The 57,671-nt window shown below is 71.2% G+C and carries 49 protein-coding genes and 1 tRNA gene (2 of these 50 cut by a window edge); 37 read left to right on the forward strand and 13 right to left on the reverse strand.

The annotated features are described in order from the left end of the window. On the reverse strand, positions 1-355 hold the 5' end (the start) of the coding sequence (locus tag ACQPXD_RS04745) for a GNAT family N-acetyltransferase (protein ID WP_432835174.1). It extends 605 nt beyond the left edge of the window; the window shows 355 of its 960 coding nt (coding positions 1-355); the start codon lies at positions 353-355; the stop codon falls past the left edge of the window. A gap of 106 nt (positions 356-461) precedes the next feature. Here ACQPXD_RS04745 and fdxA point away from each other — a divergent pair, with 106 nt between their 5' ends. Together fdxA and dapC are read left to right on the forward strand one after the other, a co-directional pair. Next, complete coding sequence (gene fdxA / locus ACQPXD_RS04750; RefSeq protein ID WP_229835423.1) at positions 462-788, forward strand: ferredoxin; 327 nt, start codon at positions 462-464, stop codon at positions 786-788. 5 nt (positions 789-793) lie between these two features. Further along, a complete protein-coding gene (dapC, locus tag ACQPXD_RS04755) occupies positions 794-1,897 on the forward strand; it encodes a succinyldiaminopimelate transaminase (RefSeq protein WP_432843642.1) in 1,104 nt (367 codons plus the stop codon). Between the two features lie 54 nt (positions 1,898-1,951). On the opposite strand, the gene ACQPXD_RS04760 is transcribed toward dapC, so the two are convergent. Beyond that, positions 1,952-3,034, reverse strand: coding sequence for a DapH/DapD/GlmU-related protein (locus tag ACQPXD_RS04760; RefSeq protein WP_432835176.1), 1,083 nt, complete (start codon positions 3,032-3,034; stop codon positions 1,952-1,954). Positions 3,035-3,068: 34 nt separating this feature from the next. Here ACQPXD_RS04760 and dapE point away from each other — a divergent pair, with 34 nt between their 5' ends. Next, the gene (dapE, locus tag ACQPXD_RS04765) at positions 3,069-4,130 is read left to right on the forward strand and encodes a succinyl-diaminopimelate desuccinylase (protein ID WP_432835178.1); all 1,062 of its coding nucleotides are present in this window, start codon (positions 3,069-3,071) and stop codon (positions 4,128-4,130) included. Between the two features lie 8 nt (positions 4,131-4,138). Here dapE and ACQPXD_RS04770 read toward each other — a convergent pair whose 3' ends face one another. Then, a complete protein-coding gene (locus ACQPXD_RS04770) occupies positions 4,139-4,267 on the reverse strand; it encodes a hypothetical protein (RefSeq protein WP_432835180.1) in 129 nt (42 codons plus the stop codon). 101 nt (positions 4,268-4,368) lie between these two features. Further along, positions 4,369-4,980, reverse strand: coding sequence for a DUF3152 domain-containing protein (locus tag ACQPXD_RS04775; protein WP_432835182.1), 612 nt, complete (start codon positions 4,978-4,980; stop codon positions 4,369-4,371). Positions 4,981-5,221: 241 nt separating this feature from the next. Here ACQPXD_RS04775 and ACQPXD_RS04780 point away from each other — a divergent pair, with 241 nt between their 5' ends. The 10 genes from ACQPXD_RS04780 (at position 5,222) to nudC (ending at position 19,051) form a co-directional block, all read left to right on the forward strand. Then, entirely contained in the window at positions 5,222-5,998 is a 777-nt protein-coding gene (locus tag ACQPXD_RS04780; RefSeq protein ID WP_432835184.1) for a TIGR00730 family Rossman fold protein, read from the forward strand. Positions 5,999-6,000: 2 nt separating this feature from the next. Then, positions 6,001-6,561, forward strand: a complete 561-nt coding sequence (locus ACQPXD_RS04785; RefSeq protein ID WP_432835186.1) for a TIGR00730 family Rossman fold protein — start codon at positions 6,001-6,003, stop codon at positions 6,559-6,561. Positions 6,562-6,578: 17 nt separating this feature from the next. Further along, the gene (locus ACQPXD_RS04790) at positions 6,579-9,728 is read left to right on the forward strand and encodes an ATP-dependent helicase (protein WP_432835188.1); all 3,150 of its coding nucleotides are present in this window, start codon (positions 6,579-6,581) and stop codon (positions 9,726-9,728) included. Beyond that, a complete protein-coding gene (locus ACQPXD_RS04795; RefSeq protein WP_432835190.1) occupies positions 9,725-12,931 on the forward strand; it encodes an ATP-dependent helicase in 3,207 nt (1,068 codons plus the stop codon). Before ACQPXD_RS04790 ends, ACQPXD_RS04795 begins: the two co-directional genes overlap by 4 nt. Positions 12,932-13,005: 74 nt before the next feature. Further along, entirely contained in the window at positions 13,006-13,188 is a 183-nt protein-coding gene (locus ACQPXD_RS04800; RefSeq protein ID WP_432835192.1) for a hypothetical protein, read from the forward strand. 68 nt (positions 13,189-13,256) lie between these two features. Then, a complete protein-coding gene (locus tag ACQPXD_RS04805; RefSeq protein WP_432835194.1) occupies positions 13,257-14,237 on the forward strand; it encodes a hypothetical protein in 981 nt (326 codons plus the stop codon). A gap of 57 nt (positions 14,238-14,294) precedes the next feature. Next, positions 14,295-15,500, forward strand: a complete 1,206-nt coding sequence (locus tag ACQPXD_RS04810; protein ID WP_432835196.1) for a S8 family peptidase — start codon at positions 14,295-14,297, stop codon at positions 15,498-15,500. Between the two features lie 7 nt (positions 15,501-15,507). Next, a complete protein-coding gene (locus ACQPXD_RS04815) occupies positions 15,508-16,803 on the forward strand; it encodes a M16 family metallopeptidase (protein WP_432843644.1) in 1,296 nt (431 codons plus the stop codon). Continuing rightward, a complete protein-coding gene (locus ACQPXD_RS04820) occupies positions 16,800-18,134 on the forward strand; it encodes a M16 family metallopeptidase (protein WP_432835198.1) in 1,335 nt (444 codons plus the stop codon). The genes ACQPXD_RS04815 and ACQPXD_RS04820 overlap by 4 nt, the downstream gene beginning before the upstream one ends. Further along, on the forward strand, positions 18,131-19,051 hold the full coding sequence (gene nudC, locus ACQPXD_RS04825; RefSeq protein ID WP_432835200.1) for an NAD(+) diphosphatase: 921 nt from the start codon (positions 18,131-18,133) through the stop codon (positions 19,049-19,051). Before ACQPXD_RS04820 ends, nudC begins: the two co-directional genes overlap by 4 nt. A gap of 88 nt (positions 19,052-19,139) precedes the next feature. On the opposite strand, the gene ACQPXD_RS04830 is transcribed toward nudC, so the two are convergent. Together ACQPXD_RS04830 and ACQPXD_RS04835 are read right to left on the reverse strand one after the other, a co-directional pair. Next, a complete protein-coding gene (locus ACQPXD_RS04830) occupies positions 19,140-19,736 on the reverse strand; it encodes a hypothetical protein (protein ID WP_432835202.1) in 597 nt (198 codons plus the stop codon). A gap of 63 nt (positions 19,737-19,799) precedes the next feature. Next, a complete protein-coding gene (locus tag ACQPXD_RS04835) occupies positions 19,800-20,042 on the reverse strand; it encodes a mycoredoxin (RefSeq protein ID WP_432835204.1) in 243 nt (80 codons plus the stop codon). Between the two features lie 83 nt (positions 20,043-20,125). On the opposite strand from ACQPXD_RS04835, the gene ACQPXD_RS04840 reads away from it, so the two are divergent. The 3 genes from ACQPXD_RS04840 (at position 20,126) to ACQPXD_RS04850 (ending at position 23,331) form a co-directional block, all read left to right on the forward strand. Continuing rightward, positions 20,126-22,210 (forward strand): ATP-dependent DNA helicase UvrD2, encoded by a 2,085-nt coding sequence (locus ACQPXD_RS04840; protein WP_432835206.1) that lies wholly within the window; start codon positions 20,126-20,128, stop codon positions 22,208-22,210. A 157-nt stretch (positions 22,211-22,367) separates the two neighbouring features. Then, the gene (locus ACQPXD_RS04845) at positions 22,368-22,823 is read left to right on the forward strand and encodes a hypothetical protein (protein WP_432835208.1); all 456 of its coding nucleotides are present in this window, start codon (positions 22,368-22,370) and stop codon (positions 22,821-22,823) included. 118 nt (positions 22,824-22,941) lie between these two features. After that, positions 22,942-23,331: a WhiB family transcriptional regulator gene (locus tag ACQPXD_RS04850; protein ID WP_432835210.1), complete on the forward strand. Its 390-nt coding sequence runs from the start codon at positions 22,942-22,944 to the stop codon at positions 23,329-23,331. Positions 23,332-23,666: 335 nt separating this feature from the next. Here ACQPXD_RS04850 and ACQPXD_RS04855 read toward each other — a convergent pair whose 3' ends face one another. The 3 genes from ACQPXD_RS04855 to ACQPXD_RS04865 all read right to left on the reverse strand — a co-directional run bounded on the left by ACQPXD_RS04855 (position 23,667) and on the right by ACQPXD_RS04865 (position 27,112). Further along, positions 23,667-25,007 (reverse strand): ABC1 kinase family protein, encoded by a 1,341-nt coding sequence (locus tag ACQPXD_RS04855; RefSeq protein WP_432835212.1) that lies wholly within the window; start codon positions 25,005-25,007, stop codon positions 23,667-23,669. Positions 25,008-25,144: 137 nt separating this feature from the next. Beyond that, the gene (locus ACQPXD_RS04860) at positions 25,145-26,215 is read right to left on the reverse strand and encodes a hypothetical protein (protein ID WP_432835214.1); all 1,071 of its coding nucleotides are present in this window, start codon (positions 26,213-26,215) and stop codon (positions 25,145-25,147) included. A gap of 741 nt (positions 26,216-26,956) precedes the next feature. After that, positions 26,957-27,112, reverse strand: coding sequence for a DUF5679 domain-containing protein (locus ACQPXD_RS04865; protein ID WP_425516560.1), 156 nt, complete (start codon positions 27,110-27,112; stop codon positions 26,957-26,959). A 384-nt stretch (positions 27,113-27,496) separates the two neighbouring features. On the opposite strand from ACQPXD_RS04865, the gene ACQPXD_RS04870 reads away from it, so the two are divergent. Together ACQPXD_RS04870 and ACQPXD_RS04875 are read left to right on the forward strand one after the other, a co-directional pair. Beyond that, positions 27,497-28,021: a M48 metallopeptidase family protein gene (locus tag ACQPXD_RS04870; protein ID WP_432835216.1), complete on the forward strand. Its 525-nt coding sequence runs from the start codon at positions 27,497-27,499 to the stop codon at positions 28,019-28,021. Continuing rightward, positions 28,018-28,614 (forward strand): DUF2064 domain-containing protein, encoded by a 597-nt coding sequence (locus ACQPXD_RS04875; protein ID WP_432835218.1) that lies wholly within the window; start codon positions 28,018-28,020, stop codon positions 28,612-28,614. The genes ACQPXD_RS04870 and ACQPXD_RS04875 overlap by 4 nt, the downstream gene beginning before the upstream one ends. A gap of 1,052 nt (positions 28,615-29,666) precedes the next feature. Here ACQPXD_RS04875 and ACQPXD_RS04880 read toward each other — a convergent pair. Then, on the reverse strand, positions 29,667-31,010 hold the full coding sequence (locus ACQPXD_RS04880; RefSeq protein WP_432835220.1) for a zinc-dependent metalloprotease: 1,344 nt from the start codon (positions 31,008-31,010) through the stop codon (positions 29,667-29,669). Positions 31,011-31,066: 56 nt separating this feature from the next. Here ACQPXD_RS04880 and ACQPXD_RS04885 point away from each other — a divergent pair, with 56 nt between their 5' ends. From ACQPXD_RS04885 to ACQPXD_RS04970, 18 genes are all read left to right on the forward strand, one after another. After that, entirely contained in the window at positions 31,067-32,101 is a 1,035-nt protein-coding gene (locus ACQPXD_RS04885) for a YlbL family protein (RefSeq protein ID WP_432835222.1), read from the forward strand. 61 nt (positions 32,102-32,162) lie between these two features. Next, complete coding sequence (locus ACQPXD_RS04890; protein ID WP_432835224.1) at positions 32,163-35,147, forward strand: UPF0182 family membrane protein; 2,985 nt, start codon at positions 32,163-32,165, stop codon at positions 35,145-35,147. A 118-nt stretch (positions 35,148-35,265) separates the two neighbouring features. Further along, positions 35,266-35,339: transfer RNA gene (locus ACQPXD_RS04895), tRNA-Met, on the forward strand. Positions 35,340-35,587: 248 nt separating this feature from the next. After that, a complete protein-coding gene (locus tag ACQPXD_RS04900) occupies positions 35,588-35,863 on the forward strand; it encodes a hypothetical protein (protein WP_432835226.1) in 276 nt (91 codons plus the stop codon). A gap of 41 nt (positions 35,864-35,904) precedes the next feature. Next, on the forward strand, positions 35,905-36,144 hold the full coding sequence (locus ACQPXD_RS04905) for a CopG family ribbon-helix-helix protein (RefSeq protein ID WP_432835228.1): 240 nt from the start codon (positions 35,905-35,907) through the stop codon (positions 36,142-36,144). A gap of 520 nt (positions 36,145-36,664) precedes the next feature. Further along, positions 36,665-37,303, forward strand: a complete 639-nt coding sequence (locus tag ACQPXD_RS04910) for a type IV toxin-antitoxin system AbiEi family antitoxin domain-containing protein (RefSeq protein WP_432835230.1) — start codon at positions 36,665-36,667, stop codon at positions 37,301-37,303. Further along, positions 37,300-38,229, forward strand: coding sequence for a nucleotidyl transferase AbiEii/AbiGii toxin family protein (locus ACQPXD_RS04915; RefSeq protein ID WP_432835232.1), 930 nt, complete (start codon positions 37,300-37,302; stop codon positions 38,227-38,229). The genes ACQPXD_RS04910 and ACQPXD_RS04915 overlap by 4 nt, the downstream gene beginning before the upstream one ends. A 1,163-nt stretch (positions 38,230-39,392) precedes the next feature. Then, positions 39,393-39,950, forward strand: a complete 558-nt coding sequence (locus tag ACQPXD_RS04920; RefSeq protein ID WP_432835234.1) for a Uma2 family endonuclease — start codon at positions 39,393-39,395, stop codon at positions 39,948-39,950. Between the two features lie 241 nt (positions 39,951-40,191). Beyond that, positions 40,192-40,608 (forward strand): hypothetical protein, encoded by a 417-nt coding sequence (locus tag ACQPXD_RS04925; protein ID WP_432835236.1) that lies wholly within the window; start codon positions 40,192-40,194, stop codon positions 40,606-40,608. A gap of 269 nt (positions 40,609-40,877) precedes the next feature. Further along, positions 40,878-42,443: an ABC transporter substrate-binding protein gene (locus tag ACQPXD_RS04930; RefSeq protein ID WP_432835238.1), complete on the forward strand. Its 1,566-nt coding sequence runs from the start codon at positions 40,878-40,880 to the stop codon at positions 42,441-42,443. An 8-nt stretch (positions 42,444-42,451) separates the two neighbouring features. Then, positions 42,452-43,405, forward strand: coding sequence for an ABC transporter permease (locus ACQPXD_RS04935; protein WP_432835240.1), 954 nt, complete (start codon positions 42,452-42,454; stop codon positions 43,403-43,405). Between the two features lie 230 nt (positions 43,406-43,635). Continuing rightward, positions 43,636-45,198, forward strand: a complete 1,563-nt coding sequence (locus ACQPXD_RS04940) for a dipeptide/oligopeptide/nickel ABC transporter permease/ATP-binding protein (protein ID WP_432843647.1) — start codon at positions 43,636-43,638, stop codon at positions 45,196-45,198. After that, positions 45,198-46,106: an ABC transporter ATP-binding protein gene (locus ACQPXD_RS04945; protein WP_432835242.1), complete on the forward strand. Its 909-nt coding sequence runs from the start codon at positions 45,198-45,200 to the stop codon at positions 46,104-46,106. The genes ACQPXD_RS04940 and ACQPXD_RS04945 overlap by 1 nt, the downstream gene beginning before the upstream one ends. Next, on the forward strand, positions 46,103-47,251 hold the full coding sequence (locus ACQPXD_RS04950) for a pyridoxal phosphate-dependent aminotransferase (protein WP_432835244.1): 1,149 nt from the start codon (positions 46,103-46,105) through the stop codon (positions 47,249-47,251). The genes ACQPXD_RS04945 and ACQPXD_RS04950 overlap by 4 nt, the downstream gene beginning before the upstream one ends. A 15-nt stretch (positions 47,252-47,266) precedes the next feature. Next, positions 47,267-49,393 (forward strand): hydantoinase/oxoprolinase family protein, encoded by a 2,127-nt coding sequence (locus ACQPXD_RS04955; RefSeq protein WP_432835246.1) that lies wholly within the window; start codon positions 47,267-47,269, stop codon positions 49,391-49,393. Continuing rightward, positions 49,390-51,144, forward strand: coding sequence for a hydantoinase B/oxoprolinase family protein (locus ACQPXD_RS04960; protein WP_432835248.1), 1,755 nt, complete (start codon positions 49,390-49,392; stop codon positions 51,142-51,144). Before ACQPXD_RS04955 ends, ACQPXD_RS04960 begins: the two co-directional genes overlap by 4 nt. Next, positions 51,141-52,064, forward strand: a complete 924-nt coding sequence (locus ACQPXD_RS04965) for a carbon-nitrogen hydrolase family protein (protein ID WP_432835250.1) — start codon at positions 51,141-51,143, stop codon at positions 52,062-52,064. The genes ACQPXD_RS04960 and ACQPXD_RS04965 overlap by 4 nt, the downstream gene beginning before the upstream one ends. Next, positions 52,061-52,612, forward strand: a complete 552-nt coding sequence (locus ACQPXD_RS04970) for a cysteine hydrolase family protein (protein WP_432835252.1) — start codon at positions 52,061-52,063, stop codon at positions 52,610-52,612. The genes ACQPXD_RS04965 and ACQPXD_RS04970 overlap by 4 nt, the downstream gene beginning before the upstream one ends. Before the next feature lie 33 nt (positions 52,613-52,645). Here the strand turns inward: ACQPXD_RS04970 and ACQPXD_RS04975 are convergent, their stop codons facing one another. The 3 genes from ACQPXD_RS04975 to ACQPXD_RS04985 all read right to left on the reverse strand — a co-directional run bounded on the left by ACQPXD_RS04975 (position 52,646) and on the right by ACQPXD_RS04985 (position 56,396). Continuing rightward, complete coding sequence (locus ACQPXD_RS04975) at positions 52,646-53,413, reverse strand: GntR family transcriptional regulator (protein ID WP_432835254.1); 768 nt, start codon at positions 53,411-53,413, stop codon at positions 52,646-52,648. 507 nt (positions 53,414-53,920) lie between these two features. Further along, the gene (locus ACQPXD_RS04980; protein WP_432835256.1) at positions 53,921-55,051 is read right to left on the reverse strand and encodes a carboxylesterase family protein; all 1,131 of its coding nucleotides are present in this window, start codon (positions 55,049-55,051) and stop codon (positions 53,921-53,923) included. Between the two features lie 19 nt (positions 55,052-55,070). Further along, positions 55,071-56,396 carry a hypothetical protein gene (locus ACQPXD_RS04985; RefSeq protein ID WP_432835257.1) on the reverse strand — a complete coding sequence of 442 codons (1,326 nt, stop codon included), beginning with the start codon at positions 56,394-56,396 and terminating at the stop codon, positions 55,071-55,073. A 316-nt stretch (positions 56,397-56,712) separates the two neighbouring features. Between ACQPXD_RS04985 and ACQPXD_RS04990 the strand changes: the two genes are divergently transcribed. Beyond that, on the forward strand, positions 56,713-57,671 hold the 5' portion of the coding sequence (locus ACQPXD_RS04990; protein WP_432835259.1) for a helix-turn-helix domain-containing protein. The gene runs 907 nt beyond the window's last position; 959 of the gene's 1,866 nt are visible here — the first part of the coding sequence; its start codon is at positions 56,713-56,715; its stop codon lies off the right edge, out of view.

Genomic DNA, 57,671 nt, shown 5'->3' on the forward strand with positions numbered 1-57,671 from the left:
TCGGCAGGTCGGGTGAGCCGATCGCCAGAGCCGAGTTGGCGCGCTGGGTCCAGCCGTCGGTCGCGCGGAGCAGCCAGTCACCGAGCGTTGCCCGTTCGCGGGCGGGCCAGCCGGTCGCGGCGGCCGCTTCGAGTGACTCCGTCGGGGTGAAACGGCGGCGTGGGGGCACCGGCTTGGCGTGGGTGATCTCAGCGATTGGAATGCGGATCGAGCCTGAGCGCGCACGGACTGTGAGATGCGTCTCCGTGGCCTCCAGCAGCTGGCCCAGAATGTCGGAATACACCGGTCGTTCGCCGCTGGTGCCGACGATTCGGCGCACGACGACGCGCTGTCCCACGTGTTGTGGCCCGAGCACGATCGACCTCCCGTGAACCTGGATACTAGGCTCGTACCGCCGCGGAGGGATGCGGCGGGGATTGCCAGCTCAGGCTGGCAGCCTCAGGCGCGAAAGAGGGCGACCCGTGACATACATCATCGCCGAACCTTGCGTGGACCTGCTCGACAAGGCATGCATCGAGGAATGCCCGGTCGACTGCATCTACGAGGGTAACCGCATGCTCTACATCCACCCCGACGAATGCGTGGACTGCGGCGCCTGCGAGCCGGTCTGCCCCGTCGAGGCGATCTTCTACGAGGACGACGTCCCGGAGAAGTGGAAGGACTTCGTCGGCGCCAACTACACGTTCTTCGACGAGCTGGGCTCGCCCGGCGGCGCGTCGAAGGTCGGCAAGGTCGAGAAGGACGCGCCGTTCGTCGCCGCCCTGCCGCCGCAGGAGCACGACCACTGACCGGCATCGTTTCCGCGGCAGGGGCCCGGCGCGCGCTCGCGGCCGGGCTGCCGGACTTTCCGTGGGACCGGCTCGAGCCCGCGAAGGCGGCCGCCGCCCGTCACCCCGACGGGATCGTCGACCTGTCCATCGGCACGCCGGTCGACCCGGTGCCGGACGTGATCCGGGCGGCGCTGGCCGAGGCGTCCAACGCGCCCGGGTATCCGCTCACCGCCGGCACCGTGCGGCTGCGCGAGGCGATCCGCGACTGGGTGGATCGCTGGTGCGCGCCCGGCTCGGCGGCCTTCGGCGTGCTGCCCACGATCGGCTCGAAGGAGCTGGTCGCCTGGCTGCCCACGCTGCTGGGCATCGGGCCCGGCGACACGGTGGTGATCCCGTCGGTGTGCTACCCGACCTACGAGGTCGGCGTCCAGCTGGCCGGGGCCGAGGTGGTGCGCGCCGACTCGCTGACGGCGCTCGGGCCGGCCCGGGTGCGCATGATCTGGATCAACTCGCCGTCGAACCCGACCGGCCGCGTCCTGCCGCCGGCCCACCTGCGCAAGGTGGTCGAGTGGGCGCGCGAGCGCGGCGCGATCGTGGTCAGCGACGAGTGCTACCTGACGCTGCCCTGGGAGGCCTCGCCGGTCTCGATCCTGTCCGTGTGCGACGGGGTTTTCGACAACGTGCTGGCCGTACATTCCCTGTCGAAACGATCGAACCTGGCCGGTTACCGGGCCGGGTACATCTCCGGCGACCCCGCCCTGGTCGACGAGCTGCTCGCCGTCCGCAAGCATGCCGGCATGATCGTCCCCGGGCCAGTCCAGGCCGCCATGATCGCCGCCCTGGGCGACGAGACCCACGCCGACGAGCAGCGGGAGCGCTATGCCCGGCGGCGGGTGCTGCTGCGCGAGGCCTTCCTGCGCGCCGGGTTCTCGATCGAGCATTCCGAGGCCGGCCTGTACCTCTGGGTCACCCGCGGCGAGGACTCCTGGGCCACGGTCGACTGGCTGGCCGAGCGCGGCATCCTGACGGCGCCGGGCGCCTTCTACGGCCCGGCCGGCGAGCGCCACGTGCGCGTCGGCCTGACCGCGACGGACGAACGGGTAGCGGCCGCCGCCGCCCGCTTCTGACGGACCCGGGATCGGGCCGCGGCGAGCGAGCCCGATCCCCGGTGGTCCGGTGGGTCAGTTGGCGTGGAGGGCGGCGTTGAGCTCGATGCCGCGGCCCTGGCGCTCGCGGACCTCCAGGCGGCCCGTCACCGAGTCGCGGATGAAGAGCAGGTTGCTCAGGCCGGACAGCTCGCGGGCCTTGACCACGCGGCCGTCGGGCAGGGTGACCTTCGAGCCCGCCGTGACGTAGCAGCCGGCCTCGACCACGCAGTCGTCGCCGAGGGAGATGCCGATGCCCGCGTTGGCGCCGAGCAGGCAGCGCTCGCCCAGGCTGATGGTCTCCTTGCCGCCGCCCGAGAGGGTGCCCATGATCGAGGAGCCGCCGCCGACGTCGGTGCCGTCGCCGACCACCACGCCGGCCGAGATGCGGCCCTCGACCATCGAGTTGCCCAGCGTGCCGGCGTTGAAGTTGACGAAGCCTTCGTGCATGACGGTGGTACCGGGGGCGAGGTGCGCCCCGAGCCGCACCCGGTCGGCGTCGGCGATCCGCACGCCCGACGGCGTCACGTAGTCCACCATCCGGGGGAACTTGTCGATGCCGTACACCACGAGCCGCCGCCCGGCGCGCCGCTCCAGCACGCGCAGTGCGTCGACCTGGTCGGGCAGGCACGGGCCGGCCGACGTCCACGCGACGTTGGCGAGCAGGCCGAACTGGCCGTCGAGGTTGGCCTGGTGCGGCTGGACGATCCGGTGGGAGAGCAGGTGCAGGCGCAGGTACACCTCGGCCGTGCTCGCCGGCGCTTCGCCGAGCGACTGGATCTCCACCCGCACGACCTCGGTCCGCAGCCCGAGCGCCGCCACCGTCGAGTCCGACAAATCGGAAATATCCGAAAAATCGGTTGCGAGAGAAGCGGCGGCTGGGGAGGTGGCGCCGTTCGCGGAATCCTCGGCGGCAGCGGCGTCAGCCCCAGCGGCAGGGCCGGGGGCGCCGGCAGGGCCGGGGGCACCAGGAGCGCCGGCAGGGGCGGTGGCCGCGAACGGGGCCGCGCCGAGGCCCAGGTTGCCGGCCGGGAACCAGGCGTCCAGGACCTGGCCCGAGGACGTCACGGTGGCCAGGCCCAGCCCCCAGGCGGGGGAGTCGATGTAGGCGGTCGTCACGTGATCGAACGCTACCCCATCTAGTGTCAGACCCATGCTCACCCATGATGTGCTCGCCGACCCCATCGCCCTGACCCGGGCGCTCGTCGACATCGAGTCGGTGTCCGGCAACGAGGCCGAGATCGCCGACCGGGTCGAGCAGGCGCTCGCCGCCACCGAATTGAAGGTCGAGCGCTTCGGCCACACCGTCGTGGCGCGCACCGAGCTGGACCGGCCGCAGCGGGTCGTCCTCGCCGGGCACCTCGACACCGTGCCGCTCCACGACAACTTTCCGTCCCGCACCGAAGGTAACCTGCTGTGGGGCTGCGGCACGGCCGACATGAAGTCCGGCACCGCCGTCGCGCTCCACCTGGCCGTCACCGAGCCGGCGCCCCGCCACGACGTCACCTACGTGTTCTACGACTGCGAAGAGGTCGATTCGGCCCGCAACGGGCTGAAGATCCTCGCCGACCGCAGCCCTCACCTGCTGACCGATGCTTCCTTCGCGGTACTGCTGGAGCCGACCCACGGCCTCATCGAGGGTGGCTGCCAGGGAACGCAGCGCGTGCTCGTGCGGACCACCGGCAAGCGCGCCCATTCGGCCCGCTCCTGGCTCGGCGACAACGCCATCCACAAGGCGGCCCCGATTCTCGAGCGCCTGCGGCGGTACCGCGAAAGGATCGTCTCGATCGACGGCTGCGAGTTCCACGAAGGGCTGAACGCGGTGCGGATCGCCGGCGGCGTGGCCGGCAACGTCATCCCCGACGAGTGCGTCGTCGAGGTCAACTTCCGCTTCGCGCCGGACCGTGACGAGGAGGCGGCCGCCGCGCACGTGCGCGAGGTCTTCGACGGCTTCGACGTCGAGTTCGTCGACTCCGCGCCGGGCGCGCCGCCCGGGCTCGACGCGCCGGCCGCCCGGGAGCTGCTCGCCGCGGTCGGCGAACCCCCGCGCGCCAAGCTCGGCTGGACCGACGTGGCCCGCTTCGCCGTGCTGGGCATCCCCGGCCTCAACTTCGGCCCGGGCGATCCCAACCTGGCCCACAAGCAGGACGAGCACGTCGAGCTCGACAAGATCACCGCCGTCGCCGACGTCATGCGCCGGTGGCTGCACGGCTGAGCGTCGGCTCAGCGCGGCTCGGTCGCCGGCTCGTCCGGCACCGGATCGATCTGGTGCAGCATCCGGCGGACCGCGAGCAGCTCACGAATTCGCCGGTTCATCTGCCGCTTCTGCCGGTCCTGCTCCGCCCGCGTCATGCCGGCCCCCCCCATGCCCTGCAACCCGGTATACCGGGTTGGACGCGACGGTAAGCAAGAACGTTGCCATCCGCACCCGTTTTCTTCCCGGGACCGGCCGATCAGCGGGGCGCGGGTGGACCGGTGACGAAGGTCTTGCCGTCCGGATAGGGCCAGGCGTTGGCCACACAGCCCTCCAGGCCGAACGACTGGCGGGCCATCACCGGGGCGGGGGCGCCCGGGCGCGGGCAGACCGCGTGCCCGTTGCCGAGGAAGTGGCCCACCTCGTGGTTGACGACCATGTCGCGGTACTCCGCGACGCTCGGATACCACGCCACGCCCAGCAGCCAGCGCTTCAGGTTGATGATGACGTCCCGGCCGCCGCGGCAGGAGACCTCGCCCCTGGTGCGCACGCCCCGCCGGGTGCACATGGTGTCGGTGGTCGACGGCGTGGCCAGGTGGACGGTCAGCTCGCTGGCGGCGCCCCACGGTACCCGCTGGAAGGAGAACCGGCCGCCGGCGATCCAGCTGCGCGGGTCGCCCAGCGTGCGCTGCACCGCCTCGGCGAACAGCGCCGGGTCGATGCCGGTGCCCTGCTCGGTCGCGACCACGTAGTGCACCAGATGTCCGGCGGTGCCGACGCGCTCTCCGCCGGTGGTCGCGTAGTCGAACGCGCCGTTGCCCCGGACCGGCACGACCACCGTGGTCGGGGGCGGCGGGGATGAGGACGCCACCGACGGCGACGGCGAGACCGAAACCGAAGCCGAAACCGAGGGCGAGGGCGAAGGCGAAGGCGGCGACGAAACCAGGGCGTGCGAGGCCGGGCGAGTGGTGTACCACACCAGGAGGAAACCCGCGAGGAGCACTCCGGTCAGCGCCAACACCAGCCAGCCCCGACGCGCCATGGCCGTATTGGACCATGGCATCGGCGGGCCTGCCGGGATCGACCCGGGCGATCGACGTACCGTGACACACATGAGCGAGGCGAAGGGCAGCCAGCCGCGGGAGCGGCACCGGGGAATGGTCACGCTGCGGCGTGACGCGATTCCGCTGAGCACGGCCGATCAGCGACTGCTCGACTCGCACCTGCGCCACGAGTGGAAGACCAAGGACGCCTGGCGCGCGCTGCGGATCCTCAGCGAGTTCGTCGAGGGCTTCGACACGCTCGCCGACCTGCCGCCTGCGGTGAGCGTGTTCGGCTCGGCGCGCAGCAAGCCCGACAGCCCCGAGTGGCGCATGGGCGAGGAGCTCGGCGCGGCGCTGGCCCGCGGCGGCTACGCGGTCATCACCGGCGGCGGGCCGGGCGTGATGGAGGCCGCGAACAAGGGCGCGGCCGAGGCCGGCGGGCTCTCCATCGGGCTGGGCATCGAGCTGCCGTTCGAGCAGGGGCTCAACGAGTGGGTCGACATCGGCATCGACTTCCGGTATTTCTTTGCCCGCAAGACCATGTTCGTCAAGTACGCGCAGGCGTTCGTCGTGCTGCCCGGCGGGTTCGGCACGCTCGACGAGCTGTTCGAGGCCGTGACCCTGGTCCAGACCCGCAAGGTCACCCGCTTCCCGGTCGTGCTGATGGGCACGGCCTACTGGCAGGGCCTCATCGACTGGATCCGCTCGACCATGCAGCCCGCCGGCAAGATCGGGCCGGAGGACCTGGACCTGATATTGCTGACCGATGACGTCGAAGCGGTGGTCGCCCACATCAAGGACGCGGCCGAGCAGCTCGAGGTCGACAAGCTGAGCGGGGGGAGCTGACCGTGGCGGGCATCGGCGTGTTCTGCGCGTCGTCGCAGCGGCTCGAGCGGCGGTGGCTGGATCTGGCCCACGACCTGGGCGTGGAGATCGCCCGGCGCGGCCACGAGCTGGTCTCCGGCGGCGGCTGCGTCGGCATGATGGGCGCGGTGGCGGACGGGGCCAGGGCCGGCGGCGGGCGGACCTACGGCGTGATCCCGCAGTCGCTGGTCGACCTCGAGGTCGCCGACACCAAGGCGGACGAGCTCGTCGTCACCGACGGGATGGCCTCGCGCAAGACGCTGATGATCCAGCGGGCGGACGCGTTCATCACGCTGCCCGGCGGGCTGGGCACGCTCGACGAGCTGTTCGAGGTGTGGACGACCGCGATGCTCGACCACCACCGCAAGCCGCTGCTGCTGTTCGACGCCGACGGCTTCTACGCGGGCCTGCTGGACTGGCTGCGCGGCGCGACCCGGCACGAGTTCATCCGCCCGTCGGCGATGTCGATGCTGCTGGTCTCCCGCGACGTGAGCGAGGCGCTGGACCTGGTGGAGGCCGCCTTGCTGGGCATGGCGCGCCAGTAACCCGGCAAAATAACCCCGTGACCGCGACAGCTGCCCCGCGCCGGGCCTATCGGCTCGTGCGCCGGCCCCCGGCCGCGGCCGCCGCCGTGTTCGCGGATCCGTGGCAGCGGCTCGTCGTGGAGCACACGAGCGGGCCGCTGCTGGTCATCGGCGGTCCCGGCACCGGCAAGACCAGCACGCTCGTGGAGTCGGTCGCGGCCCGGGTCGCCGAGGCGCAGGACCCCGAGGGCATCCTGGTGCTGACGTTCGGGCGGCGCGGCGCGGTGCGGCTGCGGGACCGGATCGAGGCGCGGCTCGGCCGCTCCAGCGGGCTGCGCACCACGGCGGAGCCGATGGTCCGGACCTTCCACGGGTATGCGTTCGGCCTGCTGCGGCGGGCCGCGGTCGAGCGCGGGGAGGCCTCCCCGCGGCTGCTGACCGGCCCCGAGCAGGACCTGGTGATCCGGGAGTTGCTGGCCGAGTCGGCGGCGCCGTGGCCGGAGGCGCTGCGCGGGGCGCTGAACACCCGGGCGTTCGCCACCGAGCTGCGCGACCTGCTGCTGCGGGCGGTGGAGCGCGGGATCGCCCCGGCCGGGCTGGCGGAGCTGGCGCGGGTGCACCGGCGCTCGGACTGGGCCGCGGCCGCGCGGTTCTTCGAGGAGTACCTCCAGGTGCTCGCCCTGCGCGACGCGACCGGGCGCGGTTCGGTCGCCTACGACTACGCCGAGCTGGTGCGCGCCGCCGCCGGCCTGCTCGCCGACGACCCCGGGCTGCTGGAGCGGGAGCGGCGGCGGCTGCGCGGCGTCTACGTCGACGAGCTGCCCGACACCGACCCGGCCCAGATCGAGCTGCTGGAGCTGATCGCCGGCAACGGCGCGCACCTGGTGGCGTTCGCCGACCCGGACTCCTCCACGTTCGCGTTCCGCGGTGCCGACCCGGCGATCGTCGGTGACTTCCCGGCCCGGTTCCCGGGAACGGTCCAGGTGACGCTGCCGCACTCGCGCCGGCTGCCGGAGGGGCTGCTGGCGCCCGTCGGGCGGGTCGCGGCCCGGCTGCGCGGCCCGGCCCGGCATCGCGCCCTGGTTTCCCAGCGATCGGGGGGTACCGCCGAAACCCGGACGTTCGCCTCGGAAACCTCCGAGGCCGCGTTCATCGCGCACCGCCTGCGCGAGGCGCACCTGCTGCGCGGCGTCCCATGGTCCGCGATGGCGGTGATCGTGCGCTCGACCGCCCGCCAGCTGGCCCCGCTGCAGCGGGCGCTGCACTCGGCCGGCGTGCCGACCGTGACCGAGGCCGAGGACCTGCCGCTGCACCTGCAGCCGGCGGTCGCGCCGCTGCTGCTGCTGTTGCGCTGCGCGCTCACCGACGCGCGGCTGGACGAGGACGCCGCCGTCGCGCTGCTGCACTCGCCGCTGGGCGGCGCGGACCCGCTGGCCGAGCGGCGGCTCCGGCAGGGCCTGCGCGCGCTGGCGCTCGCGGCCGGGGACCGGCGGCCCTCCGGGCTGCTGCTGCTCGCCGCGCTGCGCGACCCGGCCGAGCTGGCCATGGTCGAGCGGCGCTGGGCGCGGCCGGCCCGGGCGGTGGCCGAACTGCTGGCGCAGGCACACGCGGCGGCGACCCGGCCTGGGGCGACCGCCGAGGAGGTGCTGTGGGCGGTGTGGCACGCCAGCGGCCTGGCCGAACGCTGGTCGGCGCTGAGCGCCCGGGGCGGGCACCGCGGCGCGGCGGCCGACCGGGACCTCGACGCGGTCGTGTCGCTGTTCGACGCCGCGGCCCGGTTCACCGACCGGCTGCCGGGCGCGGGCACCGACGTGTTCCTCGACCACGTCGAGGGCCAGGACCTGCCGGCCGACAACCTGGCGCCGTCGGCGGACCGCGGCGACGCGGTGCGCATCCTCACCGCGCATGCGGCCAAGGGCCTGGAGTGGGACGTCGTCGCCGTCGCCGGCGTGCAGGAGGGCGTCTGGCCCGACCTGCGGCTGCGCGGCAGCGTGCTCGGCTCGGAGCTGCTGGTCGAGGTGCTCGCCGGGCGCGCCATGGAGACCACCGGGCGGCTGTCGGCGCTGCTGGACGAGGAGCGCCGGCTGTTCTATGTGGCCGTGACCCGGGCCCGGGAGCAGGTGCTGGTGACCGCGGTCGCGTCCGGCGACGGCGAGGAGCAGCCGAGCCGGTTCCTGGCCGAGCTCGCCTCCGACGCGGAGCTTGCCGGCCAGGCCCCGCTCGAGGAGCCGCGCGCGCTGACCCTGCCGGCGCTCGTCGCCCAGCTGCGGGTGGCGCTGGTCGACCCCGACGCGCCAGACGAGCGCCGGGCGGCCGCCGCCGGGCTGCTGGCCCGGCTCGCCGCCGAGGGGGTGCCGGGCGCCGACCCGGACGGCTGGTGGGGGCTGCCGGCGCTGTCCGACGACCGGCCGCTGGTCGACCCCGGCGAGCCGGTGCAGGTGACGCCGTCGACGGTGGAGAGCGTCGAGCGGTGCAGCCTGCGCTGGCTGCTGGAGCGGCACGGCGGGGCGCTCACCCCGTCGCCGGAGCAGTCGATCGGCAACCTCGTGCACGCCGCGGCGATGCTGGCCGCGGACGCGAGCGCGGACCGGGCGCAGCTGGTGGCCTACGTCGCCGACCGCTTCGACGCCATCGAGCTCTCCGCCCGCTGGCTCGCCGGCCGGGAGCGCGACCGGGCCGAGACGATGCTGGACAAGCTCATCGGGTGGCTGGCCGGCAACCCGCGCCGGCTGGTCGCGATCGAGCAGGACTTCCTCGTGGAGCTGGCCGACCCGGAGGCGCCGGTCGAGATCAAGGGCCGGGTCGACCGGCTCGAGCTCGACGAGCACGGCCGGCTGGTGGTGGTCGACCTCAAGACCGGCAAGTCGATCCCGGCCAACGCCAACCTGGCCGAGCACCCCCAGCTCGCCGCCTACCAGGCCGCGATCGAGCTGGGCGCGTTCGAGGAGTCCTCGGTGCCGGGCGGGGCTTCCCTGGTACAGCTCGGCGGCGAGACGAACACCGCCCGGGAGCAGGTGCAGCCGCCGCTCGGCGACGCCGAGGACCCGAACTGGGCCCAGGCGCTGGTGCAGCGCACCGCGAAGACGATGGCCGCGTCCACGTTCAGCGCCGTGGTCAACAACAAGTGCCGGGTCTGCCCGGTGAAGACGTCGTGCCCGGTGTCGGGCAAGGGGCGGCACGTCACGTGAGCGCCCCGCTGTACACACCCGTCGAGCTGGCCCGGCTGCTGCAGCAGCCGGCGCCCACCCGGCAGCAGGCCGAGGTGATCGCGGCGCCGGTCGGGCCGCTGCTCGTGGTGGCCGGCGCCGGCTCGGGCAAGACCGAGACGATGGCGGCGCGGGTGGTGTGGCTGGTCGCCAACGGCCACGCGCGGCCGGAGCAGATCCTCGGCCTCACCTTCACCCGCAAGGCCGCCGGCGAGCTGTCGCACCGCATCCGGCAGCGGCTGAGCCAGCTGGTGCGGCGCCTCGGCCGCGACGATCTGATCGCCGGCGAGCCCACCGTCGCCACGTACCACTCCTACGCCGCCCGGGTGGTGCGCGAGCACGGGGTGCGGGCCGGCTTCGAGCCGTCGACCCGGCTGCTCACCGAGGCCGCCTGCTGGCAGCTCGCCGACGCGGTGGTCCGCGCCTACGACGGCGACATGACGGCGGTGTCCGCGGCGCCATCGACGGTCGTCGACGCGGTGCTGCACCTGGCCGGCGACCTGGCCGAGCACCTGCGCCAGCCGGCCGACGTGGCGGCCTGGACCGGCCGGTTCTTCGCCGAGGTGGGCGCGAAGACCGGCAAGATGGCCAAGCCGGTGCGCGACGTGCTCTCCCGCCAGCAGGCCCGCCTGCAGCTGTTGCCGTTGATTCGGCAGTACTCCGAGAAAAAGGCGCTGCTGGAAGCCATGGACTTCGGCGACCAGCTCTCCCGGGCGGCCACCGTGGCGGTCGCGCACGCCGAGGTCGCCCAGGTCGAGCGGGACCGCTTCCGGGTGGTGCTGCTGGATGAGTACCAGGACACCTCGCACGCCCAGGTCGTGCTGCTGCGCGCGCTGTTCGGCGCCGGCCACCCGGTCACCGCGGTCGGCGACCCCTGCCAGTCGATCTACGGCTGGCGCGGCGCCTCCGCCGGCACCCTGGACCGCTTCCCGGTCGAGTTCCCACCGGCTCCCGTGCTCTCCCTGACCACCAGCTGGCGCAACCGGCCGGAGATCCTGGACGTCGCCAACGCGCTGTCGGCGCCGCTGCGCTCCTCCGGCGCCCGGGTGGCGGAACTCGCCCCGGCCGACGTGCTCGCCGAGCCCGCGTCCACGGCCACCGTGCACTGCGCGCTGCTGGACACCTACACCGAGGAGGCCGCCTGGGTCGCCGACCGGGTGCTCGGCTCGTGGCGGCTGGCGGCCAAGGTCGACGAGGACACGTTCCCCTTCGACATCCCGGTCGAGGACCGCCCCTCGACCGCCGTGCTGGTGCGCACCCGCGCGCAGATCCCGGCGCTGGAGAACGCGCTGCGCTCGCGGGGCCTCCCGGTGGAGGTCGTCGGCCTGGGCGGGCTGCTGGACACCCCCGAGGTGCGCGACGTGGTCAGTATCATGCGGGTGCTGGCCGACCCGGCCGAGGGCGCCGCGCTGCTGCGGATCCTGACCGGCCCGCGCTGGCGGATCGGCCCGCGCGACCTGGTGGCGCTGTACCGCCGGGCCCGCTCCCTGGCCGCCGCCCGCCGCCACGGCGACGAGGGCGCCGAGCCGGAGCTGGCCGACCGGCTGGACGAGGCGGTCCTGGTCGAGGCGCTGGACGACCTGGGCGACCCGGAGCGCTACTCCGAAGAGGGCCACCGCCGCTTCGCCCGCCTCGGCGCCGAGCTGCGCACCCTGCGCCGCCGCCTCGACCAGCCGCTGCCCGACCTCGTCGCCGACCTCGAGCGGGTCACCGGCCTCGACGTGGAGGTCGCCGCCCGCCCCGGCGACGCCGGGCTGGCCCGCGGCCACCTCGACGCGTTCAGCAACATCGCGGCCCGCTTCGCCGCGGAGTCGGAGGGCGCCACGCTGAGCGCGTTCCTCGCGTTCCTGGCCGCGGCCGAGAACGAGGAGCGCGGCCTCGCCCCGGGCGAGGTCGAGGTGGTCGAGGGCGCCGTGCAGATCCTCACCGCGCACGCGGCCAAGGGCCTGGAGTGGGACGTGGTCGCGGTGGCGGGCCTGTCCGCCGACGTGTTCCCCGGCCCCAGCAACGCCGGCGACCACTGGCTGCGCGGCCTGGGCGTGCTGCCCTTCCCGCTGCGCGGCGACCACGCCGGCCTGCCGGTGCTCGACCTGTCGGGCGCCTCCGACGTGAAGGGCGTCGTCACCGCGCTCGAGGCGTTCACCGTGGCCTGGCGGGAGCACGACGTGCGGGAAGAGCGGCGGCTGGCCTACGTCGCGGTCACCCGCCCCCGCCGGCTGCTGCTGGCCAGCGGGTACTGGTGGGGCGAGGGGGTCAAGCGGGCCCGCGGCCCGTCGGTGTTCCTGGAGGAGATCCGGGAGCGCTGCCTGGCCGGCGCCGGCCTCGTCGACGAGTGGGCGCCCAAGCCGCCCGCCGACGCGCAGAACCCGACCGCCGCCGACGTGCCCAGCGCGAGCTGGCCGGCCGACCCGCTGGGCCCGCGCCGCCCGCTGCTGGACGCGGCCGCCGCCCAGGTCCGCGCCGCCGCCCCGGTCGAGGACCCGGACCCGGCCGATCCGGTCGTGCGCCGCTGGGCGGCGGAGACCGAGCTGCTGCTGGCCGAACGGGCCCGGCTGGCCCCGAGCGGCGACGGCGTCGTGGCGGTCTCGCTGCCCGGCCACCTCTCCGTCTCCCAGCTCGTCGCCCTGCGCCGGGACCCGCAGCGGCTGGCCCGCTCGCTGCGCCGCCCGCTGCCGGCCCGCCCGGACCCCTACGCCCGCCGCGGCACCGCCTTCCACCAGTGGCTGGAGCAGCGTTTCCAGGGCGAGCGCCTGCTCGACCTCGACGAGCTGCCGGGCGCCGCCGACGAGGACGCGGCGCCGGACGCGGCCCTGGCCGACCTGCAGGAGCGGTTCCTGGCCAGCGAGTGGGCGGACCGGGTGCCGCTCGACGTGGAGGTACCGTTCGCCTCCGTCATCGCCGGCGTCGTGGTCCGGGGCCGGATGGACGCCGTGTACCGGTACCCGGACGGCCGTTTCGATGTCGTGGACTGGAAGACCGGGGCCCGCCCGGGCGGCGCGGACGCGACGGCCGCCGCGGTCCAGCTGGCGGCCTACCGGCTGGCCTGGGCCGAGCTGCGCGGCGTCCCGCTGGAGCTGGTCGGCGCGGCGTTCTTCTACGTCCGCGCGGGGGAGACGGTCCGCCCGGCCGATCTGCTCGACGAGGCCGGCCTGCTCGCCCTGATCACCGCCCTGCCCGCGGCGTGACGCAATGAATTGGCAAGGTTCCGACAGCTGGCTGTCGGCGGAACCGGATCCTCCTCGAAGCTGTCAAAGAGGGCATGCGAGGGGAAGTGCGCAAGATGCAGGCACAGCACGTTCGCGAGGTCGCGGTGGTGGTCGGGGTCGCCACTGCCGGGGTGGTGACCGTCGCGCTCATCGTGCTCGGCCCGGTCGCCCTGTCCGACGGACCGCGGTATCCCCAGGTCACCCAGCTGCACACCCCGCCCCAGCCGGAACCGTGAGGTCCTGAGCCAATACCCAGCGGGGGCTGCTGGTCGCCGTCGCGTCCGGCTGAGACACTTGGCGTGACATGACCGAGCCGAGTTCACCCTGGGCCACGCCGGACACGCAGACCGTCATTGAAACGGTCCGGCCCGCTCCCGCGCCGCCGTCCACCGGCGGGGCGGGCGGTGCCGTGCGGGTCGCGCCCGGTTATGCCTCCGGGCGGGTGTCGCAGGGCGGGACGCCTCCGGTGGTACCGCCGCCGGACGTCATCGCGTCGGGGCCGGACGACGACGATGATCCGGTCCGCCGCAACACGCGGATCATGAAGTGGCTCGGCGGGGGCGCGATCCTGATCGTCGCGATCGGGTTGATCGCGATCCTCGTCTCGGCCCTGACCAACAACGCCACCACGCCGGGCGGGCTGTTCAACCGGCAGGCCGAGGGGCCCAGCGACACGCGGCCCGAGCTGGCCCGCCGCTGCCCGCCGCCGAGCATCCCGCCGGACAACCCCAACCGCGGCGGCGCCGAGGTCCCACCCGGGCCGCGCACCGTCGACAACGAGTCGGGGATCTCCTACAAGCAGTACGGCGACCCCTGGCGCCCGCTGCAGGAGAACTGGCGCGACCAGGGCGACCTGAAGATCACGTACCGTATCGGCCAGGACTTCGTCACCGAGCCCGACTACGACGGCCAGGGTGACGACTATCACGCCACGATCCTGTCGGGGCACGTGCCGGCCGCGGTCAACGACGGCATGGTGCTCGACCTGCACTGCGTCGGCGACCAGATCGCCGCCGACGTGCGGGTCAGCTTCTACCCCAAGGGCAACCAGCTCGAGCAGCTCGACGCGCGGGACCTCACGCTCGGCGGTCGCCCGGCCCGGCTGCTGAAGTTCCGGCTGCACTTCGACCAGCCCGGGCTGCGGGCCAAGAGCGAACTGGTGTCGATCGCGCTCGTCGATCTCGGCAAGCCCGAGGCGGCGATCCTCTACGTGTCGATCCCCGATACGCACCGTCAGTTCGACTACGTCGCCGACGAGGCCCCGGAGAGCATCCGCCCGGTCTGAAAACGCTCCTAGCTGCATCGTTGGCGTCACTTGCGCGCATCCGGCACGCTATCGCGCATGAAGCAGCGGCTCGCCCTCGCCGTGGCCCTCGGCATCGCCGTGGCCGCCGTGCCCGCACTGCCCGCCCGCGCGGACGTCATCCGTGACGACGAGTGGCACCTGCGGTACCTCAACGTCACGGAGGCCAACCAGAAGACCAGGGGCGAGGGCGTGACCGTGGCGATCGTCGACCGCGGCGTCGACCGAACCCACGACGACCTGCGCGGCGCCGTGCTCGATCCGGTCTTCACCACCACCGGCGGCGATGCTGCTTCGCCCGCGCCCAGCACCCCGGCCACCACCACCGGGGCGAGCGACGACCCCGATGGCCACGGCACCGCGCTCGCCGGCGCGGTCGCCGGGCAGGGCCACGGCCAGGACCACGGCGACGGCGTGATCGGCGTGGCGCCCGGCGCCAAGATCCTGCCGATCGTGCTCGACGTGCCGGCCGACCGCGCGCCCGGCCCCGACGACCTGGCCACCGGCATCGAACTGGCGGTCGCGCAGAAGGCGGCGGTGATCGTCGTCGGCTACTCGGTGTCCGGCAGCGAGCGGCTGCGCCAGGCGGTCCGCGACGCCCAGCGGGCCGACGCGATCGTGGTCGCCGCCGACGGCGACCAGCCGAGCCGGGATTTCGACCCGTATCCGGCCGCCTACGACGGGGTCCTCGCCGCCATCCCGCTCACTCGCGCGGGTGACGTGCGCGTGCAGTCCACCAGCGGGCGGCGGCTCGGCCTCGGCGTGCCCGGCTACCAGATCATGACCACGAACAACGACAACCGGTACCGCGTGGACGACGGCAGCGCCTGCGCCGGGCTGCTCGGCGGCGCGGTCGCGCTGCTGCGCTCGGCATACCCCGACGCGCCGTCCGCCGAGATCATCCGCCGGCTGACGCTCACCGCGGTCGACGTGGGGCCGAAGGGCCCCGACCCGGAGAACGGCCTCGGCCGGCTCGACCTCGTCCAGGCGCTCACCAAGCGCCTGCCGACACCCTCGCCGTCACCCTCGCCGGGCGCGTCCCCGTCGGCCGGCGCCGCCGCCCCGGCCAGCGCCCCCGCCGAGGCCGCTCCGCTGCGGTACCGCTCGCGTGGACCGTACGGGTGGCTGTTGGGCCTGCCGCTGCTCGCCGTGATCGCCGGTCTGATCTGGTATGCGGGGCTGGCCGAACGCCGAGTCAGGATTTCCGCCCGGGAGGAAGTAGATTCGGTGGGTGTCCAGTCGTAGCCCCGCTGTGCGGATCCCGGCTTCCCAGTACCCCGTCGAGCGCTTCACCCTGCCCAACGGCCTCCGGGTGGTGCTGACCCCAGATCGCGCCGCGCCGGTCGTCGGCGTCGCCGTGGTCTACGACGTCGGCATCAGATCGGAGCCGCAGGGGCGGACCGGCTTCGCCCACCTCTTCGAGCACCTGATGTTCCAGGGCTCGGAGAATCTGGAGAAGCTCGCCCACTTCCGGCACGTGCAGGGCTCGGGCGGCACGTTCAACGGATCAACGCACTTCGACTACACGGACTACTTCGAGACCCTGCCCTCCAACGCGCTGGAGCGGGCGTTGTTCCTCGAGGCCGACCGCATGCGCGCGCCCCGGCTGACCGAGGAGAACCTGCGCAACCAGATCGACGTGGTCAAGGAGGAGATCCGGGTCAACGTGCTCAACCGGCCGTATGGCGGCTTCCCCTGGCTGCGCCTGCCCCCGGTCATGTTCGACACGTTCGCCAATGCGCACGACGGCTACGGCTCGTTCTCCGACCTCGAGGCGGCCACCGTCGCCGACGCCAAGGACTTCTTCGACCGGTATTACGCCTGCGGCAACGCCGTGCTGGCGGTCTCCGGCGACTTCGACGTGGCGACCGCGACCCAGCTGGTCGAGCGGCACTTCGGCGACGTGCCCTCCCGCCCCGCCCCGGCGCGGCCGGACTTCGCCGAGCCCGACCTGACCGCCGAGCGCCGCTCGTCCTACGAGGACCGGCTGGCCCCGCTGCCGGCGGTCGCCGCGGCCTGGCGGGTGCCCGACCCGGTCGACGATCTCGACGCCTATCTGCCGTATGTGGTACTCGCCGAGGTGCTCACCGACGGCGACGCCTCCCGGCTGGTCGAGCGGCTGGTCCTGCGGGACCGTTCGGTGACCAGCGTCGGCGGCTACGTCGGGTTCATGGGGGAGCCGTTCGCGGTGCGGGACCCCACCGCGCTGGTCCTGCAGGCGCACCTGCCTCCCGGCGGGGACGTCGACAAGGTCCTGCGCAGCGTCGAGGAGGAGTGCGCGCGCATCGCGAGCGACGGCCTCGCCCCCGACGAGCTCAGCCGCACGCAGGCGCGCATGGCCACGCACCTGCTGCGCGACACCGACGCGGTGCTCGGCCGGGCACTGCAGATGGCCGTGCTGGAGCAGCAGCGCGGCGAGCCGGCGCTGCTCAACCGGCTGCACACGCTGATCGGTGAGGTCACCGAGGAGCAGATCGTCGCCGCCGCGGGGCAGCTCGTCCCGGCGCGCCGGGCCGCGGTCGAGGTCATCGCCGGAGGAGCCAAGTGACTGTGACAACCCCGCCGCGCGCCCTGCCGGTGCTCGGGCCCAACCGCCCGCTCAAGCTGCCCACGACCGTCGAGCAGACGCTGGACAACGGGCTGACCGTGATCGCGCTGCGCCGCCCGTCGGTGCCGCTGGCCGAGATCCGGCTGCGGGTGCCCTTCGCGCAGGCCAACCTGGCCCGGGCGGCGCTGCTGACCCAGACGGTGCTGTCCGGCACGTCGACCATGTCCACCGTCGACATCGCCGCCGAGCTGCAGAAGGTCGGCGGCGGGCTGTCCGCCGGCGCCGACCCCGACCGGCTGCTGATCTCCGGCAACGGGCTCGTCGACGGCCTCGACCGGCTGCTGGACATCCTCGCCGAGGTGCTCACCGACGCCTCGTATCCGGCGGAGGAGGTCGACACCGAGCGCGCCCGCCTGGTCGACCGGATTCGCGTGGCCCAGAGCCAGCCCAGCCACCTGGCCCGGGTCGCCCTGCTCAAGCGGATGTACGGCAGCCATCCGTATGCCGTCCAGACGCCCGCGCCGGAGCAGGTCGAGGCGGTCGCGCCGGACGAGCTGCGCGCGCTGCACGCCGAGCGGCTCCACCCGGCGGGCGCCACGCTGGTGATCGTCGGCGACCTGGAGCCCGAGCGGGCGATCGCCGCCGCCGAGCGGATGCTGGGCAAGTGGGACGGCGCCGGCGCCCAGGCCGAGCTCCCGCCCGCGCCCGCGCTGCGGCCCGGCCCGCTCACCCTGGTCGACCGGCCCGACTCGGTGCAGTCCTCGCTGCGCCTGGCCCTGCCGGCGGTCCCCCGCAAGCACCCGGACCACGCCGCGCTGCAGCTGGCCAACCTCGTCTTCGGCGGATACTTCTCGTCCCGCTGGGTCGAGAACATCCGCGAGGACAAGGGGTACACCTACGGCCCGCACTCGCTGATCGAGCACGCCGTCGCCGGGTCCGCGCTGGTCGTCTCCGCCGAGGTGGCGACCGAGGTCACCGGCCCCGCGCTGCTGGAGACGCTCTACGAGCTCGGCCGGCTGGCCAGCCTGCCGCCGAAGGACGAGGAGCTGGAGCAGGCCCGGCAGTATGCGTTGGGCACCCTCCAGCTGGGCATGTCCACCCAGGCCGGGCTGGCCGGGCTGGTCTCCACCTACGCCGGCTTCGGCCTGCGGCTGGACTACCTGGCCGAGCACGCCGCCCGGCTGGCCAAGGCGGACAAGGCAGAGGTGGCCCGGGTCGCCGCCGAACACCTCGCGCCGGCCAGGGCGGCCGCCGTGGTCCTCGGCGACGCGGCCAAGATCGAGGCCCCGCTGGCCGCGCTGACGCCGGTCGTGCGAGCCGAGGAGTCATGACGGCGGACAGCCAGGAGCGGCTCGCGCCGCCGTTCGCGCGCGGGCCCCTCGAGCGGGCGGCCCACCGCCGCACCGACGAGGCATGGCTGTCGGCCGCCTGGGCCCGGGCGCGCGTCGTGGTCGTCGACGACGGCCACGTGCTCGTGCGCCCGGGCGAGCCGCCCGAGCTGGTGCTGATCGACGCCGCCGACGCACCGGCCGGCGAGCGGTTCTTCCTCGGCGAGGAGCCCGGCGGCGCGGTGTATTTCGCGGTCGCCGCCGACGTGACCGCGACGGACGGCACCGCGCGGGTCAACCTCCGCCAGATCGGGCACTCGCTGCCCGACCTGGCGGCGGGGCTGTTCATCACCGGGGTCGCGCTGGCCAACTGGCACGCGCGGCACCCGTTCAGCCCGCTCAGCGGCAAGGTCACCCGGGCCGGGCACGGCGGCTGGGTGCGGATGACCGAGGACGGCGCGGAGACCCTCTGGCCGCGCACCGACCCGGCCGTGATCATGCTGGTCCACGACGGCATCCCCGGCCCCGACGGGCGCTGCCTGCTCGGCTTCAACGCGCAGTGGAAGGCGCTCGGGGCCACCGTGCCGCGCTTCTCGACGCTGGCCGGGTTCGTCGAGCCGGGCGAGTCGGCCGAGATGGCGGTGGCCCGCGAGGTGCTCGAGGAGGTCGGCGTCAAGGTCGGCGCGATCACCTACGTGGCCAGCCAGCCGTGGCCGTTTCCGGGCTCGCTGATGCTCGGCTTCCACGTGCTGGCCGAGGCCGGGGCGGCGATCACGGTCGACGTCGAGGAGATCGCCGAGGCCCGCTGGCTGACCCGCACGCAGATCGCCGCGGTCCTGTCCGGCGAGACGGCCGACTTCGGCCTGCCGTTCCCCGCCTCGATCGCCCACTACCTCATCACTGCGTGGCTCGAGGGCTGAGAATGTGGGCCTCGGTGGTGCCGCCCCGAACAGCTCTCCAGCACCCTAGCAGACGCGAAAAAACGGCTGACGCAGTGTAGCAGCTCGGTCACGGCGCGGCCGAGCGGCTGAGCGCCTCGGCGTGCCAGCTCGCGCACCAGCGGTCCAGCACGGCGGCGGCCTGCGCGGGCTCGATCTCGCGCAGCTCGTCGTCGATGCGCAGGCTGATGAACGCGTTGGTGGGGTGCCAGGCGAGGTCGCGCCAGACCGCCTCGTCGGTCACCCCGCCGGCCGGCGTGACCGTGCGGCGCAGCAGCGACAGCGGGCGCTCCGGCGTCGTCTCGTCGTCGATGCGCACGAAGTAGGTGACCAGCCGCCGCGGCTCGCTCGGCGGCCCGGCCCGCCAGGCGCGCAGCGCCTCCTCGGTGAGCCGGTCGTCGGCGGCCGGCGCCGGGGCGCGGAAGCCATGCGCGTGGATGCTGGCGAGCAGGTCGGGCTCGGGCGCCAGGCCCTCGTGGAGCACCTCGTCGACGAACCGCTCCGGCCACAGCCACAGCCCGTCGGTGTGCAGCACGGCCGGGCCATGGCCGCGGCCGATGGTCGTGCCGCCCGCCAGGTAGTCGGCGATGCGGTGGCGTCGCTCGGGACCGGCCACCCGCGGTCGGTCCGGCGTGTTGGGCACCGAATACAGACGAGCGACCCGCATGGTGGCCGGCCTCCCCAGGCATTCCGGCGTTCTAGCCAGCCACCGTAACGGATTCGCGCCGGTTCAGCTACCGACAGTTTCCAAATGCTTCTTGACCTGCACGATCGACGGGTTCGTCATCGCCGTGCCGTCGTCGAACCGCAGCGTCGGGACGGTCTGGTTGCCGCCGTTGACGCTCTCGACGAACGTCGCCGCCGCCGGGTCCAACTCGATGTCGATCACTTCGTACCGGATGCCCTCGCGGTCCATCTGCGTCTTGAGCCGGCGGCAGTAGCCGCACCACGTGGTCGAGTACATGGTCAACATTGGGTTGTTCCTCCAGAAAGCATCGGCGGGGTCACACAGCCAAATCGTGATAACACCGCGCTCGGGTGGAATGATGTCCAGCTGTGGCGGACTCCTCAGAGATTCTTGCCGGGCTGGACGGCGACCAGGCCGCCGCCGTGACCGCCCCGTCCGGGCCACTGTGCATCCTGGCCGGCGCCGGCACCGGCAAGACGCGGGCGATCACGCACCGCATCGCCCACCGGGTCCGGTCCGGACAGGTCCGCGCTCAGCACGTCCTCGCCGTCACGTTCACCGCCCGGGCCGCCGCCGAGATGCGTGAGCGGCTCGGCCGCCTCGGCGCCGAGGGCGTGCAGGCCCGCACCTTCCACGCCGCCGCGCTGCGCCAGGTGCGCTACTTCGCGCCCCGGCTCTTCTCCGGCCGGGACATGCCGGCGCTGCTGGAGAGCAAGGCCCGGCTGGTCACGCAGGCCGCGACCCGGGCCGGGCTGCGCACCGACCGCGAGTCCGCCCGCGACCTGGCGAGCGAGATCGAGTGGGCCAAGGCCTCGCTGATCGAGCCGGACGACTACGCCACCGCGGCCGCCAAGGCGCTGCGCGAGCCGCCGTTCGACGCGGCCAAGGTCGCCAAGGTGTATGCCGAGTACGAGCGGGTCAAGCGTGCCCAGGGCGTGATCGACTTCGAGGACATGATCCGCGCCGCGATCTGGGCCGTCGAGGAGCACTCCGACGTCGCCGAGCAGGTCCGGGCGCAGTATCGGCACTTCGTCGTCGACGAGTACCAGGACGTCAACCCGATGCAGCAGCGCCTGCTGGATGCGTGGCTCGGCGGCCGCGACGACCTGACCGTGGTCGGCGACGCCAGCCAGACGATCTACTCGTTCACCGGGGCCAGCCCGGCGTACCTCGTCGATTTCAAAGGGCGCCACCCGGGGGCCACGGTCGTGCGGCTGGTGCGCGACTACCGCTCCACGCCGCAGGTCGTCGGCCTGGCCAACGCGGTCATCTCGCGGGCCCGCGGCGAGCTCTCCCGGCTGCGCCTCGAGCTCGTCGGGCAGCGCCCGCCCGGCCCCGAGCCGACCGTGCACAGCTTCGCCGACGAGCCGGAGGAGGCCGCCGCGGTGGCCGCCCGGTGCGCGGCGCTGATCGCTTCCGGCACGCCGGCCCGGGAGATCGCCGTGCTGTTCCGGGTCAACGCCCAGTCCGAGGTCTACCAGGAGGCACTGGCCGAGGCGGGCGTGCCGTATGTCCTGCACGGCACGGAGCGTTTCTTCGACCGCACCGAGGTCCGCGAGGCCATGATCGCCCTGCGCTCCTTCCGGGGTCCGGTCGATGAGGGTTTGGTACCGGCGGTGCACACCGCCCTGGAACGCGTCGGCTGGCGCGCCGACGCCCCACCCACCGGCGGCGCGCAGCGCGAGCGCTGGGAGGCGGTGACCGCGCTGGTGAACCTGGCCGAGGGCATGCCTTCGGTCGCGCTGCCCGACTTCAACGCCGAGCTGCAACGCCGCGCGGCGCTGCAGCACGTGCCGACCGTCGAGGGCGTGACGCTGTCGTCGCTGCACTCGGCGAAGGGCCTGGAGTGGGACGCGGTGTTCCTCGTCGGCCTGGCCGAGGGCACGCTGCCGGTCATCCACGCCCGCACGCCGGACGCGGTCGAGGAGGAGCGGCGGCTGCTGTATGTCGGGGTCACCCGGGCCCGGCACACCCTGTGGCTGTCGCACGCCGCCGCCCGCACCCCGGGCGGTCGACCGCGCCGCCCGAGCCGCTTCGTGCCCACCGCCGAGCCGCTCCGACGCCCGCCGTCCGCCGGGCCGGTCGACAAGGCCGCGCTGGCCGGCCGCGTCCGCCGCGTCATGGCCGTCTCCTGCCGGGTGTGCGGCACCGGCCTGGTCAACGGCGCCGACCGCAAGCTGGGCCGCTGCTCCACCTGCCCGTCGGACCTCGACGAGGAGCTGCTGGCGCGGCTGGTCGACTGGCGGGCCCGGCTGGCCGCCGTGCAGAAGGTGCCCGCCTTCGTCATCTTCACCGATGTCACCCTTTCGGCGATCGCCGAGCGCCGTCCCGCTCGCCGGGAAGAGCTCGCGGTGATCGCCGGGATCGGCCCGCGCAAGCTCAGCCTCTACGGCGACGACGTGCTCGCCCTGGTCAACGGCACTTCGGTCGAGGCGCTGTGTAAGGACCGATGAGCGGTTCGGTGGTTTGCGGCGGTAGCCGAAAATATGACAGAGGCTTTTCCCGGAAATTCGGTTGCCCTACCGTTGAGGCACGGCATAGCCTGCGAACACGACGCCGGACGGCCGGCCGTCGACACACCACGAGTCTGCAGAGAGTAGGTGGGACCCCGTGAAGCTCTATCTGACCTCGGAGCGGCACGCGGCGCTGCTGCCTGCCGTCTGCCTATCGGCTGTGTCGGTGCGCCGCGTCCCGCCGTCGCTGTCGGCGCCGTGGCGGGAGTCTGCCCAAATCCAGGCTCTGGTCTCAGTCTCGACAGTCGTTCCGGCTGCCGTCCTGGTCCCGTCCGCGTCCGTCGCGGCCGAGGCTACCGGGTCGGTCCGGGTCGACCTGCCGGTTCGGGGCACCGAGCCGGGCGGCAAAGCCGAGGCCCGCACCGACGCCACCCGTATCGATGAGCACCACGTCGCTTCGGCGGCTCAGCTCGACCAGCGCGGAATCCGAGTTCAGGGGATCACTGGGCTCAGCGTTCAGGGGACCAACGGGTTCAGCGCGAAGCACGACATGACGGCTCCGAAGCCCAATGGCGGAGTCCGCGGCATACCACCTCGAGGCAGGCCGGTCTGACAAGACCGACTTACCGGCTCACCTCGAGGCCGCGGAACCCGACACCGGGATCCGCGGCCTCATTTGTTTGACCAAACGATCACACCAAACGATCGACCGACAGAAAGGGGTGACCGGGATGAGCCTGGCCGTGGCATCGATCGACGTGCGTAGCAGCGCGGGTTCGGCCGTGGACGAGCGCCTTCGCGTCGCTGCGCGAGGCATCAAGTCCGACCTGCCGTGCCGCACCTTCGACCCGGACCTGTGGTTCGCCGACTCGCCGGCGGAGCTCGAGCTCGCGAAGTCGCTCTGCGTGGAGTGCCCGCTCCGCGCCGAGTGCCTGGCGGGCGCCATCGAGCGCGCCGAGCCCTGGGGTGTCTGGGGTGGCGAGATCTTCGAGCGCGGCGCCGTCGTGCCGCGCAAGCGTCCGCGGGGCCGCCCGCGCAAGGAGGACGTCGCCCGCGACGCCGTCCTGCGGGTCGAGGTTGCCGCTCGTACGGCGGCAGTCGCCGCCGGTGTGGCGGCCTGACATGAACGCACATCGACTGCCGGCCAGCCGAGGGGCGCGCGCCGCGCGACCGACCCGGCTCCGTCAATCCGATAGCTACACCGAGTTCCGCACCACCCGACCGAGGAGCAACGAGATGTCCTTGCAACTACTCCACGAAGCACTATCCCGGGCCCGAATGCTTGGGCCTCAGGCTGAGAAGCGCTCTGAGGCTTACCCGTCCGCCCGTCAGGTCGCCATGCGTGCTCGTCGTGAGCAGGAGCAATACCTGACCCGACACTGACCCAGCTAGCGGGGCTCTCCACACCGGAGGGCCCCGCCCGCTACTTCCGCTTCGGTCCCGTCCGGCCGGGCCGCTACTTCCGGCGGCGCGGCTTGCGGGGGGCCGGCTCGGCGAAGCCGGGCAGCCACTCGGTGAGGATTCCCCGGTAGGCGGCCCGGGCCTCCAGTTGGCACAGCACGCCGATCGAGCCCAGCGTGACCCGGTGCACGAGCATGTAGGACGGCGGCAGGTTGAGCTGGCGGCTCAACGCATACGCCGGGCTCTTCGGGTTGGCCAGCCGCCCGGCCTCGGCCCGCAGCCAGGCCCGGCTGAACTGGAACTCGTCCTGCGCGATCGGGTCGAGCATCGGCCGGATGTAGCCCAGCACCGCGGCCGCGTCGACCTTCGGGTCCTCCTTGAGAAACCCCTCCTGCTGCAGGCCCTCCAGCACCGCGTCCGCGTCGCCGGCCAGGGTCAGCCGGGTCAGCCGGCCGATGATCTCGGGATGCCCGCCGGGCAGGTGGGCGACCGCGCCGAAGTCGAGCACGCCGAGCCGGCCGTCGGCGAGCAGACGGTAGTTGCCCGGGTGGGGATCGGCGTGCAGCATTTCGGCCCGGGCCGGTGCGGAGAAGTGCAGCAGCGCCATGAGGTGACCCGAGCGGTTTCTTTCCGCTTCGGTACCGCCGGAGATGATCGCCGACAGCGGCGTCCCCTCGACCCATTCGGTCACCAGCACGCGCGGCGACGAGGCGAGCACCGGCGGCACGTAGATGTCCGGGTCACCGTCGTACGCCGTGGCGAACGCGGTCTGCGACCTGGCCTCGAGCTCGTAGTCGAGCTCCTCGGTGACCCGGTCGCGGATCTCCTGCACCAGCGGCTTCACGTCGAGGCCGGGCTGGATCGCCTTGAACAGGCTGCCGAAGCGGGCCAGCTGGTTGAGGTCGGCCCGCAGCGCGTCGCCGGCGCCCGGATACTGCACCTTGACCGCCACGGACCGCCCGTCGGCCCACACCGCCCGGTGCACCTGCCCGATGCTGGCCGCGGCGGCCGGCTTGTCGTCGAACTCCTTGAAGCTCGAGCGCCAGTCGGCGCCCAACGAGTCGGACAGCACCTTGTGCACGCTGGCGGCCGGCAGCGGCGGCGCGGCCTCCTGCAGTTTCGTCAGCGCCGCACGATACGGCCCGGCAAGCTCTTCGGGCAGGGCCGCCTCGAACACGCTCAGCGCCTGCCCCATCTTCATCGCACCGCCCTTGAGCTGCCCGAGCACGCTGAACAGGTGCTCGGCGGTGCGGCGCTGGACGTCGGCGGAGACCACGTCGGCGGCCATGCCCGTGACGCGCTTGCCGAGGCCGAGCGCGGCCCGGCCGGCCAGTCCGAGGGGCAGCGACGCCAGCCGTGCGGTGCGGGCTACTGCGCCCCGTGGGATCTCGGTCACCACTCATTCTTACCCGGTGACCGCACCACGGCGAGGGCGGCGGCGATCACAGCCTGGCCGGAGGGGCCGCACCGCGGCGGCGGCGACGGCAGTCACAGCGCGGCCGGAGGGTCGCACCGCGGCGAGGGCGGCGGCGATCACAGCCTGGCCGGAGGCGTCGCACCACGGCGGCGGCGACGGCAGTCACAGCGCGGATGGGCGCCCCACGCCCGGCGCCGGAACTCGCCGGGCCGGGCGATCTCGACGATGGCCGCCTCGGTCCGCAGCGCGCCGCCGTCGATATATGAGAGCACCTCATCGGCGGCGAACGCGGCCCCGGCCATCGCCGTGGTGAGGGCGCACGGCTCGCCGCCCCCGCCCGGCGCGGTGGCCAGCTGGGCGGCCAGGACCGGCCAGGCCGGGTCCCGGTCGCTGCGGTGCAGCTCGAGGCAGAGCCGGCACGGCGATCCGGCCGGGCGGACCAGCGGGCCGACGAGCACCGTCCCGAGCCGTACCGTCACATCCAGACGCGGCAGCGTGTGCAGCCGCATCCCGCGGCGGGCGAGCCCCGGCGGATGCCGATCGCCGACCTGGACGACGAAGTCGACGGTGTCGGATCGTACCGATGAAACGTCCACTCCCGGCGCGAACCGCGTGATCACCGTCGAGGTCGCGATCGCCCGTGACGCGGCGACATCATGCGAGCCGAGGCCGCCGACGGCCACGTCCGCGTGCGTCGCCGTGCCCTCCACCACCGGCTCGACGTGCCCGACGCCGGCTCCGGCGAGCGCGGTGGCCAGCGGCGCCACCAGCGGCCCGTCGCCGGCCACGACGACCCGGCTCGAGGTGCGCCGGCGCAGGACGTCGGCCGGGGTGCGGGGCCCGTCGCCGGCACGCAGCCGCAGGCCGATCGCGGCCGCCTCGACGGCGAGCCGGGCGTGCACCGGCCTGGGCAGCCCGGTGGGCAGCAGCGCGTGGGCGCCCACCACCAGCCCGGCCGCGCGCAGGGCCTGCACCAGGTCGAGGACGTCGGCGTCGTCGAGGCCGAGCGCTTCGGCCTCGGTGAGCAGGACGTGCAGGGTGCGGGAGCCGTCGAGCAGGTCGAGGACGCGGGACAGCTCGGGGCGGCCCAGCTCCAGGACGACCGCGGCTTCGGGATCGGTACCCAGCTGGACCGTGCGCTCGTCGCGCCAGAGGCGCCGCAGGCCGGGCAGGAGCGTCGGGCGCATGCCGGGAACGCTCGCACGCCCGGCCGCCGGCCGAGGCGGTTGTCCACAGGCCGATCCACCGCCGGCCGGCGTTATCCACAGCCACGCACCGAGTTATCCACAGGCCGTGGCGCAAAAACCGCATATCGCCGCCGGCTTGTCCTACGGTTACGCGCGTCTCCACGCGGGCCGGTTCGGCGCAGCGTTGCGTGAGTCGACCGGCCCGACATTGGTGGCGCGCCGCGTGCCGGGTTGCCGTTTGTCGGAGTCACGCGAACGGCGTTGCGTCCCGAGGGCCGGCTCGGCCGGCGTCGGTGGCTTGCCGCCGGGTTCCTTGCCGCGTGCCGGTGTCGCGCGGCCGGCGTCGGGTCCCGGGAATCGATCGGGCCGACGCCGGCCGCTCACCGTTCGGCGGCTTCGACCGCGGAGCGGGCTGCGGCCGGGTCGGCCCGATCGGCCGCGAAGCCGGGTTTGCCGCGTGATGCTTCTGGGGGCTGGCAGGGGCCAAACCGGGAAAGCGGCATACCCGAAATGTCGGATATGTCCGTCACGAAGTGGCGGACATATCCGCAGCCGTTCGCCGGGGGCGGGGAGGCAGAACGAGCGGCTGGCTTTCGGTGCACTTCGCGCGCTTCGGCCCGATCCCGGCCTGGCCTGGTCGCGGCAGTTCCGGCCGGCTAAGGCTGAGCGCTGGACGGGTCGAGTGCCGAAGGCGACGACGGCCAGCCGGGGACATGCCCGGACACGGCCGCGGACGCCGGCTCAGGCCTTGCCGAGGATCCGGTTGACCGTCGTGCCGCAGACCGGGCATGCGCCCTTGGCCATCTTCATGCCGGTCTTCGAGATCGCGATCTCTCCCTCGAAGTCCCGCTTCTCCTTGCACTTGACGCAGTAGCCGTTGTACGTCTCGGCCACGATGCCCTCCTCATCTCGGTCCGGCACGCCCCGCGCACCGGTGCTGACCAGCTAGGCCAACGTGGTGAGTGTGCCTTGTCGGACACTCGGGGAAAGTGCGGTTAGACGGGACACGCCGAGCGTAATCGGAAGATATTCCTTCAACCGCACCGTACACACTATGCACAGGCTGGGGATAACCGTGTGGGCAACGGTGTGGGTTGCTGTGGATGAAATCCGCAGGCAGGCCCGCTGGGAGCCGGATTGGGCCGGTCTTCCGGTGGAATCTTTCCGGCGGACTGCCACGAATGGGTGACTTACGGGCACCCTCTGCGAGATTGGCCCTTGCGAAGAGATGGCCGCTTCCGGCTAGCGTTCCCCCGTGAGCGGTACCCGAGGGGGGCCGGCATGACGCGCAAGCCGGTCATCGAGGTGCGGCGCAGCAAGCGCCGCCGACGCACGGTGTCTGCCTATCGCGACGGCGAGCGGGTGGTCGTGCTGATACCGGCCCAGTTCTCCCGTGCGGAGGAGCGCGAGTGGGTCGATCGCATGCTGGAGCGCCTCGCCGCCCGCGAGCAGCGGGTGCGCCGCACCGACGGGGAACTCACCGCCCGCGCGCAGCGCCTTGCCGCCCGCTACCTGCCCGATCACCCCGCGGCCGCCCGTCCGGCGAGCGTGCGGTGGGTGCAGAACCAGAACGGTCGCTGGGGATCTTGCACGCCGGCAGACGGTACCATTCGCATTTCTCACCGCGTGCAGGAGATGCCCGACTGGGTCATCGACTACGTACTGTTGCACGAGCTGTCACATCTGGTCATTCCCAGCCACAGCAGCGCCTTCTGGGCGCTGGTCGCGCGGTACCCGAAGGCCGAGCGCGCCCGGGGGTATCTTGAGGGGGTGTCGGCGGCAGCGGGTCTGGGGATCACGGAATGACGGTCGCCGCCGTCGTCGCCCTGCTCGTGCCGGTCGCCTGGGCTCCGCCGGGCACCGACCCCGACGCCTGGCGCGCCGCGATGGCCGAGGACCTCGTCGACCTGCTGACCCCGCTGCCCCGCGTCCAGCCGGCCATCGCCGCCACCCCGGCCGACCTGCCGCTGGCCGCCAAGATCGCCTGGCCCTCGACCCGCATCTACGAGATCGAGAAGCCCACCATCCGCGCCGCGCTCGCCGCGGCCGCCGCCGACGGCCACGACAAGGCCGCGGTGATCCTCGCCGACGCCCCCGACCTCCCCGCGATGCTGATCGGCAAGCTGCTGCGCCCACTGTCGACCCGGGCGCTGGCGATCGCCCCCGCCCACGACGGCGGCATCGTCGCCGCCGCCGCCCGCCTGCCGCTGCCGGTGTGGCTGCCCGAACTGGACAGCGAGACCGGCGATGCGGTCACCGCCCGCCGGCCGGCCCCGGAGCCGACGTTGGTCGCCTCCGCGCCCGGCTGGCACCGGCTGCGCGGTCCCGACGACCTGCGCCGGCTCGACGTCGGGCTGGACGGCTGGGAGGCCACTCGGGCCCTGCTGAGCGGTAGTTAGCCTGTCGCTTTGCTCGGGCGTGCCTGGGGCCCACCTCAGACCCCCCATGGCCGCTGCGCGGCCACTTCTTCCCGTGCTGCGTTGGGTGCGGTTGCTTGTTGCGCCTTCGGCGCGGTGGTTTAGGTCTTTTGTTGCGCCTTCGGCGCGGTGGTTTAGGTCTTTTGTTGCGCCTTCGGGGCGGTGGCTGGGGTTTTTGTCGCGCCTTTGGCGCAGTGGTTGGGGGCCGTAAGCTAGCCACGCGCGACTTCGTCGCGGCGCTGTGCCTGGGGGGTTCCCACCCCAGACCCCCCATGGCCGCTGCGCGGCCACTTTTGCTGCGCTTTGCGCCCCTGGCGTCTTGGGTGCGGTGGCTTGTTGCGCCTTTGGCGCGGTGGTTGGGGTTGCTTGTTGCGCCTTTGGCGCGGTGGTTGGGGTTTTTTGTTGCGCCTTTGGCGCGTTTGGTTGGGGTCCGAAAGCTAGCCACGCGCGACTTCGTCGCGGCGCTGTGCCTGGGGGGTTCCCACCCCAGACCCCCCATGGCCGCTGCGCGGCCACTTTTGCTGCGCTGCGCGCCCCTGGCGTCTTGGGTGCGGTGGCTTGTTGCGCCTTCGGCGCGGTGGGCATCGGCGGTGGTGCGCCGGGCGGGGCGGATGTATGTCTCCGTGATCATGATGTGTGCGGTGGCTGCACACCGGGTTTGTCGTGATCCTGGAGACTTTTGGTACACGGGGGTACATCAGTGCTCCGTGATCATGAAAAACCGGTGGTGTCGGGGCGGGTAGCGCATGATCGCGGAGACTTTCGGTCGATGTGCCTGTGTTGCGCGGCGGGCAGTGACCGATGTCTGGCGGGATCGCCGTTCGTGTCCGGCGCAGGTGCCGGCGTCGGTGCGTGGCGGGCGGGTGGGCCTTGGTTAGTTTGCGCCGGGGGCCGCGGCGCGGGTAGGCGCTGCGCCCGCCCAGCCGGCCGCTGCCTCGCGCCGGCCAACGCGATCGATCGGGTTGGGTGGTCGTCTCTCCACCGCGCCGGACGTGACGCGGTGGTGTGGGGCTTGTGCGGGCTCGGCGCGGGAGTTAGGGCTTCGGGTCTTCGCCGGTTTCTTCGCCGAAGCCCAGGTCGCCCAGGTCGAGTTGGGTGCGGGCGAAGAGGTCCGGGTCGGCGAAGGCCTCCTCGTCGGGCAGCAGGTCGGGGTGGCCCCAGAGGGCGTCGCGGCCTTGGATGCCGCGGTGCTCGGTCAGGGCGCTCCACAGGGCGGTCGCCTCGCGCAGGCGGCGCGGGCGCAGCTCCAGGCCGACCAGGGCGGCGAAGGTCTGCTCCGCCGGGCCGCCCGCGGCGCGGCGGCGGCGGAACGCCTCCGACAGGCGCACGACGTCAGGTAGCCGGTCGCCGGCGGCCCGGTCCACCACGTGGCAGACCCAGCCCTCGACCAGCGCCAAGGCGGTCTCCAGGCGGGCCAGCGCGGCGCGCTGCTGCGGGGTGTCCTCGGGCGTGAAGATGCCCTCCAGCACGAGCTCCTGCGGGTCGCTGCCCAGCGTCGCCGGGTCGATGCGGCTCATCGCCTCCTCGACCGCGTCCCGGTCGACGTGGATGCCGGCCGCGTAGGCCTCGACGGCGGCGAACACGTGCCCGCGCAGCCACGGCACGTGGCCGAACAGGCGCTGGTGGGCGGCCTCGCGCAGGGCGACGTAGAGGCGCACCTGGTCGTCGGGGATCTCCAGGCCTTTGCCGTACTCGGCGATGTTGGCCGGCACGAGCGCGGCGGCGCCGGCCGGGCCGAGCGGCAGGCCGATGTCGCCGGCCGAGAGCACCTCGGCGGCGAGCGAGCCCAGCGCGGTGCCGAGCTGGCCGCCGAGCAGGGCGCCGCCGAGCGAGGCGACCATCGAGGTCATCGGGCCCATCTGGGCGCGCATCTCCTCGGGGACCAGCTCGGTCATGGCCGAGACCATGCGGGCCGCGACCGGGTCGCACAGCTTGCGCCAGACCGGCAGGGTCTGGTTGAGCCACTCGCCGCGGGTCCAGGCGGCGGTCGAGCGCACGCCGGACGGCAGCGCGGACTCCGGCTCGAGCCACAGATCGGCCAGGCGCAGCGCCTCGATGACGGCGGCGCGCTCCACGGCGGTCACCGGCGGGTCGCCGACCGGCTTCGCCGCGTCGCTGTCGGCCTCGCCGGGCGTGGGCACGGGGGCGCCGGGCATGGCGAATCCGACCGGGAACTGCGACATGGCGGCTCCCGGGCCGCCTCCGGTCAGGTGGGCCTGGGCCAGCTGCCGGGCCAGATCCCAGTTGACCGGACCGCCGCCGGGCGTGGCGAACAGCTGCTGCAGCTGGCTGAGGAATTGCTGCATCTGGCGCGGATCATTGGGATCCGGCACGTCGCCGCCGGACGGACCAAAGCCGAACGGGATATCTGCGGGCATTCCACAACGGTACTCGCTTCCAGGTGCATTGGGCTTGGAGCGCTAGGCTCGCCGCCATGAGACGTCGTGGGCTCACCGTGCTGTTCGGCGCGTTGCTGCTGTTGGTGCTGTCCTGGCAGGCGACCGTGGTCAGGGTGCCGTATGTCGAGATGGGGCCCGGACCGACGTACGACACGCTGGGCACCGACACCGGCAAGCCCGGCGGCCGGCCGATCATCAACGTCACCGGCGCGACGGTCACCAAGTCCACGGGCCAGCTGCGCATGACCACGGTGTCGGTCCAGCCGGAGCTGACCCTGCTCGACGCCATGATCGGCTGGTGGGAGGACGACCGGGCGGTGGTGCCGCGCGAGCTCATCTACCCGCCGGACCGCACACAGGAGCAGGTCGACCAGGACAACGCCCGCGACTTCCAGCAGTCGCAGACCTCCGCCGAGACCGCGGCGCTGCGCGAGCTGGGCTACCCGGTGCTGGTCACCGTGAGTGAGGTCTCCGCCGGTTTCCCGGCCGAGGGCAAGCTGCAGAAGGACGACGTCATCAAGTCCGTCGACGGTACCGCGGTCGACTCCCTCAACAAGCTGACCGATCTGGTGCGCGCCAAGCCGGCCGGTACCACGCGCAAGATCGAGTTCACCCGGGCCGGGCAGACCCAGACGGTGGAGTTCGCGACCAAGGCCGGCGACGACGGCAACCCGCGTCTCGGTGTGCAGGTGACCACGGCCCAGCCGCACCCGTTCCAGCTGAGCATCCAGCTGGACAAGATCGGCGGCCCGTCGGCCGGCCTGATGTTCACGCTGGGCATCATCGACACGATCGAGCCCGAGGACCTGACCGGCGGAATGATCATCGCCGGTACCGGCACGATCGACGACGACGGCAACGTCGGACCGATCGGTGGCATCCCGCAGAAGCTGGTGGCCGCGAAGGCCGCCGGGGCGAAGGTCTTCCTCACGCCGGCGAGCAACTGCGCCGAGGCGATGGGCAACCCGCAGCCCGGCCTGCCCTTGATCAAAGTCAGCACACTGGACGATGCGCTGAACGCCCTGCAGGCACTGCGGGCCGGTCGGACGCCGACGCTGTGTAGCCGATGACTACGCTGGACGAGTTTCCATACGCGAACGGGCGGAGCCGACCGTGGTAATGCGTAATCCGATGACCAGGGTGAGCCGGCGGGGCCGGGTCACGATCGCCGTCCTGGTGATCGTCTTCCTGCTGTTCACACTGTTCGACCGGGTGGTCGGGGCGTGGGCGGACTATCTGTGGTTCTCCGAGGTGAAGTACCCCCAGGTCTTCACCGGGATCCTCACGACCCGGATCTGGATGTTCGTGATCTTCGGGTTGGCGGTCGGGCTGGTGATCGCCGGTAACCTCTACCTCGCCTACCGGACCCGCCCGCTGCTGCGGCCGCACTCCGCCGAGCAGCACGCGCTCGACCGCTACCGGCTGTTCCTGCTGCCGCACATGACCGGCTGGATCCTGCTGGTCGCCGGGCTCATCGGGCTCTTCTCCGGGCTGTCGGCGCAGGGGCACTGGCAGGACTGGATGCTGTTCAGCAACAGCACCCCGTTCGGCCAGACCGACCCGCAGTTCCACGTCGACCTGTCGTTCTACGTGTTCGAGTACCCGTTCTGGCGGTACCTCCTCGGCGTCGCCTTCACCGCGGTGGTCTTCGCGCTGCTGGGCTCGCTCGCGCTGCACTACCTCTTCGGGGGCGTGCGGCTGCAGGGCGCCGGCGAGCGCATGACCGCCGCGGCCCGCGCCCACCTGACCTCCCTGGTCGCGGTGTTCGTGCTACTCAAGGCCGCCGCCTACTTCCTGGACCGGCGCGGGCTGCTGCTGGACAAGTTCCCCACGCAGGATCTTTACGGCGCGGGGTACACCAACATCAACGCCCTGCTGCCGGCCAAGGAGATCCTCGCGTGGATCTCGATCGTGGTGGCGGTCGCGATCATCGTTTTCTCCAACGCCTTCATGCGCAACCTGATCTGGCCCGGCCTGGCGCTCGGCCTGCTGGCGCTCTCCGCGGTCGCGGTCGGCGGCATCTACCCGGCGGCGGTGCAGTCCTTCACGGTCAAGCCGAGCCAGCTGCAGAAGGAGGCGCCGTACTTCCAGTACGCGATCGACGCCACCCGCGACGCCTACGGGCTCAAGGGCGTCAAGGTCGATCCCTACAAGGCGGACAACACCGACCCGCCGAAGAGCCTGGTCGACGGTACCGACGCCACGGTCAACAACATCCGGCTGCTCGACCCCGCCGTCGTCGGCGAGACCTACACCCAGCAGCAGCAGGTCCGTGGCTTCTACGAGTTCAACCCGAAGCTGGACATCGACCGGTACACCATCAACGGCAAGACGCAGGATTACATCGTCGGCGTCCGTGAGATCCGCTACGACCAGCTGCAGCAGAACAACTGGCAGAACCGCCACAGCGTCTACACCCACGGCTACGGGTTCGTCGCCGCCCCCGCCAGCCAGGTCGTCTGCAGCGGCCAGCCGTTCTACGTCTCGGGCTTCCTGAGCCAGGAGACCAAGCCGGAGGACAAGCCCGGCGAGAAGTGCTCCTCCGACGCCGACCAGATTCCCGTCACGCACCCGCAGATCTACTACGGCGAGCAGATGGGCGACGTCTACGCGATCGTCGGCAAGTCCAAGCCGGGGGACCGCAACTCCGAGTTCGACCGGCCCACCGGCGGCGACGGCGGCGGCAACACCGACCAGTACTCGACGTACGACGGCAGCGGCGGCGTCGCGGTGAACACCTTCTGGCGCCGGCTGCTCTTCGCCTCGTACTTCCGCGAGACGAACTTCCTGCTCTCCAGCGTGCTCAACGATCACTCGAAGGTGATGTACGTGCGCGACCCGGAGACCCGGGTCCGCAACATCGCGCCGTTCCTGACCCTGGACAGCGACGCCTACCCGGCGGTCGTCGACGGCAAGATCCTGTGGATCATCGACGGTTACACCACGTCGGCGACCTACCCGTATTCGCAGCGCATCGACTGGAACACGGCGATCCAGGACTCCTCGACCGCCGGCCGGGTCTTCCCCGAGCCCCGCCAGGACGTCAACTACCTGCGCAACTCGGTGAAGGCCACCGTCGACGCGTACACCGGCGAGGTCACGCTGTACGCCTTCGACGACAACGACCCGGTCCTCAAGACCTGGAACAAGGCGTTCGGCGGCAAGCTGGTCAAGCCGCGCTCGGCGATCTCCCCGGCCCTGATGGACCACATGCGCTACCCCGAGGACCAGTTCAAGGTCCAGCGCGACCTGCTCAGCCGGTTCCACGTCACCTCGCCCGACGGGTTCTTCTCCGGTCAGGACTTCTGGGAGGTACCGAAGGATCCGGCGAACTCGACCGCCGACCAGCCGCCGTACTACATCGTCGCGAAGCTGCCCGGCCAGGACTCGGCCCGCTTCCAGCTCACCGCCGCGATGGTGCCGCGGAAGCGGGGCAACCTGGCGGCCATCATGTCGGCGTCGTACGTCAACGGCCAGCCCACCTTCCAGGTGCTGGAGCTACCGGCCAACACGGCGATCCAGGGCCCGAACCAGACACACGGCACGATGACGTCGATACCCGACGCCCGGAAGGAGCTGACCCAGTTCAGCTCCCAGAACTCCGACGTGTTCTACGGCAACCTGCTGTCCCTGCCGGTCTCCGACGGGATGTTGTACGTCGAGCCGATCTACCTCAAGGCGAAGAACGAGTCGACGTTCCCGCGCCTGCAGAAGGTCCTGGTGGCGTATGGCCCGAAGTACATGGCCTACGCCGACGACCTGGCCTCCGGTCTGGAACAACTGGTCAAACAGGTCACCGGCCAGGTGCCGGTGCCCCAGACGGACAATCCGGACCAGAACCAGCCCAACCCGCCGACAACCAGCAACCAGCCCGGCACCCCGGAGGTCCAGGCGGCGATAGCCAACATGAACAAGGCGATCGCCGACCTCAAGACGGCCCAGCAGTCGGGCGACTTCGAGGCGTACGGCAAGGCCCTCAAGGCCCTGCAGGACGCGATCGGGCAGTACGAGGCCGCGACCAAGGCCGCCGGCGCAACCCCGTCCCCGAGCGGCTCAGCGAGCCCGTCGGCCTCCGCCGGCGCCTCACCGTCGGTTTCCGCGCCCTCCTCGGGCTGACCGGACCTTCGTCACCCGGGTCCCACCGCCTCCAGCCGGGGCCCGGGTGACGACCAACACGATCGCGTCCAGGCGATTTGGAACTCGGGACGAGCGTGCGCTAATGTGAACAAGCCGACGCGGGGTGGAGCAGCTCGGTAGCTCGCTGGGCTCATAACCCAGAGGTCGCAGGTTCAAATCCTGTCCCCGCTACAACCCTAAGGGGCCCCTGCTTCGTGGCAGGGGCCCCTTGCCGTTTTGGGTTGTAGCACCCTCGCGCTCGCTTCGCTCGCTCCCCGGCGGGGGGCTTCGCCACCCCGCGCCCCCCGATGCCGCACTTCGCTTCGCTCGTGCGACACAGCCTCGCTTCGCTCGCTCAACCCCCTTGCTCACCCGCGTTCGGTCCGGCCTCCGCGCGGCTCGGGTGGTGGGCGGCGTTTGACGCGTTATACGCTGCTGGGGTGGCGGAGCGGGAGTATGGCTGGACCGATGCTGGCAAGGGCAGTGCGGCCCGCAACGGGGTGACCGAGCGCGAGGTCGTGGATGCGCTCTACTCGTCGCAACGGATTGAGCATCGGATCGGCACGCTGCTGCTGGCTGTTGCTGGGCTGGCGGATACGTCTCGGGTGATCGTCGTGATGTGCGAGCGGATCGGCAAGGTCAACAGCTATGCGATCCTGGCGGCGCGGCCGGCCACTCCGGAGGAGATCAAGCTGTGGATGGAGGGGACTCGATGAGTGTGTACCGAGACCCCCGGACGATGAGCCGGGATGAGTTGGTGGCCTACTTCGACGGTGGCGGGGACATCTCCGAGCTGCTGCGTGACGCTGTGCCCGGTCCGGCGCTGGGACCGGCTCCGGCCGAGATTCCGATGATTGTCACCGGCGTCCGGCTGCCGTCGGAGACTGTTGAGCGGCTCGACGCGCTCGCCGGCAACGACAGGGGCGGACGCTCGGGGCTCATCAGACGCGCGATCGACGAGTATCTGGAACGGCACCCTGGCGGGGCGGCCGCCTGACCGTCAGCTCGCTGTAGCCAGATGTGTAGCCAGGGCGTCTTCAAACGGCTGCGACGGATCGGAACGCATGAGACGACCGGGAGCCTGTTGCAGCTGCCAGAGCGGGACATCGTGCTACTGGTTGCGTCGGGTGAGACGGCTCAAGGTGTGCTCACAACCCAGAGGTCGCAGGTTCAAATCCTGTCCCCGCTACAACCCTTAGGGGCCCCTGCTTCGTGGCAGGGGCCCCTTGCCGTTTGGGGTTTCCGCGTTCCTCGCGCTCGCTTCGCTCGCTCCAGGCGGGGGGCTGCGCCACCCCGCACCCCCCGATGCCGCACGTCGCTTCGCTCGTGCGGCACGGCCTCGCTTCGCTCGCTTCTTCCCAGTGGGGAGCTCCGCTCCACCCATGCCCCTCAAACCCGGGAACCGTTGTGCGCGGTTTTCGCGTTTTCGCGCTCGCTCCCCAGCGGGGAACTTCGCCCATCCACATCTCGTAACCGTGTAGCCCTGCGTTGGGACCGTATTTGATACACTTTGCAGTGTGTCGGCGGTTGAGGTGCTGGCTCGGTTGGCTGTCGAGGTTGCCGAGGACCAGTGGGGACTGGTGACTCGCGCGCAGGCTCTTGCCGCGGGAGTGCCACCGGCAACGTTCGCCCGGCTGGTTGCGGCGGGGGCGCTGGTGCGTGTGGCACACGGCGTGTATCGGATCGCTGGGGGATCGGATCCGGGTCACCTCGATCTGCGGGCGGCGTGGCTGCAACTCGACCCGCTCGCACCGGCATGGCAGCGAGTGCAGGCTGATCGCGTGGCGGTGGTGTCGCACCGGTCTGCTGCCGAGCTGTACGACCTGGGGGACCTGATCGCCGATACTCACGAGTTCAGCGTTCCGGTACGAACGCAGACCCGGCGGCGGGATGTGCGAATGTATCTGCGCCAGGTCCCACCGGGAGACCGAGAGGTCGTCGGCGGGTTGCCGGTGACTCGGGCGCATCGGATCGTGGCGGATCTGCTGGACGGGCATGAGGACGGGAGCGCGGTAGCCACGATCGCGGTGCAGGCGGTGCGCCGAGGGTTGACGACGGTGGACCGGATCGCGGCGGCGGTGGCCCCTCTCGCACGCAGATACCACGCCGGTGACGGTGCGGCGCTGGCAAATCAGTTGCTGAGTGATGCTGCGTGACAGGTCCATTTCCGTACGCGTCGCCGGCGGCGTTGCGCGCCGCCTTGACGGATCGGTTGAAGAGGCTGGCCGTCGCATCTCCGTTCACCGTGACCGAGTTGCATCGGCAGTTCGCCTACGATCGGCTACTGGCCCGGGTGTTCAGCGCGCCGGATGCCGATCGATGGGTGCTCAAAGGTGCTGCCGCGCTGCTGGCCCGATTGGACGTGGCGCGGCACAGCAAGGACATCGACTTGTCCCGGCAGTCCACGGTGGACCTTGATGAGGCAGAACGGGCGTTCCGTGCTGCCGCTGAGCGGAGCGTGGGCGATTTCTTCGTGTTCGAGATCGGGCCGGCGGCTCCGCTCGTGGGGGACAAGGGTCTGCGTTTCGCCGTGGTAACCGGGCTGGGTGGACGGCCGTTCGCGGCATTCTCGGTGGATCTGGTCGTAGGGCAGTCGATGACTGCATTGCCGGAGGCGGTGCCGCCCTTGGTGGCGGTGGACATCCCCGGTCTCCTCCGGGTGAACTACCGCGCATATCCGCTCGTTGACCACATCGCCGACAAAGTAACGGCGTGTCTGGAAACGCACGCCCGCAGCGGTGGAGCAGTGTCGGTGTCCAGCCGGTACAAGGACCTGGTCGACCTCGTACTGATCGCGCGTACGCAGCAGCCCGTGGCTGCTGACCTGCGGCACGCGCTGCTGTCGGAGACGGCGCGTCGCGGCATTGGGTTGCCGGCGGCCTTCGTGGCGCCGGGGCCGCTGTGGCCGGCCGGATACGAGGCGAAAGCCACCGAAGTACCTCAGTTGGAGGAGTTCGGCCGGTTTCCGGCCGCGATGGCTCTGGTGAAGGCGATGCTCGACCCGATCCTGGCGGGGACAGCGGCCGGGCGGTGGGATCCGAAGCAGGCGACGTGGGTAGGGTCGGGCTTAGCCAGCCCGTGACTGTAGCCAAAAGTGTAGCCAGAACGCCCTGACACATCCGGGACAGAGGGTGACGGGTGAGACGGTTCGAGGCTGAGGCCGCAGGTCAGCGGTCACCGGTGCGACGTCCCGTGACGCCTGAGACGGCTCAAGGTCTGCTCAGAACCCAGAGGTCGCAGGTTCAAATCCTGTCCCCGCTACAACCCTTAGGGGCCCCTGCTTCGTGGCAGGGGCCCCTTGCCGTTTGGGGTTTCCGCATTCCTCGCGCTCGCTTCGCTCGCTCCAGGCGGGGGGCTGCGCCACCCCGCCCCCCCCGCAAACCCGGGCGGCTTGCGGTTTGTGGGTCACCTGCGGTCGCTTCTTTTTTGCTCGGGTTCGTGCAACACCGGGCCGTTGCTCCCGCCAGACACCGGTCGGGCCTTGACGGCCCTCCCTGCCACGTCCGTGGTGCCAAGGCCGGCAGACCCGTGCCCCGGGGCGGCGCGGCGAACTGGTGCGGATGTCGCACCCGTCGGGCGCAACCTGCGATCCGCGCGGCCAGGGGCGGACGTATGTCTCCGGGATCATGATGTCCTCGGTGGCCGCGCACCGGGTTTGTCATGATCCCGGAGACTTGTGGTACACGGGGGTACATCAGCACTCCACGATCATGAAAAACCGTTGGTGTCGACCCGGGTTTCGCATGATCACGGAGACTTCTGGTCCTGCGCCGTGCCCGCGGCGTGCAGCTGCCCGACGTGTAGGACGTGATCGCCGATCGTGCTCACCCCGGGTCTTGGGGCGCGTGGGCCGGGCACCGCTTGGTCGCCGGCGGGTATGGCGGCCAGCGGTGCCGCTTTCCGCGTGGCGCTGGCCGGTGCCGGGCGGGGCAGACCACGGCGGCTGCGGGCCAGCACCCCGGCCGCACGCGGCGCACCAGGACGTATCGGTGCCGGTCCGTGACGGACACGCCAAGCTCATACACCATGCCGGCGGACGTGGCCCTTGCCGTTTGGGGTTTTCCGCGTTCCTCTCGCTCGCTCCCCAGTGGGAGCTTCGCTCCACCCGCACCCCCTCCAACCCACGCTGCTTGCGGTGGGCGCGCTGGGCGCGGTGCGTGCGGCTGGTGGAACTGTTGCGTGCCGTGTGCTGCTCAGGCGTTAGGCTCGGTGGGTTGCGTCAGTCGGCTTCTGGAGGGTCAAGGCATGAGTGTGGACGTGCTTGACCACGTTGGGCCGTGGAGCGAGGACGAGTACCTTGCGCTGGGTGAGACTGCGGACAGGATCGAGTTGATCGATGGGAGCCTGGTCGTGAGTCCGGCGCCGAGCATGAGTCATCAGCGGCTCTCGCGTCGGCTGGCCAATGCGCTGGACGTGGGTGCCTCGGCTGCGGGTCTGTCCGTTTACGAGGCGATCAACGTGAGGCTCAACACTGGTCGTATCGTGATTCCCGACTTGGCCGTCGTGGACACGGACGAAGAGGCGGTCACGGCGGATGCTCGGCGCGTTCCGTTGATCGGCGAGATCGTGTCGCCCGGCAACGCGGCCATGGACCGGGTGCTGAAGATGGATCTCTACGCGGCCGCCGGAATCGGGTGGTACCTGCTGGTCGAGCACGAGCCGGTCGGCGAGCTGACGTTGCGGCTCAACCGTCTCAGCGGCCGGCATTACGTGGAGCACGCGATCGCCAAGGGCGGTGAGACGTTGACCGCCGATCGTCCCTTTACGTTCGAACTCGACACTCGCTCGTTGGTGCGCCGGTAACCGCGCCCGTCGCCAGAATTTCTGAACGGTCCGGGCGCGAACTGTAGCCAGATGTGTAGCCAGGACGGTCTGGCATGCTGGCAACGGTCCGGCACGGGTGAGAGACTCAGTGTGCTCCGCCGCTGGTCGGGATGCATCGGGTGGGATCGGACAGCACGGGTGAGACGGCTCACGGTCTGCTCGCTGGCCCGCGGCGACCACCATCGGGTGGCGCACTGCGACCCCGGCCACATGCTCCACGGTGACCGTGCGGGCGTTGTCGCCCAGCAGATACGTCGTCGCCCCGCCGATCCGCCGCGGCGTGGCGTCCACACAGGCGATCAACGTGCCCAACGTCTGGTCCCAGGTGGGGATCACCACCCGGGACCGTGACCAGGACAGCCACGCGCAGAACAGGCTCGTCTTCCGGCCGCCGATGCGCGGGCCGTCGCTCCAGTCGAACTGCAGCCACAATCCCGGTTCGGCAGCGGATGTGCAGCGACTCCGGCTGCACCGGCGGCAGGCCGGTCCAGGCGAACAGGCCTCATGCGGTGGCAGCACGCCCGCTGGCTCGCCGTCCGTCAGTCGTGCTCGCGTCGTCGATGAAGACGGCCACGTCGATCGCCGAGCTGTCGAGGGCCCCGTTGAGCCGGACGCCGCGGTCCGGCCGGAACCTTGACCTTCACGCGGGAACGTGGTCCGAGATCGCCTGGCGGAGGTACGGCAGCGGCTGCTCGGGCGGCGTGCTCGGTTGACTCGATGGGTGATCGCCGCCTCGTCTCGGCGAGCCCGCGGATCTCATGAGGGTGGCCAACCTCGGTTAAATATCTTAGACAGCGGCTGTACATATCCCAACCGTTCTGGTTATTGTCTACTCCTCCGGTGATCGAGGTCACCCCAGGCGACCCCAGTCGCAGGTCGGCTGGGCTTCCGAGCAGAGGAAGAGACATGAGGTTGGTGCGCATCGTTGCCGTGGCCGGCTCAGTGCTGATCGCCACGGCCGCCTGCGGTGGGGGCGGCGGGTCCTCCACTGGCGCCGGCGGCACGCCCGTTCTGCAGATACCTACCGATCCAGGAGTCCTCGACCCGCAGACCAGCCCCGGCAGCTGGGGACGGCCAATGATGCGGATGGCCTACGACACCCTTGTCGCGGACGGCCCGAACGGCGTCGTGCCGCAGCTCGCGGAGAGCTGGGACGTGACGCCGACCACGGCAACGTTCAAGATCCGTGACGGGATCACGTGCGGCAACGGTGCTGCGATGGACGCCGCCGCCGTCGCCGCGAACTTCGAACGACTGAAGGACCCCGCCGCGAAGGTTCCGTTCACCGCGTCGTTCCTCGGGTCGACGACCTACAAGGTGAGCTTCGACGCGGCAGCACGCACCGTCACGCTCGCACTGCCCGCCCCGTTCAGTCCGCTGCTGTCGAACCTCGCCGCATACCCCGGCATGATCTGTCCCGAGGGGCTGCAACATCCGGAGAAACTCAATGAGGCGTCGTTCGGCACCGGCCCATACACGCTCGTGGACGTCAAGGCCGGGCAGTCCTACACGTTCCAGCGGCGCGACGACTACACCTGGGGGCCGGGCGGAGCCACATCGAAAGACCTGCCCAGCCGGGTCGAGATCAGCGTCGTCAGCAACGAGACGACCGCGGCGAACCTCATGCTGAGCGGTGAGCTGAGCCTCGGGATCTTCACTGCTCGCGGCGCTTACGACCGGCTCGCCGGCGACCGGTTCGCCAGTAAGGTGGTGCCCGCGTCCGCGACCTACATGCATTTCAATTTCCTGAAGCAGTCCAGCCCGATCCAGGACGTGGCGGTGCGTCGGGTGCTGGCGGCCTCGGTCGACCGGGCCGCCCTGGCCAAGATAGCCACGGGCTCCGCGGACCAGCTCAGCAACAGCGTCGCGCTGCCTCAGTCGCCTTGCCAGCGTGAGGTCACCGACGAAGGCCTGGTCCGGTACGACACGGCGCAGGTTCCGTCGCTCCTGACCGGCGCCGGGTGGACCAAGAGCGGGAACGGCTGGACGAAGAACGGTCAGAAGCTGGCCATCAACCTCCTGGTGACCGGCCCGGCCGGTGCCGGCAACAAGCCGATCGCGGACTACGTGCTCAACGCGTGGAACGCGCTCGGCATCGAGGTCAATGTCGACAACGTCGACCAGAAGACCGGGATCGACCGGCGTGCCCAAGGCACATATGACGTCTGGCTGGGCGCCTGGACGAGCGTGTTCAACCCCGCCATCATCTCGCCGTTCCTGACGTCACCGAAGTCGCCGAACTATTCCTACCTGGCCAATGCGGCGTACAACGAACTGGCGAAGCAGGCCTACGACATGGACCCGGAACAGACCTGCGCCGTCTGGGCCAAGGCCCAGACCGCGATCAACGAGCAGGTCTCGATGGTCCCCGAGTACTACGACGCAACCCACTACATCAGCTCCAAGGGCCTGCAATTCGAACCGTACCGGTCGTTCATCGAGCCGACCAGCCTGCGGGCATCGTCGAAGTAGAGCCATCCATGCCGCGATCGATCACCACCTACGCGAGCTTTGCCGGCAAGCTGTTGGTCAGGCTCGCCGGAGGACTGCTCCTGCTGGCGACGGCCTCGTTCCTCCTGGTGCAGGCCATGCCGGGTGACCCCGTCGTACGTCTGCTCGGCGGCGACGCGTCCGAGGCTGACATCGCTCGGGCGCGCACCGCCCTGGGCCTGGACGATCCGTTCTACGTCCGCTACCTCGACTTCATCCGGCGGATCTTCACCTTCGACTTCGGCTCCTCGTTCACCGGTGAGCCGGTCACATCCGTGCTGGGCGATCGTGCGTGGCACACCGCGGTCCTGGCGGGTACGAGCATGGTCGTGACCGCCGTGCTGAGCGTCGTTGCGGGTCTCGTCGCGGCGGCGGTCACCCAGGGCGAGCGTCGCTCCGGCTTCGCCCATGCCTTCACCACGGTGACCGGATTCCTCGCCGCCGTCCCTTCCTACGTGCTCGCGATGGGCCTGGTCGCGTTGTTCGCCGTGACCCTCGAACTGTTCTCGGTCGCCGGCGCGGACGGGCCTTCCTCGCTGGTCCTGCCGGTGACCGCGCTGTCCCTGCCGGCCGCCGCCGTGCTTTGCCGAATCGTACGGGTGGAGGCGCTCAGCGTCCTCGAAAGTGACTTCGTCCGCACCGTGCGAAGCAAGCAGTTGCCACGCACACGCCTCTATCTTCGGCACGTCCTGCCGAACGTCGTAACCGGCGCACTGACGATCGGGGGTGTCATGTTCGGCTATCTCCTCGGTGGCAGCGTCATCGTCGAGAACGTCTTCCAGTGGCCCGGGCTGGGCACGGAGATGGTGCACGTGATCAACACGCGCGACTTTCCGGTCCTGCAGACCGCGATCATCTTCATCGGGGTGGGCGTTCTCGCGGTGAATTCGATCGTCGACGTCGTCCTGTTCGTCCTCGACCCGCGGATCCGGGCCGCATCGTGACCGCCGCGCGCACATCCCGGGGCCGCGGTCCGCTCACCGCCCTTGCCCGTACGAAATCGGGACGCCTGGCCGTGCTCGTGCTGGGCCTTCTGCTGGTCGCGGTCATTGCCGGTCCGGTCGTGGCCGGCGACGCGGCGGCCCGGACCGACCCGCTCCTGGCTCGCACCGACCCGAGCTGGGCGCACCTGCTCGGGACCGACGACCTGGGTCGCGACGTCCTCGCCCGAGTGGTGGCGGCGACCCGATCGACGATCCTGCTGGCGACCACGTCGATCCTGCTGGCAGCCGTCCTGGGCTACGCCCTCGGTCTGGCGGCCGGCCTCACCGGGTCGCGGGCGCGGCGCGGGGTCACCCTTGTGCTGAATCTCTGGCTGGCGTTTCCACCCATTGTCGTCGCGCTGTTCGTCAGCACTGTGCTGTACCAGTCGACGCTGAGCGCGGTCGTCGCCGTCGCTCTCGCGTACGCGCCGTTGTTCGCCCGTACCATGTTGAATCTGGTGACCGCCGTGGCCGGTCGCGACTACGTCCATGTCGCCCGCATGCTCGGCGTGGGACCGATGCGACGGCTCAGCCGCCACATCGCGCCGAATGTGTCCGCGCCGCTGTGGATCCAGTCCACCACCGGCATCGGCGAGGCCATGGTCGCGCTGTCCGCGCTCAGCTTCCTCGGCCTCGGTGTGCAACCTCCCGCATACGACTGGGGGAGTCTGCTCGCGGAGTACCTCGAACGCATCTTCACCTCGCCGCTTGTCGTGCTCGGCCCGGCACTGGCGATCACCGTTGTCGGCGTGTTGTTCGCGTTCATCGGCGAAGCCGGTGCCCTGGCCATGGATCCGCAACGCTGGACCGCGGATGCCGGCAAACGGGCATCCGGCAAGGCTCGCGGGACGGCCGGACCGGCCCCGTCGGCCGGACCGGCCGACGGGCGCCCGGTTCCCGCCACGCGGCTGCGCGTCGTCGATCTCAACGTTTGCTTCCCGGGCGCTGACGGCGACGCCTATGTCGTGCGGAACGTCACCTTCGACGTCGCCGCCGGGGAGGTTGTCGGCATCATCGGTGAATCCGGAAGCGGCAAGAGCATGACGGCGTCGGCGATCGCCCGCCTCGTCCCCCGGCCGGGGGTCGTCGGTGCCGGCGTCGTCGAGCTCGACGGGACGGATCTGGCGGGCGATCTCGACGGGGCACTCCGGCGGGTCATGGGCACCAAGGTCGCAACGGTGTTCCAGAACCCGATGTCGGCACTGACGCCGACGATGCGGATCGGGCCGCAGATGTGCGAGGGCATCAGGCACCACACGGGAATTTCGCGCGGACAGGCGCGGGACGCGGCGCTGCAGGCGCTGGCAGAGGTCCAGATCACCGGCGGCGAACGGGTCCTGAGCATGTACCCGCACCAGCTGTCCGGCGGCATGCGCCAGCGGGTGGCGATCGCGATGGGCCTGATGGTCAGGCCGGCGCTGCTCATCGCCGACGAACCGACGACGGCCCTCGACGTGACGATCCAGCAGCAGATCCTCAGACTGTTCCAGACCCTGCAGCGTGAGCACGACATGGCGATCCTGTTCATCTCGCACGACTTCGGCGTGATCCGCGAGGTCTGCGACCGGGTGCTGGTGATGCACCGGGGAGAGATCGTCGAGCGGCTCCGGGTCAGCGACCTCGAGACGGCTCGGCATCCCTACACCCGTCAGCTCCTCGCCGCGGTGCCGTCGATCGACCATCCGCGCACCCGCCCGCCGGCCCGGCCGTCGCCGGACCCGTCCGCCGGTGCCCTGACCGAGGCGAGAACGTGATGACCGCGCTCACCGTCACCGGTCTCAACGTCGACTTCGGCCGCGGCCGGCGCATCGTCCATGCCGTACGGGACGTGGGGTTCGAGATCGCTCACGGCACGACCCTGGGTCTCGTCGGGGAGTCCGGATCGGGCAAGTCGACCGTCGCGCGCGCGGTGAGCGGCCTGGTCCGGCCGGCCGGCGGATCGATCGGCCGTCCCGGCGGCGGCAAGGCGCACGGCGTGCAGATGGTCTTCCAGGATCCGTTCTCCTCCCTCAACCCGCGCATGACCGTCGGCCGCATGTTCACCGAGGCACTTCAGCTCGTAGACAGCAAACGCACCGCCGACGAACTCGCGCGGCTCGTGCACCTTCCGGCGGAGATGATCGGGAAGTTTCCGCACGAGCTGTCCGGCGGCCAGCGGCAGCGGGTGGCCATCGGCCGTGCCCTTGCGGTCGATCCGAAGGTGCTCATCCTCGACGAGGTCACCGCGGCGCTCGACGTCTCCATCCAGGCCGCCATCCTCGACATGCTCACCCAGCTACAGGCCGAGCTCGGCTTCGCCGCACTGTTCATATCTCACGACCTCGCGGTGGTACGGCAGGTGTGTGACGAGGTGGCGGTCATGTACCTGGGCCACATCGTCGAGCTGGCGGATGCCGAGTCGCTCTTCCGCGCGCCGCAGCACCCTTATACTCGGTCGCTGCTGGCCGCGATTCCGGGCAGTCACGCCGACGAGCGCCTGCGTGCCCTGGGGGAGCCTGCCGACCCCGCGTTCCCGCCGGCGGGATGCCACTTCCATCCCCGCTGCCCGGTTGGGCCCAGGGTTCGTACCGACCGAGCCGTCTGCGCCGGCGACGACCCGTTCCCCGGCGCCGGGCAACGCCCGCACCGTGTCGCCTGCCACTTCCCGGGAGAGGTGGCATGAGTCGCCGATACGACCTGGACCGTCTGCCCGCACTGGAACTGGCCGAGCGCGCGGCGCGTCGTGGCGTTCGCCTCATCCGCATGCCGGGCGCGCCCAACGTCGCCATGCCCGAGCACGTCGTGGATGCGGTCCTGGCCCAGCTCAGCCGGACGCATGACCGCGATTCGCGCGGGACCCCGCAGCTGCGCCGATCCGTCGCCGAGATGCTCCGCGACCGCGACCACGTCGAGGTCGACCCCGACCGTGAGCTCATCATCACGCACGGGGCTGCCCACGGCCTCAGCGTGACCCTGGGCGCTTTCTGCGATCCGGGCGACGACGTCGTTGTCCCCGTCCCCACGTACTTCTTCGACGGGCCGATCGCACGATGCGGCGCGACACCGCGTCACGTCGCCTGCCGCCCGGCGGCACACGACTGGGCCCTGGACCTGGACGCCATCGCCGATGCGGTCACCGACCGAACCCGGGCGATCCTGCTGTGCAACCCGGTGAACCCGACCGGACGGCTGCACACCAGTGCGGAGATCGACGCCGTCGTGCACCTCGCTCGGCAACGAGGCGTGATCCTGATCGCGGACGAGTCGTTCAGCCACTACGTCTACGACGGTCCGTTCACGTCCGTGGCCACCCGGCGATCTGACTACGACCGCATCATCACCATCCAGAGCCTCAGCAAGAACTACGCCTTCGCCGACTGGCGCGTGGGCTATGTCCACGGTCCGCAGCATCTGATCGACGCCGTCCACCGGTGCTTCGAGTGGGATGGCATCAACGTGGGCTCCGTTCCCCAGGCCGCGGCGGTCGCGGCGATCACCGGGCCGCGGGTCTGGATCGATCGGTACCTCCATGCCTACCCGGCCAAGCGTGACACGCTCCTCACCCTCGTGCGGGCGGCCGGATTCCGGGTCGTTCGTCCGGGTGCGGGCGCGGCGATGCTCGTCGACTTCCGGCCTCTCGGAGTCGCGGGCCGGGTGTTGGAGAACCGATTGCTCGACCACGGAATCGCCGCCGTCGCCGGCGACGGTTTCCACGGCCCCGCGGACCACGCCCGGCTGCTGTTCGGGGGCGAGGCCGAGGACCTGCACGACCTGGGTAAGGCCCTCAGCCGGCTCGTCCGTCCGGGGCGGGCCGCAGCGCACAACTGAAAGGATCCTGGCCGCGTGAAAGCCAACCCGGATTCCACCGAGTCCCCCGGCCCCGCCTGGCGGCTGGGCGTCGACATCGGCGGCACGTTCACCGACGTCATCCTGCTCGGGCCGAACGCCGAGACGCACACCGCCAAGGTGCTGTCGACACCACCCAACTTCGCGCAAGGTGTGGTCACCGCGCTCGACGCGCTGTGTGCCGACGTGGGGGCCGACCCGGCGCATCTCATCGCGGTCCTGCACGGCACAACGGTGGCGACCAACGCCATCCTGGAGGGGGCCGGCGCCCGAACCGGGCTCATCACCACCCGCGGCTTCCGTGACGTGCTCGAGCTCGGCCGGTTGCGCCGCCCCTCCCTGTACGACCTGCAATGGGTCAAGCCCGAACCGTTGGCGGCCCGCCATCTGCGCGTCGAGCTCCCCCTCCGCATCGCCGCTGACGGCAGCGTCCTCGCCGACGCCACCGACGACGATGTGCTCCGGCTGGTCGACTACCTGCTGGCACAGAACGTCCAGGCGGTGGCCGTCTGCCTGCTCAACTCCTACGCCCGGCCGGACGCCGAGCGGCGGGTGGCCGAGCTGGTCCGGGCCCACGCCCCGTCCCTGTTCGTCACCGCCTCGGTCGACGTGTCGCCAGAGATGCACGAGTTCGAACGGACCAGTACCGCCGTCGTCAACAGCTACGTAGGGCCGGTCGTGCATGAGTACGTCGCGGAACTGGTGACCCGGTTCCGCGCTCGCGGAGTCCGGGCACCGCTGCTCGTCATGCAATCCGCCGGTGGTCTTCTCGATGCCGACGCGGTGGTCCGGCAGCCGGTCCAGATCATCGAGTCGGGGCCGGCGGCCGGCGTCATCGCGGTACAGCATCTCGCCCGCAGTCTTGGACTGAGCAACGTCGTCGCGTTCGACATGGGCGGTACGACCGCCAAGGCATCCCTGCTGGAGAACGGCACGCCGTTCATCTCGGCGGACTATGAGGTGGGTGGCGGGATGAACATCGCTCGTGGCCTGAGCAAGGGCGGCGGCTACGTCATCCGGTTTCCCTCGATCGACATCGCCGAGGTCGGGGCCGGCGGCGGGAGCATCATCCACGCCGATACCGCCGGCGCACTGCACGCCGGACCGCACAGCGCCAGCGCCTTTCCGGGCCCGGCCTGCTACGGGCGGGGCGGCGACCGGCCGACGCTCACCGATGCCAACGTCGTCCTGGGATACCTGAGCCCCTCTGGTCTGGCCGGCGGGCGGGTCGAGATCTCGGCGGAGCTCGCCCGCAAGGTGCTGGCGGACGTCGGTGGCGAACTCGGCATCGACGCCGTCGCCGCCGCACGGGGCGCCTACGAGGTGGCGGTGAGCAACATGACCCGGGCCGTCAAGGCGGTCACCAGTGAGCGCGGGCGGGATCCGCGTGATTCGGTGCTGGTCGCCTTCGGCGGTGCCGGGCCGCTCTACGGCGCTTACCTGGCCAAGGCCCTCGGCATCGGCCGCGTCCTGGTGCCACGGTATCCGGGCCTGTTCAGTGCCGTGGGACTGCTGACCGCCGACACCGAACGCCACCTGGTCCGGCCCTTCACCGATCAGCATCAGGATGTCGCGGCCCTGGCCCGCGAGGTGGCGGACATGGAGGCCGCGCTCCGCGCCGACCTGGGCGAGTACCACGCCTCACTCGAGGGCCTGACGACGGAACGGGTGCTGGACATGCGGTACCGCGGACAGCGCTTCGAGCTGCGCATCCCGATGCCGCCCGGCCAGGTCGACGAACGGGCGATGGCCCGGTGCCGGCAGGCGTTCCACGCCGAGCACCGCCGCACCTACGGTCGCTCGGGATCCGACGCCCTCGTCCAGATCGTCAACGTCCGCGTCATTGCCAAGCTGACCAGCGATCTGGCGATTCGTTCCATCCTCACCCCGGATACCGAACCAGTGCGCCGGGAGGACACGACGAGAACATGCCGGTTCGACGAGGAAAGGACCACTCTGGTGACGACACGCGACCGCGTCGCGGGCACGCCGACTCCCGGCCCCGCCATCATCGAGGATATGGACTCCACGGTACTGGTGCCGCCGGGTGCCAGCTATCACCGGGACCCGCTGTCCAACATCGTCATCGACTGGCCCGCCGACGGCAAGGACGAAGCGGCATGACCGGCACGCGCGTCGTCACCGATCCGGTCGTCTTCGAAGTCTTCAAGAACACGCTGTCGGGACTGGCCGACGAGATGGCGATCACGATCCTGCGCACGGCGCACTCGCAGATCGTCGCCGAGAGCATGGACTACTCCGCCGCCCTGTGCGACGCCGACGGCAACGTGGTGGCACAGGCCAACACGATCCCGGTCCACCTGGGATCGATTCCCGAGGCCATGGCCGCGGTCCTGCGCGCCTTCGGCGGTGACCTCGGCGACGGCGACGTCTACATCCTCAACGATCCGGACGACGGGGGCATGCATCTGCCGGACGTGTTCGCGGTCATGCCGGTGTTCGCCCTCGGCGAGCTGGCCGGTTTCGCCGTCTGCGTCGCCAACCATGCCGACATCGGCGGCTGGGCCCCCGGCTCCATGTCGGTGCAGTCGACGACGATCTTCGCCGAAGGTCTCCAACTGCCCCCGACCCGGCTGGTCGCGGCCGGACGGCTCGACGACGGCATCCTGCGCATCATCCTGCGCAACGTCCGTGAACCCGAGCTGTTCCGCGGCGATCTCGAGTCGCAGCTCGCCGCGTGCACCACCGGCGCGGCCGGGATCCGCAGGCTGGCGGCCCAGCACGGACTCGCCGGCTATCGGGTGCTGTGCCACGAGCTGCTGGACTACTCCGACGCGCGGCTTCGGACCGCGCTGGCCGAGGCGACACCCGGCAGCTACGAGTTCGAGGACCACCTCGACGACGACGGCCTCACCGACAAGCCCGTCACCCTCAAAGTCAAGGCCACCTTGTCGGGCTCGGGGCTCCGGTTCGATTTCACCGGAACCTCGCCGCAGGTCGGGTCCGCCCTCAACGCGACCGCTTCGTTCACGAAGTCCGCCTGCTATGCGGCGGTACAGGCCGCCATCGGTGGCGATGTGCCTCCGAACAGCGGCATGTACCGCGCCATGTCGTTCGTCATTCCCGAGGCGTCGATCCTGCAGGGACGACGACCTGCCGCCCGGGGAGCCCGCGGGCTCACCGGCCATCGCCTGCTCGATGTGGCACTCGGTGTGCTCGCCCAGATCTTTCCCGGAAGAATCCCGGCCGGCGGCGACGGCGGGCCGAACTCACTCGCCGTCGGCGTGATCGACGGCGACGGTACATCGCGAGTGGTGTGGGACGTGATGTGCGGATCGTGGGGGGCGCGCGCCGACAAGGACGGCATCGATGGCGCGAGCTCACTCGGCGCCAACCTGGCGAACACCCCGATCGAGGAGCTGGAGCGGTCCGGTCTGGTGCGCATCGAGGGGTACGGCCTGCTGCCGGACACCGGCGGTCCCGGACGGTTCCGGGGCGGGCTGTCGACGTTTCGTGATGTACTGCTGCTGGAGGAGACGGCCCTGCTGCAGGTGCGATCCGATCGCCGGCGGTTCCCGTCGTACGGCCTGGACGGCGGGCTGCCCGGCGCGCCGTCCCTGAACCTGTTGACGACGCCGGACGGCGAGCAGACGCTGCTTGCGACCAAGCCCAGCCTCACCATCGGCGGCGGAACCCGCCACCGTCACATCACGGCCGGTGGGGGCGGCTACGGCGACCCGTACACCCGCGACCCGGACCTCGTCCTGCGCGACGTCATCGCCGAGAAGGTCTCGGTCGCCGGCGCGGCCCGCGACTACGGCGTTGTGGTCACGCCCGACGGCCCCGCCATCGACATGCCGGCGACGGCAGCGCTCCGCGCGAACCGGCATACCGACCGCAAGGAGATCAGGTGACGTTCCCGCTCATCCCACCGCCGGCAGCGCCGCAGCGGCGTCGTGACGTTCGGGTCAGTCTTGTCCAGGCCGCGTTCGAGGTGGCAACGCAGACGCATGATCCCCGCGACCGCAATCTTGCGCACGCCATTACGGCGATCCGCGCCGCCGCACGCAGCGGCGCCGAACTCGTCGTGATCGGTGAGCTGTTCCTGCAAGGGCCGGGGAGCTCCCGCTGGGCCGCATACTATTCGACCCGCCTGGACGGGACGGATCCGCACGTGCACGAACTGGAGAAGCTCGCGGCCGAACTCAACGTCACCGTCCTCATAGGATGCACGTCGTACGGCCCGGCGCTGGATGTCCACAACACCGCCCTGGTCATCTCGCCTGGAGCCGGGCTGTGCGGTACCTATCACAAAGCCCATCTGGCAAGCTTTCCGTATCGCCATGGCCTCTCCGCCGAGCAGTCCTACTACGCTCCCGGCGCCGATCTGACCCCGATTGCCGCTCCCATCGGTCGACTCGGCGTCCACATCTGTTACGACATCTTCTTCCCCGAGGCGGCCCGGACACAGGCGCTGCTTGGGGCCGACCTGCTGATCAATCTTGCCGCCGCCGGCGAGGGATTCGAAGCCTACTGGGATCACCTCACATGGGCCCGGGCCACCGAGAACGGCATGTGGTATCTGATGTCATCCGTCGTCGGCGACAGCCCCGAACGCGGCTACTTCGGCGGGTCGCGGATCATCGCCCCGGACGGAACGACCACGGCGCGAGCCAAAGACACCGTCGAGGACATCGTCACCGCCACCATCGATCTGGACGCCGCGCAGCAGATGCGGTCGCAGCTGCACATGTTCTCGGTCCGCCAGCCGCGGCTCTACCTGCCTATCAGTCGTGCCCGCCGCGGCGGGCACACACCGGGGAGACAACCATGAACCAAGCCCTGCTGGTCGGTGACGTCCAGGCTGGTATCACATCCAGCTATCCGTTCAGTGCCTCAGTCGTCCCGCACATCAGTGCGGTCCTCACCCGGGCGCGTAGCACGGGCATACCAATCGTGTTCGCCGTAGCGGCACTGCGGCCGTCCGGCGCCGACCTGTCACCACGCAACGTGGTCTTCAACCAATTCTTCAGCGCGGCCGAGGTGTTCCATGACGGGGGTCCCGGACCGGTGGTGGACCCCCACCTCGGACGCCGTGAGGATGAACCCGTGGTCGTCAAGCGTCGGGTGAGCGCGTTCCAGGCCACCGAGCTCGACCTGATTCTGCGTGCCGCGGGCGTCGATTCGCTCGCGATCGCGGGCGTGGCCACCAGCGCCATGGTGCTCGCGACCGCACTGGACGCGCTCGACCTGGACTACAGCGTGACGGTCCTGCGGGACTGCTGCGCCGACCCGGAGCCCGATGTGCACGACTTCCTCCTGGGCCGGGTGTTCCCGCAGCGTGGGGCCACCGTAGTGCCGAGCGCGACATGGCTGCCGTGAGCCGCACCTGCCCCGGTGCGCCGGGGACCTCACCTACACGCCGATGGAGATGCTGGCATGGCTCACCGACGGGCTGCTGATGAGTGCCTCGATGATCTCCCGCTGGGCGTCCTGGGTCCGCTCCAGCATCCGCTCGAACGCTACCGCCGGCTCCTGGTTGCTGATCGCGGCGACAATCGCGATGCGTTGGTCTGCGCGGGCGTCCGACCACGGCAGGCCACCGAGGCACAGGCGAAGCACGCGCTCCAGATCGTTGAGGACACCGACGATCGACGCGGCCAGCCGGTCGTTGCCGCACGCGTTCGCGATGATCGCCTGAAACTCGAAGTGGTCGCGCAGGTACCGCTCGACACCGGCGCGGTCCGCCGGGTATCGGACGGCGAGGTTACTCTCCGCGAGCTCCTGCAGCCGCTGCAGCGCCGGCTGGGCGATCGGTCTGCTCGCGGCGAGCTCGGCGGCCTTCGGCTCCACGATCGAACGGAACTCGCACAGGTCCCTGGTCGTCTTCAAGGTCACGGGCTGCACGCCGTAGCCGGCCCGGGGGACCGGGGCGACCAGACCGTCCTGCTGCAGCCGCACCAACGCCTCGCGCACCGGCGTCTTGCTGACACCAAGCTCCTCGGCCAGCTTGAGCTCGGTGAACATGCTGTCGGGGACCAGGTCGAGCTCGATGATCCGGCGCCGGATCGTCTGGTAGGCGAGCTCGGTCTGGTTCGACGTCGACGACAGGCCGGTGAGCAGCGCCGGCAGGTGCGTCATGGTGCCGGCCTCGAACGAGCGCGGAGCTGCCCTTCTCGTCATCGGACGAGCCTCGGCTCGCGTAGAGTCGGCACATCGACCGGCGTGACGTCGTCCCACCGCCGCGAAGCCCAACCGCGGACCGCTCCCCGCATTGACATACCAACCTTCTGAAATGAGATACCAAGGATACCCGTCCAGCACCGGTCCGGTCCAGCGGGTGGGTGGGTCACGGCGCGGGTGCGGTGTCAGACCCGTGCGGCCGTCGCCGCCGGAGTGAACATCACGTACAAAATCCTCTACGTAGGCGCCTCGGCTGCGGATCTGTCCGTCTACGAGGCGATCAACGTGAGGCTCAACACCGAACACGGGGACGCGATCGGTGTCGAGGCCCAGGTAACCACCCGCAACGAGCAGATCCTGATCTATGACCTGTTCGTGCTGGAGGCGGGGGCCGTGTCTTACCAGGTCACCGGCACGATCTCCCAGCAGGTTGAGTTGGACGATTCGCCGCCAGATCGTCCGGATCAGCTTGGCGGCGCGCAGGTCAACGCGGGATCGTCCGCCACCTCACGCACCCTCATCGGTCGCCGGCGTAGGCTCCGCGGCGACCGCGGCAAGGGGATAGAACTGATCCCAGAAGTCGCTGTGGTGGCGCGCACCGAAGCCGTCCCGCATCCGAGGGCCATCGACGGTCAGCTCCATCACGTTGTCGGCGTCCGCGTCGTACACCATCCATTGCGAAAGGCCGCCCGGGCTGCCGGTGCGGGCGAACGCCGTCCAATAGGCCACCATCTGCTCCGCCAGCCTCGCCTGATCCGGCGACAGGTCAGCCGGTGCGCCACAGCCTCCCGCGAAGCGGGGGAAGAGGTATTGCAGCTCCTGCGCGTGCCCCGACTTGTAGGGGAAGGACGCGGACGGCCACGCGACAGGAGAGTCCGGGACGTCCCACTCATAGGCATAGACCGGCACATGGCGTCGCAGGAGGCGGGAGGTCAGCCGGCCGCCCGCGCTGATCGCCCCGCAGTCGCCCAGCGCGGTCGACACCGCCTCGCTCGGGCTGGGATAGTCCGTGACCGGGTAGCGGTCGAGGATCGCGGGCATCGCCGATGCCGGCACGTCGACACCGACCAGCGCGTGGTGACGGAAGGCGGCGAGCAGCGCGGCGATCGACTCGGAATACACGTCAGCCGTGACGACCTGCCCGGTGGCCAGCTCGAGGAGCCCGAGGAACCAGGTGAACTCGTCGCGGTTGGTCCCGTTGATCACGGGGACCTGGTTGAAGCGACCTTCCGCCAGGAGCGGGCCGGGCTGTTCGGGAAGGATCTCGCCGTCGATCACGATGCCGATCTGGTACGGCGTCGCTCCGAGCGGTGCGGTCGCCATCCCGTTCGCGGCGATGAGCTGAGCGGTGGTGAGGGCTCGGAGATTCTCGGCCGTGTGCTCGTCGCAGCCGGCGGCGGCGATGAGCGCCGCTCCCACCGCGGCGGTCTCGTCCAGGGTCGGCAGCTCGATGACCCCTTCGGCGCCGCAGCTCTGCACGATCGCCTTGTGGAACAGACCGGCGGCCGCTGGTGAGACCAGGTGGGCCAGGACGGCGTCGGCGCCGGACGACTCCCCGAACAGCGTGACATTGCCTGGGTCGCCGCCGAAGCCCGCGATATTCGCCCGCACCCACCGCAGCGCGGCCTGCATGTCCATGGCGACGCTCGCCGCCCGATCAGCGGGTTTGCCAGGGCACGAGCTCGGCCTGCAGGTCGGCGGGGCACTCCCAGAGCGCCCGGGTGAGCCGGGCGTTGCTGCCGCTCCAGATCATCGTCAGGCGGGCCGCACCGGCCCGGGTGTCGAGCCCGACCATGGGCTTGGCCTGCTGGTTCAGCCCCTTCAGGCCGAACAGCGCGATCGGTTCGTCCGCCGGCCGCTTCGCCGCCCGCCGCTCGTCCTGCCAGACCTGGAAGCCGGCGGCCAGCCGCCAGGGCGCGCAGTTGCGCAACTGTTCGTACAGCGTGTTGACCCAGGTGTCGGTGTAGCGGGCGTACAGGTAGCTGATCGGGTAGCCGTCCAGCAGCGTGGCGAGGTGGGTGTCGACCTCGACGCCGCAGCGCGTGAGCGCGTCGGCCAGGGCGTGCCGGTCGAGCAGCTCGACGACGGGGCGGGCGTCGTCGGCGTCGGCCAGCTGCCACCGTTGCGTGGTGGTCGCGTCGCGGTGGTTGGTGCTCCACAGCCACGGCAGCCGGTCCCAGCGGTGGTCCTGGTTCGCGCCGATCAGCGCCTCGACGCCGACCACCAGCTCGTCGCCGGCCGCCCGAACGGCGAGCCAGGGCCCGCGCCGGTTCAGGCCGGGCTGGTATCCGGCGAGCACGACGACGGCGCTCTTGACGTACCGGCCGTGCCGGTCGCGCGGGAAGTGGAAGCAGAGCCGGGCATGGTCGAGCTCCGCCTGGTGCGCGTCGAGCACCGGGCGCTGCTCGGGCGGCACCGCGGCGGCGTCGACCCTGTGCCGCACCCGGGCGGCCGCGGCCGCCGCGTGGCGGGCGGCGATCTGCCGGGCGAGCGCGGTGCGCCGGCGGTCCGGATCGGGTGCGGGCGGCGTGCCGCGCAGCGTGTCGCGGTAGCCGTGCCACAGCCGGATCGCGTCGACCACCGCCTCCTCGGTGCCGACGAGCTGGCGGGGCGCCCAGACGGCCCGCGGATCGCCGGGGCCGTCGCCCCGGCCCTCCAGCGTCGCGATCTCGAAGGCGAGGTCGCCGTCGAGGTCGTACTCCAGGTCCACGTCGCGGACCCAGGAGTGGCCGTCGGCGGACAGCCCGCCCTCGCCGGGCGGCACGATCCGGCGCGCCGCCACGACGGTGACCTGCGTCAGGCCGGTGCCGATGGGCTCGTTGACGATGAGGCCGGTCAGGCCCTCGGGTATCGAACCGTACAGGTCGTAGTACGGCACGAGCGGGCCGAACGCGGCCTCGATGCCGAACTCGCGCAACCGCGCCGACACGCCCGCGAGCAGCTGCTGGCGGCGCGAGCGGTACCGGTCGAGGGGCTGGGACACGCCGCAATCCTGCCATTCCGTCGTCGTGTTCGACGTCGAGGCCGCCTGCGCCGATGGCCAGCAGTCCCGGGCCGAGCGCGGCGCGGACCGCCAACCGCCACCACACCCGCAACGCCAACCGCCCACTGGCCCTACTCGGCCAGCTAACGACTTTTCGCGGCCGGGGTTGACCCTCCGTCGAGTACGAGACCATCATGACGACACCTCCGCCTCAGGCGGTCTGGCCGGACCGGTCACCTATCGGTGCCGTCGTCCCGGGTGATTGGGTGTCGTGCCTGTCGGCTTGAAGCAGGCGAACGACAACAGGGAGTGGCGAATGCACTACACAACCCAGCTGCTCTCCATGCTGCTCGAGGGAGGAAGCCGTAGCGAGCTTGACGCGGTCCTTCTTGAGGCGGCCGCCGACGAAACGATCTCGGAACACGCGCTGCAAGAAGTTCGGCAACATCACGACATCGTTGCTCGCCTGCGCGACCAGTTCGTCTACCAGCAGGCGCGAGAAGCGGAACTGTCGGCACTCGTCGAAACCGCGAAGGACCTCGGGCAGATTCGCGACCTCGACCGCATTCTTGGAGCGATCGTGGCGCGGGCGCGTCGTCTCTTGCAGGCTGACATCACCTTCATAGCCCTCAACGACGAAGACGGTTCGGTCTCCCGCATGCGCGTCGCGGACGGCGCGCTGACGCCCGTGTTCTATCAAATTCAATTTCCACCGAACACAGGCCTGTTGGGCCGGGTTGCGAGAACAGGCGAGCCGTACTTCACGGACGACTACCTCGCCGACAGCCGTTTTCAGCGCAGTCGGTGGATCGACGACGCGGTTGCTCCTGAGCAGATCCGGGCGCTTCTGGGTGTTCCGCTGGTGGTTGACCGCAAGGTCATCGGAACCCTTCTCGCCGGTCACCGTCGTGTGCGCAGGTTTCCGCCGTCCGAGGTTGCGCTCTTCTCAGCCTTTGCTGCTCACGCTGCGTTGGCCGTGGAGAACGCGCGTCTCCTCGACGACGCTAAGACTGCCGTCGCCGCCGTCGATGCTGCCAACGCGAAGCTCCGCGCCCAGAACGACGCCATCGAGCATGCGGCTCTGGCACATGACCAGTTGACGCAGGTCCTCGCACTCGGTGGAGGTGTCGACGGCATCGGAGCGGTGCTGGCCGCGAGCCTGGACGGAGCGGTCAGCATCTATGACAGCGAGTTCGCGCGCCTTCTCGGTCCTCCGGACCTAGTGACCGAAGACCGTCTCCACGCCGCGACGGAAGGCGACGGTGCGCGGTGCAT

Origin of the sequence: Dactylosporangium sp. CA-092794 (assembly GCF_050948465.1) — a bacterium.
Classification (GTDB): Bacteria; Actinomycetota; Actinomycetes; order Mycobacteriales; family Micromonosporaceae; genus Dactylosporangium.

Bases quoted from the DNA above. Each gene is read 5' to 3' on its own strand.
- ACQPXD_RS04920 (WP_432835234.1), top strand. From the start codon at position 39,393: ATGAGTGTGGACGTGCTTGACCACGTTGGGCCGTGGAGCGAGGACGAG.
- ACQPXD_RS04930 (WP_432835238.1), top strand. From the start codon at position 40,878: ATGAGGTTGGTGCGCATCGTTGCCGTGGCCGGCTCAGTGCTGATCGCC.
- ACQPXD_RS04975 (WP_432835254.1), bottom strand. From the start codon at position 53,413: ATGACGAGAAGGGCAGCTCCGCGCTCGTTCGAGGCCGGCACCATGACG.
- ACQPXD_RS04860 (WP_432835214.1), bottom strand. From the start codon at position 26,215: ATGCGCCCGACGCTCCTGCCCGGCCTGCGGCGCCTCTGGCGCGACGAG.
- ACQPXD_RS04890 (WP_432835224.1), top strand. From the start codon at position 32,163: ATGACCAGGGTGAGCCGGCGGGGCCGGGTCACGATCGCCGTCCTGGTG.
- ACQPXD_RS04870 (WP_432835216.1), top strand. From the start codon at position 27,497: ATGACGCGCAAGCCGGTCATCGAGGTGCGGCGCAGCAAGCGCCGCCGA.
- ACQPXD_RS04830 (WP_432835202.1), bottom strand. From the start codon at position 19,736: ATGCGGGTCGCTCGTCTGTATTCGGTGCCCAACACGCCGGACCGACCG.
- ACQPXD_RS04875 (WP_432835218.1), top strand. From the start codon at position 28,018: ATGACGGTCGCCGCCGTCGTCGCCCTGCTCGTGCCGGTCGCCTGGGCT.
- ACQPXD_RS04885 (WP_432835222.1), top strand. From the start codon at position 31,067: ATGAGACGTCGTGGGCTCACCGTGCTGTTCGGCGCGTTGCTGCTGTTG.
- ACQPXD_RS04880 (WP_432835220.1), bottom strand. From the start codon at position 31,010: ATGCCCGCAGATATCCCGTTCGGCTTTGGTCCGTCCGGCGGCGACGTG.
- ACQPXD_RS04950 (WP_432835244.1), top strand. From the start codon at position 46,103: ATGAGTCGCCGATACGACCTGGACCGTCTGCCCGCACTGGAACTGGCC.
- ACQPXD_RS04980 (WP_432835256.1), bottom strand. From the start codon at position 55,051: ATGGACATGCAGGCCGCGCTGCGGTGGGTGCGGGCGAATATCGCGGGC.
- ACQPXD_RS04805 (WP_432835194.1), top strand. From the start codon at position 13,257: ATGACCGAGCCGAGTTCACCCTGGGCCACGCCGGACACGCAGACCGTC.
- nudC (WP_432835200.1), top strand. From the start codon at position 18,131: ATGACGGCGGACAGCCAGGAGCGGCTCGCGCCGCCGTTCGCGCGCGGG.
- ACQPXD_RS04770 (WP_432835180.1), bottom strand. From the start codon at position 4,267: ATGACGCGGGCGGAGCAGGACCGGCAGAAGCGGCAGATGAACCGGCGA.
- ACQPXD_RS04810 (WP_432835196.1), top strand. From the start codon at position 14,295: ATGAAGCAGCGGCTCGCCCTCGCCGTGGCCCTCGGCATCGCCGTGGCC.
- ACQPXD_RS04780 (WP_432835184.1), top strand. From the start codon at position 5,222: ATGAGCGAGGCGAAGGGCAGCCAGCCGCGGGAGCGGCACCGGGGAATG.
- ACQPXD_RS04800 (WP_432835192.1), top strand. From the start codon at position 13,006: ATGCGAGGGGAAGTGCGCAAGATGCAGGCACAGCACGTTCGCGAGGTC.
- ACQPXD_RS04970 (WP_432835252.1), top strand. From the start codon at position 52,061: ATGAACCAAGCCCTGCTGGTCGGTGACGTCCAGGCTGGTATCACATCC.
- dapE (WP_432835178.1), top strand. From the start codon at position 3,069: ATGCTCACCCATGATGTGCTCGCCGACCCCATCGCCCTGACCCGGGCG.
- ACQPXD_RS04835 (WP_432835204.1), bottom strand. From the start codon at position 20,042: ATGTTGACCATGTACTCGACCACGTGGTGCGGCTACTGCCGCCGGCTC.
- ACQPXD_RS04960 (WP_432835248.1), top strand. From the start codon at position 49,390: ATGACCGGCACGCGCGTCGTCACCGATCCGGTCGTCTTCGAAGTCTTC.
- ACQPXD_RS04850 (WP_432835210.1), top strand. From the start codon at position 22,942: ATGAGCCTGGCCGTGGCATCGATCGACGTGCGTAGCAGCGCGGGTTCG.
- ACQPXD_RS04935 (WP_432835240.1), top strand. From the start codon at position 42,452: ATGCCGCGATCGATCACCACCTACGCGAGCTTTGCCGGCAAGCTGTTG.
- ACQPXD_RS04945 (WP_432835242.1), top strand. From the start codon at position 45,198: ATGACCGCGCTCACCGTCACCGGTCTCAACGTCGACTTCGGCCGCGGC.